Genomic DNA, 57,671 nt, shown 5'->3' with positions numbered 1-57,671 from the left:
CGACGACCTCGTGGTCGGCGTCGGCGCTGAACGCGTCGGCGGCCACGACGTCGACGGGCAGCACGATCTCGACGCCCTCCTTCTCGGCACGCTCGAGGTAGCCCTTGACCGTGTCGATCTGGTCGGCCTCGAGCAGGCTCTTGCCGACCTCGTGGCCCTGCGCCGCGAGGAAGGTGAAGACCATGCCGCCGCCGATGAGCAGACGGTCGGCGGTGCCGAGCAGGTTGCCGATGACGCCGAGCTTGTCGGACACCTTGGCACCGCCGAGCACGACGGCATACGGCCGCTCGGGGTCCTGCGTGAGGCGACGCAGCACGTCGACCTCGGTGGAGACGAGCTGGCCCGTGGCGTGCGGCAGCAGGCGCGCGACGTCGTAGACCGACGCCTGCTTGCGGTGCACGACGCCGAAGCCGTCGGAGACGAAGACGTCTGCGAGAGAAGCGAGCTCGCCCGCGAACCCGGCGCGCTCGTCATCGGTCTTGGCGGTCTCGCCGGCGTTGAAGCGCAGGTTCTCGAGGAGCAGCACCTGGCCGTCCTCGAGCGCGGCGGCCTTGGCCTTGGCGTCGTCGCCGACGGTGTCCTCGGCGAAGACGACGTCGGCGCCGAGCACCTCACCGAGGCGCTTCGCGACGGGGGCGAGCGAGTACTTGGCCTCCGGCGCGCCCTTGGGGCGGCCGAGGTGGGCGCACACGACGACACGCGCGCCGGCGTCCGTCAGGCCCTGGATCGTCGGGGCCGACGCGCGGATGCGGCCGTCGTCGGTGATCGTCGTGCCGTCGAGCGGCACGTTGAGGTCGGACCGGACGAGCACGCGCTTGCCGCGCAGGTCGCCGAGGTCGCTGGTGGTCTTCACGCGGGATGCCTCTTCGTCAGTTGGTGGTGCAGCCGGGCATGGGTGCGGCCACCGCCCCGACGCGCTCCGGTGTCGAGAGCGGGAGCGCCGGGGCGGTGGCCGAGTGGCTCAGAGGCTCTTGCCGACGAGCGCGACGAGGTCGACGAGGCGGTTGGAGTAGCCCCACTCGTTGTCGTACCAGCCGACGACCTTGACCTGGTTGCCGATGACCTTGGTGAGGCCGGCGTCGAAGATGCACGAGGCGGGGTCGGTCTCGATGTCCTTGGAGACGATCTCGTCCTCGGTGTAGACGAGGAAGCCCTTGAGCGGGCCCTCGGCGGCGGCCTTGACCGCGGCGTTGACCTCCTCGACCGTCGTCTCGCGGCCGGCCTCGAAGGTGAGGTCGGTGGCCGAGCCGGTCGGCACCGGGACGCGCAGCGCGTAGCCGTCGAGCTTGCCCTTCAGCTCGGGCAGCACGAGCGAGACGGCCTTGGCCGCGCCCGTCGTGGTCGGCACGATGTTGAGGGCGGCGGCGCGGGCGCGGCGGAGGTCCTTGTGCGGGGCGTCCTGCAGGTTCTGGTCCTGCGTGTAGGCGTGGATCGTCGTCATGAGGCCCTTGACGATGCCGAACTCGTCGTTGAGGGCCTTGGCCATCGGCGCGAGGCAGTTCGTCGTGCACGAGGCGTTGGAGATGACGGTGTGCTTCTCGGCGTCGTAGAGGTCGTGGTTGACGCCCATGACGATGGTGATGTCCTCGTTCTTGGCCGGGGCCGAGATGATGACCTTCTTGGCGCCACCGTCGATGTGCGCCTTGGCCTTCTGCGCGTCGGTGAAGAAGCCGGTGGACTCGACGATGACGTCGGCGCCGACGCCGGCCCAGTCGATGTTCGCCGGGTCGCGCTCCTCGAAGACGCGGATCGCCTTGCCGTCGACGATGATCGACGTGTCGTCGTAGGTGACCTCGCCGGGGAAGCGGCCCAGGATCGAGTCGTACTTGAGCAGGTGGGCGAGGGTCTTGTTGTCCATGAGGTCGTTGGTGGCCACGACCTCGATGTCGGCTCCGGACGCCACGATGGCGCGGAAGAAGTTGCGGCCGATGCGGCCAAAGCCGTTGATACCAACGCGAACGGTCACTGCTGTGCACCTCTTCGGTGAGACTGTGTGTCGGACGAACTGCCAGACCAACGGCCGCCCCGTTGCGACCTCGATCACGTCCACCCTAGTGCGTCACCCCTGCTGGCGACCCGGGAGTCTCAGGGTCGGGTGAGCGTGCGCTCAGCCCTCCCGGGGCCCACCACCTGCGGCCGCGGGGTCGCGGGGTCTCGCGCCGCCGCTCGCGGTGCGGTCGGTCAGCTCTCGAGCATGTCGGCGGTGAGGTTGGCGTCGGTGCCGGCCACCCCGAGCTCCTCGGCGCGCTTGTCGGCCATCGCGAGCAGCCGCCGGATGCGGCCTGCCACGGCGTCCTTGGTCATCGGCGGCTGGGCGAGCTGGCCGAGCTCCTCGAGGCTGGCCTGCTTGTGCTCGAGGCGGAGCACCCCCGCCTCGCGCAGGTGGTCGGGGATCTCCTCGCCGAGCAGCTCCATGGCGCGCTCGACGCGGGCGCCGGCCGCGACGGCGGCGCGGGCCGACCGGCGCAGGTTGGCGTCGTCGAAGTTGGCGAGCCGGTTGGCCGTCGCGCGCACCTCGCGGCGCATCCGGCGCTCCTCCCAGGCGAGCACGGCGTCGTGCGCCCCGAGGCGGATGAGCATGGCGCCGATGGCGTCGCCGTCGCGGATGACGACGCGGTCGACGCCGCGCACCTCACGGGCCTTGGCCTGGATGCCGAGGCGACGGGCCGCGCCGACGAGCGCGAGCGCCGCCTCGGGGCCCGGGCAGGTGATCTCGAGGGCCGACGAGCGGCCGGGCTCGGTGAGCGAGCCGTGCGCGAGGAACGCGCCGCGCCACGCAGCCTCCGAGTCGCAGGTCGCCGCGCTGACGACCTTGGGCGGCAGGCCGCGCACGGGGCGGCCCCGCGAGTCGATGAGACCGGTCTGACGGGCGAGGGTGGCACCCTCCTCGACGACCCGGACGACGTAGCGCGAGCTGCGGCGCAGGCCCCCGGCCGCGAGCACGAGCACATCGCTCTTGTGGCCGTAGACCTCCGCGATGTTGCGGCGCAGCCGGCGCGCGGCGTTCGCGGTGTCGAGCTCGGCCTCGACGACGATCTGGCCTCCGATGATGTGCAGCCCCCCGGCGAAGCGGAGCATCGTGGACACCTCGGCCTTGCGACAGCAGGGTTTGGTCACCTCGAGGCGGGAGAGCTCGTCCTTCACCTTTGCTGTCATGGCCATGCCCGCCATCCTGCCACCCGGATCAAGTACCCGGATCAAGCACCCGAGTCCGCCCGCCCCTCCCACCGTCGAAAGGCCACTCCGTGCGGGTCCCCCACCGTCGAGAGGCCAGCGTCTGCGGGTCCCCACCGACGAAAGGCCACTTAACGCGGGTCTGCCACCGTCGAGAGGCCAGAAGCTGCGCGTCCCGCACGCCCGAGTGGTCACCAGCCCACCGAGGTCGTATGCCGTCCGCAGCCGGAACCACGTCCGCGCGCGCCAGCGGGTCGGTACCGGGCGGCATACCTCATCACGAACTGTGGCCACTCGACCGCCTGGTCACCGCGAAGCTTGGCCTTTCGACGGTCTCGGACCCGCGAAGAGTGGCCTTTCGACGGTCAGTCGATGACGTCCCTGAGCGCGGCCGCGAGTCGCAAGGGGTCGTGGACCCCCGGCTCACCCCGCGCGGACACCGGGGCGACGACGAGCTCGGCCCCGAGGTCGGCCGCCGCGGCCCGGAGCGAGGCCGGGTCGGAGACGACGCTCGGGTCGGCGAGCACGACGTCGAGGCGCAGGTCGGGGGCGTTCGCGGCGAACGAGGCGAGGTGGTCCTCCGCCCGGAAGTCGCGGGTCTCACCCTTGCCGACCTCGAGGTTGAGGTTGAGCAGGCGTCGCGCCGGGGTGGCGACGAGGGCGTCGGCCAGGCCGGGGACCAGCAGGTGCGGCATGACCGACGTGAACCACGAGCCGGGCCCGAGCATGACCCAGTCGGCCTGACCGACGGCCGTCAACGCCTCGGCGCACGGCTCCGGGCAGGTCGGCACGATGCCGATCGACGACACGACCCCGGGCGAGGACGCGACGCGGTGCTGACCGCGCACCTCGACCGTCTCGTCGGGCCGGTCCGGGTCGTGGCCGTGGATCTCCGCGACGATCTGCAGGGGCTCGGCCGCCATCGGCAGCACCCGGCCCCGGGCTCCCAGGAGGCGGCCGACGAGGTCGAGGCCGGCCACGGTGTCACCGAGCAGCTCCCAGATGCTGACGATCATGAGGTTGCCGAGGGCGTGGCCCTTCAGCTCCCCGGAGCCCGCGAAGCGGTGCTGGAGCACGTCGCGCCACGTGTGCCCCCAGTCACTGTCGTCGCAGAGCGCCGACAGCGCCATGCGCAGGTCGCCGGGCGGCAGCACGTCGAACTCCTCGCGCAGCCGCCCGCTCGAGCCCCCGTCGTCGGCGACGGTGACGACGGCGGTCACCTCGTCGGTGAGCAGGCGCAGGGCGGTCAGGGCCGCGGCGAGTCCGTGGCCGCCTCCGAGGGCGACGATGCGCCGGTGGTGCGCGGAGGCGAGGGGTGTGCGGATGGTCACGGGCGCGAGGCTACTCCCGGCCGAGGTCACGGTGGACGACGAAGGTGTCGACGCGGTCGCGACCCCCGAGCCGGGCGCTGAGCGCCTCCGCGGTCGCCACCGAGCGGTGCTTGCCGCCGGTGCAGCCGACGGCGACCGTGACGTAGCGGCGCCCCTCGCGGACGTAGCCGTCGATCATCGTGTCGAGCAGGTCGGCCGCCCGGTCGATGAACTCCCCCGCCCCGGGCTGCTTCATGACGAACTCGCTCACCGGCCGGTCACGCCCGGTGAGGGCGCGCAGCTCGGGCACCCAGTAGGGGTTGGGCAGGAAGCGCATGTCGAAGACGACGTCGGCGTCGAGCGGCAGCCCGTACTTGAACCCGAACGACATGACCGCGATCCGCAGCTGCACCTGGCGGTCGCCGGCGAACAGCGACGAGAGCTTGGCGCTCAGCTGGTGGACGTTGAGGCCGGAGGTGTCGATGACGACGTCGGCCGACGACCGCAGGTCGAGGAGCAGCTCGCGCTCACGCTGGATGCCGTCGAGCAGCCGGCCCTGGCCCTGGAGCGGGTGCGGGCGGCGGACGCTCTCGAAGCGCCGCACGAGCGCCTCGTCGGTGGCGTCGAGGAAGACGAGGCTCGGCCGCTCGCCGCGGCTGCGGGCTGCGCGGATGGCGTCGTCGAGCTGGGCGAACCAGCCCCCGGTGCGCACGTCGACGACGACCGCCACCTGCTGCGGACGCACCGCGGGGTCGCGCTGCCGCGCCTGGTCGCGCAGCTCGGTGAGGTGCGTGAGCAGCTGCGGGGGCAGGTTGTCGACGACGAGCCAGCCGAGGTCCTCGAGGACGTTGGCGGTCGTGCTGCGACCGGCACCGCTCATGCCGGTGACGATGACGATGGGCGCGTCGGCCAGCGACGCACCCGGGTCGGGGCTTGGGTCGGCGGTCATTCGAGCACTTCTCCCGTCGTGAGGTTCACGGCCGGCTCCGGGGCGGCGCCCTGGGCCAGGTGCGTGACGATGGCCGAGGCGAGCGACGGTCCGATGCCGGGTACGGCCATGATGTCCGCTTCATCCGCGGCCCGAAGTCGTTTCACCGAACCGAAGTGTCGCAGCAGCGCCTTCTGCCGGCTCGCCCCGAGACCCGGGATGCCGTCGAGCTGCGAGGTCGTCATCGCCTTGGAGCGGCGCTGGCGGTGGAAGGTGATGGCGAAGCGGTGCGCCTCGTCGCGGAGCCGCTGGAGCAGGTAGAGGCCCTCGCTCGTGCGCGGCAGGATGACCGGGTGGTCGTCGCGGGGCAGCCACACCTCCTCGAGCCGCTTGGCCAGGCCGACGAGCGCGACCTCCTCGATGCCGAGCTCGTCGAGCACGGCCTGGGCGGCGTTGACCTGTGGGAGGCCGCCGTCGACGACGACGAGGCTGGGCGGGTAGGCGAAGCGGCGCGGCCGGCCGGTCTCGGGGTCGATCGGACCCGACGGCGACGCGTCACCGTCGTCGTCGTCGTCCGTGCTGCCGGACCCGCCGCCCTCTGCCGTGGCCCCGCCGACGACGCCGGAGGCGAGGTCGAGGTCTCCGGTGCCCTCGGCGTCCTCGAGGTAGCGCCGGAACCGGCGGGTCAGCACCTCGCGCATCGCAGCCGTGTCGTCGACGGTCACCGGCTCGTCGTCGGCGCCCGACGTCGTGCCGCGCACGATGAACCGGCGGTACTCGCTCTTGCGGGGCAGGCCGTCCTCGAAGACGACCATCGAGGCCACGACGTTGGTGCCCTGCACGTGGCTGACGTCGTAGCACTCGATGCGCAGCGGCGCGTCGTCGAGCCCGAGGTAGTCCTGCAGTTCCTGCAGGGCCTTGCTGCGCAGCGTCAGGTCGCCCGCGCGGGCCACCTTGTGCCGGGCGAGCGACTGCTCGGCGTTGCGGCGCACCGTCTCGCTCAGGGTCCGCTTGTCGCCGCGCTGCGGCACCCGCACCGACACGGCCGAGCCGCGCACCGACGAGAGCCACTCGGTGACGGCCTCGGGGTCGGTGGGCAGGGTGGGCACGAGCACCTCGCGCGGGATCGCCTCGCGCTCGGCGTCGCCGTACACCTGCAGCAGCAGGTGCTCGACGAGGCTAGGGAGGTCCTCGCTCTCCTTCTCGACGACCCAGCCGCGCTGGCCACGGATGCGGCCACCACGCACGTGGAAGACCTGGACCGCCGCCTCGAGGTCGTCGTCGGCGAGGGCGAAGACGTCGGCGTCCGTGGCGTCGCCGAGCACGACAGACTGCTTCTCGAGGGCCTTGCTGAGCGCCCCGATGTCGTCGCGGAGCCGGGCCGCCTGCTCGAAGTCGAGCTCCGCGGCCGCGTCCTTCATCCGGGTCTCGAGGCGCTTGACGAAGCGCGTCGTGTTGCCCGTCATGAAGTCGCAGAAGTCGTCCGCGATGGCGCGGTGCTCGTCGGCGTTGACGCGGCCGACGCACGGCGCCGAGCACTTGTCGATGTAGCCGAGCAGGCACGGGCGCCCGCTCGCGGCGGCCCGCTTGAACACCCCGGACGAGCAGGTGCGCACGGGGAAGACCCGCAGCAGCAGGTCGAGCGTCTCGCGGATCGCCCACGCGTGGCCGTAGGGGCCGAAGTAGCGCGTGCCCTTGCGCTTGGCGCCGCGCATGACCTGCGCGCGGGGGTACTCCTCCCCCATCGTGACGGCGAGGAAGGGGTAGGACTTGTCGTCGCGGTACTTGACGTTGAAGCGCGGGTCGAACTCCTTGATCCAGGAGTACTCGAGCTGGAGCGCCTCGACCTCGGTGCGCACGACCGTCCACTCGACGGAGGCGGCCGTCGTGACCATCGTCGCCGTGCGCGGGTGCAGCGCGGTGATGTCCTGGAAGTAGGACGAGAGGCGCGGACGCAGCGACTTGGCCTTGCCGACGTAGATGACGCGGCCGTGGGCGTCACGGAACCGGTAGACCCCCGGGTCGGTCGGGATCTCCCCCGGCTTCGGTCGGTAGGTGCTCGGATGCGCCACGCCACCACCCTATGTCGGCCCACCGACAACGCCGTATGCCGCCCTCCCGACCCGGGCGGGCGGCATACGGACGCGGGGCGTCAGCTGACGGTGAAGGAGTCGCCGCTGACCGTGATCGTCTTCGCGGTGAGGCCGGTCTGGGCCGGGCCGGAGACGCGGTCGCCCGTGGCGATGTCGAAGTGGCTCTGGTGGCACGGGCAGACGATCTGCCCGCCGTCGACGGACCCGACGGTGCAGCCCTGGTGGGGGCACACCGCGTCGAACGCCTTGAAGGTGCCGGCGGTCGGCTGGGTGACGACCGTCTTGGTGTCGGCGAAGATCTTGCCGCCGCCGACGGGGATCTCGGAGGTGGGCTGGCCGCCGGCCGCACCGCCTCCCGAGCCCGCGTCGGTCGTCGCCGCCGACGAGGACGAGGACGCACCGGCGGTCGACGAGGCGCCGACGGAGGTGTCCGGGGTGCCGGCGGGCACGGGCGGGCTGCTGCAGGCCGCGAGCGCACCGGCGCCGACGACGACGCCGGCCACCTTCAGCACGTTGCGGCGGTCGGTGAGGGCGGAGATGCGGTCGTGCGGGTTCGGCTCGGTGGGGCTGGAGTGCGTGGCCTCGGTCATGCGTTCCTCTCCCGGGTCGTGGCGCTGGATCTCGTCTTGCTCACGGTCGTGCTCGACGTGGACTTCTTCGCTGCGGCGGTCGTGGCACCCCCTCGTGCGCGACCGCTCGCCGTCGTGGCCTGGGGTGCCGTGGCGGCCTTGGTCGCCGTTCTCGTCGAGCCGGCCTTGGTCGTCGTGCCGGTGGCCTTGGCCGTCGTCGTCTTCTTCACGGTGCGCGACGCGGCTGTGCCCGCGCCGTCAGCACGCTGGGAGCCCGCCTTGCGCGACGTGGCGCGGGTGGTCGTGCGTGCCGTGCGCTCGAGGATCGGCTTGAGGAAGCGGCCGGTGTGGCTGGCGGCCACCTCGGCCACGTGCTCGGGGGTGCCCTCGGCGATGACCGTGCCACCGCCGGAGCCGCCCTCGGGCCCCATGTCGATGATCCAGTCGGCGTTCTTGATGACGTCGAGGTTGTGCTCGATGACGATGACGGTGTTGCCCTTGTCGACGAGGCCCTGGAGCACGTCGAGCAGCTTGCGGATGTCCTCGAAGTGCAGACCGGTGGTCGGCTCGTCGAGGACGTAGATGGTGCGTCCGGTGGATCGCTTCTGCAGCTCGCTCGCGAGCTTGACGCGCTGGGCCTCACCACCGGAGAGGGTCGGCGCCGGCTGGCCGAGGCGCACGTAGCCCAGGCCGACGTCGTTGAGGGTCTTGAGGTGACGCGCGATCGCGGGGACCGCCTCGAAGAACGTGGCGGCCTCCTCGATCGGCATGTCGAGCACGTCCGCGATCGTCTTGCCCTTGAAGTGCACCTCCAGCGTCTCCCGGTTGTACCGGGCCCCGTGGCACACCTCGCACGGGACGTAGACGTCGGGCAGGAAGTTCATCTCGATCTTGATCGTGCCGTCGCCGGAGCACGCGTCACAGCGCCCGCCCTTGACGTTGAACGAGAACCGGCCCGGCTGGTAGCCGCGCACCTTGGCCTCGGTCGTCTCGGCGAAGAGCTTGCGCATGTTGTCGAAGACGCCGGTGTAGGTGGCCGGGTTCGATCGGGGGGTGCGCCCGATCGGGCTCTGGTCGACGTGCACGACCTTGTCGAGCTGGTCGAGGCCCGTGACGGTCTTGTGCCGGCCCGGCACGTGGCGCGCGCCGTTGAGCTTGTTCGCGAGGACGTTGTAGAGGATGTCGTTGACGAGCGTCGACTTGCCCGAGCCGGAGACGCCGGTGACCGCGACGAGGTTGCCGAGCGGGAAGTCGACCGTCACGTTCTGCAGGTTGTTCTCGCGAGCGCCGCTGACGGTGATCTGCCGCCCGTCGTGGCCGCGGCGGACCTCGGGCGACGGGATCTCGCGGCGCCCGGAGAGGTACATGCCGGTGAGCGAGTCGGGGTGCTCGAGCAGGCCCTTGACCGGCCCGGAGTGCACGACGTGGCCGCCGTGCTCGCCGGCGCCCGGGCCGATGTCGACGACCCAGTCGGCCGTCGCGATGGTGTCCTCGTCGTGCTCGACGACGATGAGCGTGTTGCCGAGGTCGCGCAGCCGGGTCAGGGTCTCGATGAGCCGGTGGTTGTCACGCTGGTGCAGGCCGATCGAGGGCTCGTCGAGCACGTAGAGCACGCCGACGAGGCCCGAGCCGATCTGCGTCGCGAGCCGGATGCGCTGCGCCTCGCCACCCGAGAGCGTGCCGGCGGGGCGGTCGAGCGAGAGGTAGTCGAGGCCGACGTCGAGCAGGAAGCCGAGGCGGGCGTCGATCTCCTTGATGACGCGCTCGGCGATCTGCCGCTCGCGGGGGGTGAAGTCGACGGTGTCGAGGAAGCCGGCGGCGTCGCGGATGGCGAGCCCGCAGACCTCGGAGATGTTCTTGCCGCCGAGCAGCACGGCGAGCGACTCGGGCTTGAGGCGCGCCCCCGAGCAGACGGGGCACGGCACCTCGCGCATGAAGCCCTCGTAGCGGTCGCGGCTCCACTCGGAGTCGGTCTCGGAGTGGCGGCGCTTGATGAAGGGCACGACCCCCTCGAAGCCGGTCGTGTAGGACCGGTCGCGGCCGTAGCGGTTCTTGTACTTGACGTGGACCTTGTAGTTCTGGCCGTGCAGCAGGGCCTCCTTGGCCCGGGCCGGCAGGGCGCGCCACGGCGCGTCCATGGAGAACTTCATGTCCTCGGCGAGCGCCCCCATGACGCGCTGGAAGTACTCGGCCGAGCCGGAGCCCTGCGCCCACGGCGCGATGGCGCCGTCGGCGAGCGACAGGTCGTCGTCGGGCACGACGAGCTCGGGGTCGACCTCGAGCTCGGTGCCGATGCCGGTGCACTCGGGGCAGGCGCCGAACGGCGAGTTGAACGAGAACGAGCGCGGCTGGATCTCGTCCATGCCGAGCGGGTGGTTGTTCGGGCAGGCCATCTTCTCGCTGAAGCGGCGCTCGCGGTCCTTCGCCTTGGGCTCGCGGTCGACGAAGTCGATGATGACGACGCCACCGGCGAGGCCGAGGGCGGTCTCGACGGAGTCGGTGAGGCGGCGCTTGGAGCCGGCGTCGTCGCCCTTGGCGACGAGGCGGTCGACGACGACCTCGATCGTGTGCTTCTTCTGCTTCTCGAGGGCGGGGGGCTCGGCGAGCGACACGACCTCGCCGTCGACCCGGGCGCGCGAGAAGCCCTTGGTCTGGAGCTCGGCGAAGAGGTCGACGAACTCGCCCTTGCGGCCCTGGACGACGGGCGCGAGCACCTGGAAGCGCGTGCGGTCCTCGAGGGTGAGCAGCTGGTCGACGATCTGCTGCGGCGACTGCCGGGTGACCGGCTCACCGCAGACCGGGCAGTGCGGGCGGCCCGCACGCGCGAAGAGCAGGCGGAGGTAGTCGTAGACCTCGGTGATGGTGCCGACGGTCGAGCGCGGGTTGCGGTTCGTCGACTTCTGGTCGATCGAGACGGCGGGCGAGAGGCCCTCGATGAAGTCGACGTCGGGCTTGTCCATCTGGCCGAGGAACTGCCGGGCGTAGGCCGAGAGCGACTCGACGTAGCGGCGCTGGCCCTCCGCGAAGATCGTGTCGAACGCGAGGCTCGACTTGCCCGACCCGGAGAGCCCCGTGAAGACGATGAGGCTGTCTCGCGGGAGGTCGACGGAGACGTCGCGCAGGTTGTGCTCGCGCGCGCCGCGGACGACGAGGGAATGGGCGTTGCCGGTGGGCGTAACAGTCACGCGCAACATGCTAGGTGCGCCCACCGACAGTCCTCGTATCGGCGGTGGCCTGCGGACGCCCGCCACGCGGCGGGGGGTCGTGGCTCCGCACGGCGCGGACGGCATACTCGCCCCATGAGCAAGCACGTGCCGACCCCGATCGAGGACTACGCCGTGCTCGGCGACCTCGGCACCGCCGCCCTCGTCAGCCGGCGTGGATCCATCGACTGGCTGTGCCTGCCGCGGTTCGACTCGCGGGCCTGCTTCGCCGCCCTGCTCGGCACGCCCGACAACGGCCGCTGGCTGCTCGCCCCCGTCGACCCCGACGCGACGACCACGCGCCGCTACGTCGGCGACTCCTTCGTGCTCGAGACGATCCACGAGACGGCGACGGGCCGGGTGCGGGTGACCGACGTCATGCCGCTCGGTGACGGCCGCTCCGACGTGCTCCGCCGGGTCGAGGGCATCGAGGGCACGGTGCGGATGGTGCACGAGTGGACGGTGCGCTTCAACTACGGGCGCACCCGCCCCTGGGTGATGCGCCACACCGAGGACCGCGAGGACCACACCGACGAGATCATCACCGCCATCGCCGGGCCCGACATGCTCGTGCTGCGCGGGGTGCGCCTGCCGCACGCGCAGGACGGCCACCACGTCGACGAGTTCGACGTCAGCGCCGGTCAGACGTACACCTTCTCGACGACGTGGTTCCGCAGCCACGAGGAGATCCCTCCCCCGCTGCGGGTCCGCGCCCGCATCGACGAGACGATCGCGCTGAGCGAGGAGTACGCCCGGCACAGCGACTACGAGGGGCCGTATGCCGAGCACGTGACCCGCTCGCTCCTGGTCCTGCGCGCGCTGACGCACGCGGCGACCGGCGGCATCGTGGCGGCCGCGACGACCTCGCTCCCCGAGGAGTTCGGCGGCGAGCGCAACTGGGACTACCGCTTCTGCTGGCTGCGCGACGCCGCCCTGACGCTCGAGGCGCTCCTCGGCTGCGGCTATATCGAGGAAACCGCGCTGTGGCGCGACTGGCTGCTGCGCGCCGTCGCCGGTGACCCCGAGGACATGCAGATCATGTACCGCGTCGACGGCGGTCGCGACCTTCCCGAGCGCATCCTCGAGCACCTGCCCGGGTATGCCGGGTCGTGGCCCGTGCGCGTCGGCAACGCGGCCGTCGACCAGCGCCAGACCGACGTGCTCGGCGAGGTGATGATCTCGCTCGACCACGCCCGGGCCCGTGGGCTCGAGGAGAACGACGACTCGTGGCACCTGCAGCGTGCCCTCGTCAACCACCTCGCCGAGCACTGGCAGGCGGCCGACAACGGGCTGTGGGAGATCCGCGGCCCGCTGCGCCACTTCACGCACTCCCGCGTCATGGTGTGGGCGGCCTTCGACCGGGCGATCCGCGCCGTCGAGCAGCACGGGCTCGACGGGCCCGTCGACCAGTGGCGCGAGCTGCGCGACCGGGTGCGCGAGGAGGTGCTGAGCAAGGGCTTCGACACGAAGACCAACACCTTCGTCCAGCACTACGACACGACCGAGGTCGACGCCTCGCTGCTCACCCTCTCCGCCGTCGGCTTCGTCGCGGGCGACGACCCGCGGATGCTCGGCACGATCGCGGCCGTCGAGCGCGACCTGCTGCGCCACGGCCTCGTGATGCGCTACCGCACCGAGGCTGGCGTCGACGGGTTGCCGGGCGACGAGCACCCCTTCCTCGCGTGCTCGTTCTGGCTCGTGACGGCATACGCCAAGGCGGGGATGGTCGACAAGGCGACCGAGCTGATGGACCGGCTCGTCGCCCTGACGAACGACGTCGGGCTGCTGTCGGAGGAGTACGACCCCGTCGCGCAGCGGATGGTCGGCAACTTCCCCCAGGCGTTCTCGCACCTGACGCTCGTCGGCGCCGCCCTGGCGCTCGCCCGGGCGACCGCCGCCTGACCCTGCCGACCACACCCGACCCCGCCCCGACCGACGCCCGACCCGAAGGAGAGCCATGAAGCACGCCGACGTCACACCAGCGCTCGTCGAGGAGGCGACCGCTCGCCTGCTCACGACCGTGCAGGGCCTCGACGACGACGCGCTGGCCGGCCCGTCGCTCTGCGAGGGCTGGACGCGGGGTCACGTGCTCGCGCACCTGGCCCGCAACGCGGACGCCCTCGTGCGGGTCAGCGATGTGGCGCTCACCGGCCGACCCGACACGATGTACGACGACGTCGCGACCCGCGACGCCGACATCGACGCGGGTGCCGGGCGGTCGGCATCCGAGCACGGCACCGACCTGCGCGACTCGGCGCTGCGACTCGCGGAGCGGCTCGAAAAGCTTGCGGCACCAGGTGATCGGCACCAGGACGTGAAGGTCGAGCGGACCCCCGGCGGCTTCCCCATCGCCGTCACGATGGTGCCGTTCATGCGGTTGCGCGAGCTCGTCTACCACCACGTCGACCTCGATGCCGGCTACGGCTTCGCCGACGCGCCGCCCGAGGTGGCCGCCCTCTTCCTGCGCGACGCCGCCAACCGTCTCGCCCACGGCGACGAGCCGCTCTCGCTGCGCATCACGACGGACGAGGGCGACGAGCACGTCGTCGGCGACGGCGGCACGCGCGTCTCCGGCTCGCGCGCGGACGTGCTGATGTGGCTCGCGCGCGGACGCACCGACGGCGTCGCGTTCGACGGCCCCGTCCCGACCCTGCCCTTCGGAGGATGAGCATGAGCACGCGCAACGACGACCTCGGCGACAGCACCAACGACCGCACCGACGACTACACGGGCCACGTCGAGGCGAACGGCCCGGCCGGGGTGCGCGAGCTGCCGGCCCTGACGATCCGCAAGGCGGAGGTCGGCGGGTTCGGCAACAACGCCTACCTGCTCACCTGCCGCGCGACGGGAGCGCAGCTGCTCGTGGACGCCGCCGACGAGGCCGAGCGACTCGTCGAGCTCGTCGGCGCCTCGGGCTCGGGCCGCCTCGACGTGGTCGTCACGACGCACTCGCACCACGACCACGTCGGCGCGCTCGCCGCCGTCGTCTCGGCCACCGGTGCGCGTACCGTCGCCGGCGCCGAGGACGCGGACGCCCTCCCCGTGCCCGTCGACGTGCGCGTGGGGCACGGCGACACCGTGGACTTCGGCGACGTCACCCTCGACGTCGTGCACCTGCGCGGCCACACTCCCGGCTCGATCGCCCTCGCCTACCGCGACGGCGGCGACCCGGACGGGCGGACCCACCTCTTCACCGGCGACAGCCTCTTCCCGGGCGGCATCGGCAACACGAAGAACCCCGGCCAGAGCTTCGAGTCGCTCATCGAGGACGTGACGACGCGCGTCTTCGACGTCTACGACGACGAGACGTGGTTCTACCCCGGCCACGGCGACGACTCGACGCTCGGCGTCGAGCGTCCCCACCTGGCCGAGTGGCGCGCCCGAGGCTGGTGACCGCGGCCGAGGAGAGGGAGGATGCCGGGGTGACGACATCGGCCGAGCGAGCTGCCGTGCTGCGGGTCTTCCCCGACCACACCGCCGATCCGGTGTGGGTCGACACCGGCATGGTCGACCTCGACACGCTGGCCGTGTCGGACTGGCTGCGCGACGAGCTCCGCGCGTGGGCGCGTGACTGGGAGGAGCTCATGGGCGTGCGCGAGCACCGGTATGCCGTCGTCGACGACTCCGCCTACCGGGTCTGGCGCCGGCGAGGGTGGGAGCTCTCGCAGCGGCTGCAGGCGGAGCTCGGCGACGACTACGCGGTCGCATACACGGTCGAGGAGGACCTCAGCCGCGGGCTGGGCCCCCCTCGCCGCGGAAGCGGGCACGGACGGCGAGGCAGGCGCAGGCGATGACGAACAGGCCACCCAGGACGGTCGGCCGGGTGACTGGTTCGCCCAGCAGCAGGGTGGCCCACAGGATGCTCAGCACGGGCTGCACCAGCTGCACCTGGCTCACCTCGGCCATCGGTCCGATGGCCAGGCCGCGGTACCAGGCGAAGAAGCCGAGGTACATCGAGACGACACCGAGGTACGCGAACGCCAGCCACTGCAGTCCCGTCGCGGTCTGTGGCTCCTCGAGGACGGCGACCAGGGTCAGCGCCAGCATCAGCGGGGCCGACAGGACGAGGGCCCAGCAGATCGTCTGCCAGGATCCGAGCTCGCGGGCCAGCAGGCCGCCCTCGCCGTACCCCACCGCGGCCGCGACGACGGCCCCGACGAGCAACGCGTCCGAGCCGTGGAGGCCGCCCAGCCCGCCGCCCCGCACCCCCGCGAATCCGACGACCGCGACGGCACCGAGCGCGGCGAAGACCCAGAACGTCCGGGACACCCGCTCCTTGCCCCGCAGGACCGCCACCGCTGCCGTCGCAGCCGGTAACAGCCCGACGACGACGGCGCCGTGGCTGGCCGGGGCGGTCCGCAGGGCGTAGGAGGTCAGGAGCGGGAACCCGGCCACGACTCCCGCCGCCACGACCGCGAGGCGCAGCCACTGGCGCCCGGTCGGCCGGGCCTGCCGTGTCACGGCCAGTGCGGCAGCGGCCAGCACGGCGGCGATGACGGCTCGTCCCGCGCCGATGAACAGCGGTGACAGTCCGTCGTGGGCGGCGACCCGCGTGAAGGGCACCGTGAAGGAGAAGGCGGTGACGCCCACCAGTCCCCAGCCACGTCCCGAGGTCGTCCGCCGGGGCGATAGCGGATCGCGTGCTGTGACGGTAGCGCTACTCTGTGTCTCCATGAATGACGATAGCGCAACTCGGATCACCACCGCGCTGCGCTCGTGGGCGCGCACGGCTCCACCCGGGAGCCGGCTGCCCTCGACCCGGGCCCTGGTCCAGCAGCACGGTGCGAGCCCGGTCACGGTGCAGAAGGCGTTGCGGCGGCTCACGGCGGAGGGTCTCGTGGAGACTCGACCCGGGGTGGGCGCGTTCACGCGTGCGACGGCGACGGCGCGGCCGCCCGACTTCGGCTGGCAGACCGCCGCCCTCGGTGCGCCACGCACCCGGGGTGGCGAGCTGTCGTCCACCCAGCGCGCCTCCGCACCGGACGCCATCCAGCTCCATTCGGGCTACCCCGCTCGTGAGCTGCTGCCCGAGCGGCTCGTGCGGACGGCCCTCGCCCGCGCGGCCCGCACCGAGGCCGCGCTGACGCGTGCCCCGGCCGCTGGGCTCCCCGACCTGCGGGCCTGGTTCGTCGGCCAGGTCGCCGAGGCCACGCCGACGGGACTCGCCCCGCCCTCGCCACGGGATGCCCTCGTCGTCGCCGGCAGCCAGAGCGGGCTCAGTTCCATCTTCCGTGCGATCGTCGGCCGGGGACAGCCGCTCGTCATCGAGTCTCCCAGCTACTGGGGCGCGATCCTCGCCGCCGAGCAGGCCGGCGTCGTCCTCGTGCCGGTCTCGAGCGGCCCGTCAGGTCCGGACCCCCAGGAGGTCGAGCGCGCCTTCGCCCTGACCGGCGCGCGCGCCTTCTACGCCCAGCCGAACTTCGCCAATCCGACCGGGGCACAGTGGTCCCCAGAGACCGGGCGCGCCGTCCTCGACATCGTCCGCGCCCGCGGTGCCTTCCTCGTCGAGGACGACTGGGCCCACCACCTGGGCATCGACACCGACTCGACCCCCCTCATCGGGCAGGACTGCGACGGTCACGTCGTCTACCTCCGGTCCCTGACCAAGAGCGTCTCGCCGGCCCTGCGCGTCGCCGCCGTCATCGCCCGCGGGCCCGCCCGCGAACGGCTGATCGCCGACCGCGCCGCCGAGTCGATGTACGTGAGCGGCGTGCTTCAGGCTGCTGCGCTCGACGTCGTCACCCAGCCCGGGTGGAGCACCCACCTTCGCGCGATGCGCAACCAGCTCAGGGCCCGCCGCGACCTGCTCGCCCAGAGCGTCCGCGACGGGGCACCCACGGTCCACCTCCAGCAGGTGCCTCCGGGCGGGCTCAACCTCTGGGCCCGGCTGCCCGAGGGCACCGACGTCAGTGGTCTCGTGCGCGAGTGCGAGCTTCGCGGTCTGGTCGTCGCGCCGGGTGGCGAGTGGTTCCCGGCAGAGCCGACCGGCCCCTTCGTCCGCCTCAACTACTCCGGCGCGGACCCGGACCGCTTCCCCGAGGCCGGCCGCATCCTCGGCGAGGCGCTGTCCGCGACGGTCTCCGAGGGCTAGCTCTCGTCGGCCACCGCCACCTTGCGCACGCCACGCACCACGCCCTTCCACCATCGCCCATGACAGCGTGCGGCCATGTCGTACGACCTCGAGGTGTGCACGGCGATCGGCCTGGCCGCAACCCGTGACGTGGTCGTGACTCGACGGTAGCGGTGCCACCTCGTGTGGCGTCGACGGCGAGATCCGTGCGCGCCGACGGCCCACGGCGGACTGCCGTCCGCGGCCGACCCGGTCAAGCTCCCTGGGCGCCCTCGAAGCGCACGGCGTCGTCCGTCTCGAGCTCGGCGATGAGGGCCACGAGCTCCTCGCGGAGGAAGTCGGTCTCGGGCGGTACGTTCGTCAGGAGGATGTGCCGGCGCGGGTTGTTCGCGACCGAGAGCCCGACACCGAGGCGCGACCGCCCGTGGCGCTGGCGCCAGGCACGCTCGAGCAGCGGGCCGCCGGTCCAGTCGACCGGCGCGCGCAGCCAGCCCTGCAGGTCGACGATGTCGCCGTCGGGGCCGTGACGACGGTTCTTCGGGGGGTCGAAACCCTCGAGCGTCACACGCTCGGTCACTCGCTCGTCCATGTTTCGACGGTACGACCCGGGGCGCTCGTTGACCATGGCTCGGGGCCCGTTCCCACCGTTTCGTGAGCGAAGAGACAGCCACCTCCCAGCCGGCGTGCAGCCGTCCCGACCACCACGGCCCGACCGGGTGCAGCGGGATGCGCCCCGGGTGCGAGGATGACGGGCGTGAGCACGCCTGTCGCCGTCATCGCCACCCACCGCGTCCGCGTCCCCGTGACGACCGTCTGGACGAGCCCGACGAGCCCGCGCGCCGTCGATGCCCCGGCCGTCGCCGAGCAGCCGGATGCCGTCGCCTGGCTGGCGGCGCTCGACGCGCACGACGCTCAGGACCCCCGCGGCCGCGACGACGAGTCCGGCGACGGGCGCCTCGGCCTGCACGGGCGCGTCGAGACGCAGCTCGTCGCCGGTGAGCCGGTCGTCGTCACGGAGACCGACCCGACGGGCGCGTGGTCGCACGTCGTCGCGCCGTGGCAGGCCTCCCCCAAGGACGGGCGCGGCTACCCGGGCTGGGTGCCCACGGCACACCTCACTCCCGTCGAGGACGTCGACGACGCCGAGGACGCCGTGGGCTCCGACGCCGCCGTCGTCACGGACCCGCTCCCGGCCGACCCGACCACCGACGCGACCACCGACTCGACCACCGACTCGACGGGTGAGGCGGGCGGGCACCCCGCCGTCGCCGAGGCGCGGCGGCACATCGGCCTGCCCTACCTGTGGTCGGGCGTCACCCCGCTCGGCTTCGACTGCTCGGGCCTCGTGCTCCACGCCTGGCGCCGGTTCGGCATCGTCGTGGCGCGTGACGCCTACGCCCAGGCGGAGGTGGCCGAGCCGGTCGCCCTCGACGCCGTCGAGCCCGGCGACCTCTACTTCTTCGCCCGCCCCGGCCGGCGGATCCACCACGTCGGCATCGTCGTGCGGCCCGGACGGATGGTGCACGCGTCGGAGACCGGCGGCGTGCTCGTCGAGGAGGACCTGCCGGCGGAGCGCCTCGCCACCCTCGTCGCGGCCGGGCGACTGCCGATGCCGTGACGGTCGACCGCCGCACCGCTCCCCTGCTCGTGCTCGGGGGCGTCGTCTCCGTGCAGTTCGGCGGAGCCCTTGCCGCGACCCTCGTGCCGCGCATCGGCGCGCCCGGCTCGGTGCTGCTGCGCCTCCTCTTCGCCATGGTCGTGCTCGTCACCGTCGCACGCCCCTCGTGGCGCGGGCGCACCCGCTCCGAGTGGCTCACCGTGCTGCTCTTCGGGCTGGCGCTCGCGGCCATGAACACCTCGTTCTACGCCTCGCTCGCGCACCTGCCCATCGGCGTCGCCGTGACGATCGAGTTCCTCGGCCCGCTCGGTCTCGCGGCCGCGCTCAGCCGGCGGCCCCGCGACCTCGCCGCCGTGGCGGCCGCAGCCCTCGGGGTCGTGCTCGTCTCCGGGGTGCTCGACACCTCGTTGCAGCGGCTCGACCTCGTCGGGGTCGGGTTCGCCGCACTCGCCGGCGTCATGTGGGCGGCCTACATCGTGCTGAGCCAGCGCACGGGGCGCGCCTTCGCCGGGCTCGACGGCCTGGCGCTCGCGCTCGTGGTCTCGACCGTCGCCGTCACCCCGCTGGGGCTGCCGTCGATCGGGCACTGGACCCCGCGCGACGTCGCCCTCGGCCTCGGCATCGCGGTGCTGTCGTCGGTGCTGCCCTACTCGCTCGAGCTGATGGCGCTGCGCCACCTCGCCCAGCACGTCTTCGGGATCCTGCTCAGCCTCGAACCGGCCGTGGCCGCGCTCGCCGGCCTCCTCGTGCTCGGGCAGGTGCTCGACACGCGCCAGGTCGCCGGCATGGCGCTCGTCGTGCTCGCCAGCGTCATCGTCCTCGGCGCGCGCCGCTCGGCCGGGCCGCCCGAGGCCGCCCTGGGGCCCGGGTGACGTCGCGGCCCTGGGGCCCGGGCCGCGCAGCGGCCTTGACCTCAAGTCCGCGTGAAGTCCTACCGTCGCCGGATGACGTCCTCCACCGTGGGCCACGAGCCCGCGCACCCCGCGAAGTCAGCGCCACCCGCGATGAGCACCGAGCCTGCTGACTCCGGCGGCGGACTGCTGTCCCCCGCCCTGCGCGCCACCACGATCGGCGTCATCGCGCTCGTCTCGCTCCATGCGTTCGAGGCGATGGCCCTAACGACGGTGATGCCGACGATCGCCCGTGAGCTCGACGGTGCCGCCCTCTACGCCATGGCGTTCACGGCGACCCTGGCCGCCGGCATCGTCAGCATCGTGTGGTCGGGCAACCTCGCCGACCGGCGCGGCCCGCGGCCGCCGCTCCTCATCGGCCTCGTCCTCTTCGCCATCGGCCTCGTCGGCGCCGGCCTCTCGCCGACGATGGAGGTGCTCGTCGGCGCCCGCGTCGTGCAGGGCCTCGGGGCCGGCATGACGAGCACCGCCTTCTACGTGCTCGTCACGCGGGTCTACCCCGTGCGGCTGCACACGGCCATCCTCGCCGGCTTCTCGGCGGCCTGGGTCGTGCCCTCGATCGTCGGGCCCTTCGTCGCCGGGCTCATCGCCCAGACGATCGGCTGGCGCTGGGTCTTCGGCCTGGCCGTCATCGTGCTCGTCGTGGCCGCGGTGCTGCTCGGTCGCATCGTCACGGGCCTGCGCCAGGAGCTCGTCGACGTGCCGTGGCGACGGCGCTCGATCGCGGCATCCGTGCTGCTCGCGGTCGCCGTGCTGGCCCTCAACGCGGTGGCCGACCGGCTCGACGCGGTCGGCGTCGCGCTCGCGCTCGCCACCCTCGTCGTCGTGTGCCTGACCCTCCTGCCGCTGACGCCGCGCGGCACGCTCCGGGCCGCCCGGGGCCTGCCGACCGACGTGCTGCTGCGGGCGCTCGCCTTCGCGGCCTTCAGCGGCGCCGAGGTCTACCTCCCCCGACTGCTCACCGAGCGCGACGGCCTCAGCCCCAGCCTCGCCGGCATCGCGCTCACCATCACCGGGGTCACCTGGTTCGCCGGGTCGTGGGTGCAGGGCCGGTGGGACCGGCGCTTCGAGATCGGCCGCACGGCCTCCGTCTCGCTCGCCGCGATCACGCTGACCCTGGCCGGCCTCGCCGTGGCCGTCGCCGTGGGCGCGCCGACGTGGGTCGTCATCGCGATCTTCCCGGTGCTCGGCCTCGGCATCGGCACCCTCTACCCCCGCGTCACCGCCCAGGCGCTCGGTCGCGCCGGCAGCACCGAGCAGGGCTTCGTCAGCTCGGCGCTGCAGATCGGCGACTCGTCCGGCGCCGCGACGGCCATCGCGCTCTCGGCGATCGTCTTCACCGCCGCGGGGGCGGCGGTGCCGAACGCCTACGTGGCGGTGTTCGCCGTCATGGCGCTGCCCGCGCTGGCCGGCTGGCTCGTCGCCCACCGGTTGCCCTGAGGTCAGCTGACGACGGACTCGTCGGCCCCGGCGTCGGACGCCTCGAGGCGCGCGTCGCGCTTGGACTTCCAGAGGCTGGCGACCGTCGTCACCCCGAGGATCAGCACGATCGCGCCGAGCGAGACGAGGATCGGGATGTCGGGCACGCTCTCGATCGGCTGACCGCCGTTGATGAACGGCAGGTTGTTCTCGTGGAGCGCGTGCAGCACGAGCTTGACGCCGATGAAGGCGAGCAGCACGGAGAGACCGATGCTGAGGTAGACGAGCTTCTTGAGCAGGCCACCGATGAGGAAGTAGAGCTGGCGCAGGCCCATCAGGGCGAAGATGTTCGCCGTGAGGACGAGGAAGGGCTCCTTCGTCAGGCCGTAGATGGCCGGGATCGAGTCGAGCGCGAAGAGCAGGTCCGTCGTGCCCAGCGCGAGGATGACGATGAGCATCGGCGTGATGAGCCGCTTGCCGTTCTCGATGACGGTCAGGCGCGTGCCGTTCCACTCCTTGGTGGCCGGGAAGCGCTTCTCGATCCAGAGCAGCAGCCGGTTCTCGTGGTACTCGTCGTCGTCGCTCTCACCCCCGGTGGCGAGCTTGACCGCCGTGTAGATGAGGAACGCGCCGAAGATGTAGAAGACCCACGCGTACGCGTTGATGACGACGGCGCCCAGGGCGATGAATATGCCGCGCAGCACGATGGCGATGACGATGCCGACCATGAGGGCCGACTGCTGCAGCTTCTGGGGCACCTTGAAGCTCGCCATGATGAGCAGGAAGACGAAGAGGTTGTCGACCGACAGGGAGTACTCGGTCAGCCACCCGGCATAGAACTCGCCGGCGTACTGACCACCCCACTCGAACCAGACGAACAGGCCGAAGAGCACGGCCAGGCCGACGAAGAAGGCGAGGTGCCTCCCTGCTTCGGCCATCGAGGGCACGTGGGGACGCCGGGCGATGACGAAGACGTCGACGGCGAGGAACACCGCCATCAGACCGATCGTCAGGAACCAGCCCCAGGTGGGAACGTTCATGCGCACAACCTTCCGGTCACCGATCAGCAACCGGAGGTCTCTCCCGCCCGACGCCGATGGTCGGACCGACGGGACCGGGAGCGGCGGTGGGTCCACTCCGTGATGACGAGCCCGTCGTGGTCGGGGATACTCCCCTCCGCGAACGCCCGAGTCTCCCACTCGGCACCCCGGCGCTCAAATCCATCCCGCCCCGTGGCGCTCCGAGCACCTCGCGACGGGCGTGATCTGCGTCACAGGCGCTTGCCACACCCGTCCCACGCGTCACGCGCCGTCACGCCGGACACGATCCAGATCTTGCGGGTTCCTTGCGGATCCACGCCCGGCGTTCGCGACGCGGGCCGCGGATGCGGGTCTGATCACGCCCAGCGGCGCCGCAGATGCGCCCCTAGATCGACGGGACCTCGTGCGCTTTAGGACGTCTTGTTGTGATATTGCGATTTTCTTCTTTTTTGTCCGATTGCTCCCTTACAGTCCGTCTTGCGCCATCCGGTCCCACCGGTCGTGAGAGCCCCCGCCGGGTCGGCGCGCTCCGTTTCCCCTGCGGGCGACCCCCGTCGCCCACCGTCCCTCTAGGTGGTTCCCCCATGCCTGTCATCACCCGCCGATCCGTCATCGGCGCCGCTCTGGCGACCGCGGTCGTCCTTCCCCTCGTCGGCACAACCCAGCTGGCCGAAGCCTCCACCCGATCTGTCCAGACGGTCGACCCCACGAGCGGTCGAGTTCGCTACGGGTTCAACCCCGGCGGCTGGTGGAGGTCCGCGGGGCAGACGCCGAAGAGCGCCTACGACCAGGCCGTCGCCGCCTTCGGCCAGCCCGGGTTCATGCGCCTCTGGCCGAACCGCTTCACCACGACGTGGCGCGGTGGTCTCATCCCCACGTACGTCGACGACGCGAAGACCCCGGTCTACATCAACCTCGGCTCCGACGTCGCCGGCGTCAACCGGGGCGCCTACGACGCGGCGTGGATCCAGATCCTCAGGACCGCTCCCAAGGACCGCTGGATCTGGTTCTCCTTCGCCCACGAGCCCGAGGGTGACGGTTTCACCGTCGCCGCTTGGCAGCAGGCGCAGATGCGGCTGGCCAAGCTCAAGGCGCAGTACGCGCCAACGAACGTCCGCTTCGCGCCCCTGCTCATGGGCTCTACCTTCCACGCCAGCCGCTACAGGGTTTCAGCCACCGGCAACGTGCCCTGGTCGACCTGGTTCAACTTCGACCTGAGCAACGTCGATGCCATCGGCGCCGACCTCTACCAGTGGGGTACCCAGGACGCGACGGCCGACACGGCCGCTGCCGTCGTCAACCCGGCGATCGAGGCCGCGCGCTCCAAGGGCAAGGGCCTGGTGGTCGGGGAGCTCGGTGCCCGCAACACGCTGACCGACACCGGACGCGCCACGTTCCTCAAGGACGCCGTCAAGCTCTTCGACGCCTCTCGCAACGTTCGGGCCGTCGCCTACTTCGAGAGCGACAACGGCAGCAAGGGCCCGTGGAACCTGCTGCCCAAGCCCGGAACGCCCACATCGCTGCCCAAGAGCATCGCCGTGTGGAAGTCCGCCGTGCAGTCCTCGCCCAAGAGCTGACCTGCCCGGACCACGAGGAGCCGCACCCGGCCCGGGTGCGGCTCCTCGTGTCGTCCAGCTCGGCGGACCGTCAGCGGGTGGCCGCGCTCATCTGGCGCAGCTCCTTCTTCAGGTCGCCGATCTCGTCGCGCAGGCGGGCGGCCAGCTCGAAGTGCAGCTCGGCCGCGGCCTGGTGCATCTGGGTCGTGAGCTCCTGGATGAGTGCGGCGAGGTCGGCCGCCGCCATGTCGGCGGGCCGCTCGGCCCGACCACCGGCGGAGACGCCGACGTCGGCGGCCATCGCACCCCGGCCCGCTCCGCTCTTCCCGCGCGACTGCATGCGGCCCGAACCGAGCAGCTCCTGCGTGTCGGCGTCCTCGCGCTCGAGCAGGTCGGTGATGTCGGCGATCTTCTTGCGCAGCGGCGTCGGGTCGATGCCGTGCTCGAGGTTGTAGGCGATCTGCTTCTCGCGGCGCCGGTTCGTCTCGTCGAGCGCCTGCTCCATCGACGGGGTCATCTTGTCGGCATACATGTGCACCTGGCCCGACACGTTGCGGGCCGCGCGACCGATCGTCTGGATGAGCGAGCGCGCCGAGCGCAGGAAGCCCTCCTTGTCGGCGTCGAGGATGGCCACGAGCGAGACCTCGGGAAGGTCGAGACCCTCACGGAGCAGGTTGATGCCGACGAGGACGTCGAAGACGCCCGAGCGCAGCTCGCGGAGCAGCTCGACGCGGCGCAGGGTGTCGATGTCGCTGTGCAGGTAGCGGACCCGGATGCCCTTGTCGAGGAGGTAGTCGGTCAGGTCCTCGGCCATCTTCTTCGTCAGGGTCGTGACGAGCACGCGCTCGTTGCGCTTGGTGCGCTCCTGGATCTCGTGCATGAGGTCGTCGATCTGGCCCTTCGTGGGCTTGAGCACGACCTCGGGGTCGACGAGCCCGGTGGGGCGGATGATCTGCTCGACGGGCGGGCCCGACTTCGCCAGCTCGTACTCCCCCGGCGTCGCCGAGAGGTAGACGGTCTGGCCGATGCGCTCGAGGAACTCCTCCCACTTCAGCGGCCGGTTGTCCATGGCGCTCGGGAGCCGGAAGCCGTGCTCGACGAGCATGCGCTTGCGCGACATGTCGCCCTCGTACATGGCGCCGATCTGCGGCACGGTCTGGTGCGACTCGTCGAGCACGAGGAGGAAGTCCTCGGGGAAGTAGTCGATGAGGCAGTTCGGCGCGGAGCCGGACGTGCGCCCGTCGATGTGGCGGCTGTAGTTCTCGATGCCGTTGCAGAAGCCGACCTGGCGCATCATCTCGAGGTCGTACGTCGTGCGCATGCGCAGGCGCTGGGCCTCGAGCAGCTTGCCCTGCTTCTCGAAGAGCGCGAGCTGGTCCTCGAGCTCGAGCTCGATGCCGCGGATGGCGCGCTCCATGCGCTCGGGGCCGGCGACGTAGTGCGAGGCGGGGAAGACGTACATCTCCTGCTCCTCGTTGACGACCTCGCCGGTCACGGGGTGCAGGGTGTAGATGCGCTCGATCTCGTCACCGAAGAACTCGATGCGGATCGCCAGCTCCTCGTAGACCGGGATGATCTCGACGGTGTCGCCGCGGACCCGGAACGTGCCGCGCGTGAAGGCGAGGTCGTTGCGCGTGTACTGCATCTCGACGAACCGGCGCAGCAGGTCGTCGCGGACGACCTCCTGCCCCACCTTAAGGCGCGCCATCCGGTCGACGTACTCCTGCGGCGTGCCGAGGCCGTAGATGCAGGAGACGGACGCGACGACGATGACGTCGCGGCGGGTCAGCAGCGAGTTCGTCGCCGAGTGCCGCAGGCGCTCGACCTCGTCGTTGACCGAGCTGTCCTTCTCGATGTAGGTGTCGGTCTGCGGGATGTACGCCTCGGGCTGGTAGTAGTCGTAGTAGCTGACGAAGTACTCGACCGCGTTGTTGGGCAGCAGCTCGCGGAACTCGTTGGCGAGCTGCGCCGCGAGCGTCTTGTTCGGCGCCATGACGAGGGTCGGCCGCTGCACCTGCTCGATGAGCCAGGCGGTCGTGGCCGACTTGCCGGTGCCCGTCGCGCCGAGCAGCACGGTGTCGGTCTCACCCGCCCTCACCCGCTTGGCCAGCTCGGCGATCGCGGTCGGCTGGTCACCGCTCGGCGTGTACTCGGAGATCACCTCGAAGGGTGCCACCGTCCGCTGGAGGTCGGTCGTGGGGCGCATGGCTCAACCGTACGTCCCTCCACCGACAGCGCCCATCCCGTGCCACCATGTGCCGGTGAACGCCACCGCCGCACCGCCGCGGGCCTCGGCCCGACGCGGCTCCAACCTCCCCCGCGTCGGCGACTACAACCAGGTCGTCGTGCTGGAGGCGATCCGGCGCAGCACCGACGGCCTGAGCCGCGTGGAGGTCGCCGCGGCGACGGGTCTCTCACCGCAGGCGGTGTCGAACATCTGCCGGCGCCTCCTGCAGACCGGCCTCGTCGAGGAGGCCGGCAAGAAGGTGGCCGGGCCGGGCAAGCCCCGGACCCTGCTGCGGCTCGCGCCGAACGGCCGGTTCGCGGTCGGCGTGCACCTCGACCCCGCCCTGACGACCTTCGTCGTGCTCGACCTCGTCGGGCGACCGGTGGCCCGCTCCGTGCGCCCGCTGCGCCCGGGCCTCGGCCCCGAGCAGGTGCTGCGGGAGGTGGCCGAGGAGGTCGCCGCCCTCATCACCTCCTCGGGCGTCGACCCCGAGCGGGTCGTCGGCCTCGGCGTGGCCGCGCCCGGGCCCGTCGACACCGCGACCGGCTCGCTCGTGCGCCCGCCCAACCTGCTCGGCTGGGACCGGGTCGCCATCCGCGACGTGCTCGGCGAGGCGACCGGCCTCTCCGTCCTGCTCGACAAGGACGTCGTGGCGGCGGCCGTCGCCGAGCTGTGGACCGGCGCCGTGGGCGGCACCGACAGCGCCGTCTTCTTCTACATCGGCACCGGCGTCGGCGCGGGCCTCGTGCTCCGCGGCGAGGTGCACCGCGGCACGTCGGGCAACGCGGGCGAGATGGGCCACCTCGTCACGGGACCCGACGGCCCGCCGTGCGCGTGCGGCCAGCGCGGCTGCGTCGGGGAGGTCTGCTCGCCCCGCACCGTCGTGGAGACCGCGCACCTGCGGGGCATCGGCCCGCTCGACCCGCCGGAGGGCCTGGGCGGCGACGACCCGGACCACCGCGACGTCGTCGGCGCCCGGTTCCGGCGGCTGTGCGCCCTCGCCGAGGACGGCCACCCGGGCGCCCAGGAGCTGCTCGACGACATGGCGCGGCGGTTCGCCAAGTCCGCGGGCGACGTCGTCAACCTCCTCGACGTCGACCAGGTCGTCTTCGGCGGCCCGCTCTGGGAGCACCTCGCCCCGACGTTCCTGCGGATCGTGCCCGAGGTCCTGCGCGGCTCGGTCGTCACCGCGCCCCTGCACGCGACGACGGTCCGGGGCACGAGCCTCGGCGCGGACGTGGCGGCCCTCGGCGCGGCCTCCCTCGTGCTCGACGAGGCGTTCAGCCCCCGGTCGGCCACCCTCCTCGTCGCGCACTGAGGGTGCCGCGGCGTCTCCCGGCGCCCGCCGGCACCCCCGCGACCATGGGCCGGAAAGCTCCCCCCGAACCCTTGACAGCAATAACTCCATTTGATGTATAAAAGGTTCCAGCACGAGTCAAGGGAGACTCGGCGAGAGCAAAGGGACCCAGAATGAACCGCAGACCCGGTGCCGTCGCGCTGAGCGCCGCAGCCCTCACCCTCACCGTCGCCCTCGCCGGCTGCGGCTCGTCCGGCTCGTCCGGCTCGGCCGCGCCCGGTGCGAAGGGCGGCGACGCCGGCACGCTGACCGTCGCGTACCAGCGCACCTCCCAGTTCACCCAGCTCGACGCGGTGCTGAAGAAGGCGAAGAGCGAGTACGAGGCCGCGCACGCCGGCACCACGGTCGAGCTCGTCCCCATCGAGGCCGAGCAGGACCAGTACTTCACCAAGCTCGCCCTGATGAACCGGTCGGCCTCGACGGCGCCCGACGTCATCTACGAGGACAGCTTCCAGGTGCGCTCCGACGCCGCCGCCGGCTACCTCGCCCCCATCGACGACCAGCTCAAGGCCTGGAGCGACTGGTCACAGTTCGACGACACGGCCAAGCAGGCCGGCCTCGGCGACGACGGCAAGACGTACGGCGTCTCGATGGGCACCGACACCCGCGCCCTCTACTACAACAAGAAGCTCTTCGCCCAGGCCGGACTGCCGACCGACTGGCAGCCGAAGACGTGGGACGACGTGCTCGCGGCCGCCCGCACCATCAAGGCGAAGCTGCCCGACGTCACGCCGTTCAACATCTACGCCGGCAAGTCGACCGGTGAGGGCACCTCGATGCAGGGCTTCGAGATGCTCCTCTACGGCACCGACAGCACGCTCTTCGACACCGAGGCGAAGAAGTGGGTCACCGGCTCGCAGGGCTTCAAGGACTCGCTCAACTTCTACAAGACGGTCTACGGCGAGAAGCTCGGCCCGGACCTCGACCTCGCGCTCGACGCCACCGTCGGCAGCCGCGTCTCGACCGAGCTGCTCCCCCAGGGCAAGCTCGCCATCGCGCTCGACGGCTCGTGGCTGCCGGGCCAGTGGATCAAGGGCGACAACGCCTGGCCGCAGTGGGAGGACTCGATCGGCTACGCCCCCATGCCGACGCAGAAGGGCCAGGCCCCCGGCTCGACGTCGATGTCCGGCGGGTGGCTGCTCTCGGTGGGCGCCAACGCCCCCGACAAGAAGGCCGCCGTCGACTTCATCGGCACGGCCCTCAACCGCGAGAACTCGCTGAAGTACGCCACCGAGAACAGCCAGATCGCCGTGCGCAAGGACGTCGCGAGCGACAAGGACTACCTCGACTTCAACCCGTCGTTCAAGTTCTTCTCCTCGCTCGTGCCGGTGACGCACTTCCGCCCCGCGACGCCGGACTACAGCCAGATCTCCGGTGCGATCCAGGTCGCCGTCGAGTCGGTCGCGACCGGGGCGGCGACGCCCGACGAGGCCGCCTCGACCTACGACCAGAGCCTCGTCGGCATCGTCGGCGAGGACAAGACGCAGGCCAGCTGAGATGACCGCCCTGGACACTCGGGGCCCGGCGCATCGGGAGCCCACCCTCCCGGCGCGCCGGGGGCGCACCGCCCTGCGGCTGCTGCCCCTCAGCCCGGCGATCGTGCTCATGGCGATCTTCCTCGTCGGCCCGATCGGCTACGCGCTCTACGGGTCGCTGACGAACGCGGCCCTCTCCGGCTACCGCGCCGCGAACCCCGACTTCGTCGGTGTCGACAACTACACCCGCCTGCTGACGAGCGGCCAGTTCTGGCAGGCCGCGTGGCTGACGCTCCTCTTCGTCGTCGCCTCCGCGGTCATCGGCCAGAACGTGCTCGGCATGGGCCTCGCCCTGCTCCTGCGCAACGGGCCCAAGCGCCTCGGCTCCGTCGTCAGCGCGCTCGTCGTCATGGCGTGGGTGCTGCCCGAGATCGTCGCCGCCTTCACCCTGTATGCGTTCTTCTCCTCCCAGGGCACCCTCAACACCGCGCTCGGCTGGCTCGGCCTCGACGGCCCGTCGTGGCTCATCCTCTTCCCGATGCTCTCGGTCATCCTCGCGAACGTCTGGCGCGGAACGGCCTTCTCGATGATGGTCTACAACGCGGCCCTCTCCGAGGTGCCGCCGGAGATCACCGAGGCCGCAGAGATCGACGGCGCGAACGGGCTGCAGCGCTTCTTCCAGGTGACGCTGCCCATGGTGCGCCGCGCCATCGCCACGAACATGATGCTGACGACCCTGCAGACGCTCGGTGTCTTCACCCTCATCTGGGTGATGACCGGTGGCGGCCCGGGCACGAAGAGCTCGACCCTGCCGGTGCTCGCGTTCCAGCAGGCGTTCAAGTTCGCCCAGGTCGGCTACGGCACGGCCATCGCCACCGTGACGCTCGTCATCGGCGCGGTCTTCGCCCTCGTCTACGTGCGCGTCCTCAAGCCGGAGGTCGACTGATGACCGAGTCCAGCGCCCCCACGACGACGCGCCGGCCCTCGGTCGTGGCCGCCGTGCCGGGCACCGTCGCCCGTCCGCTGCCGGCGGCCAGCCCGACGCCCCCGCAGCTGACCGCCCCCGTCCGCCGGGGCACGAGGATCGCCGCCGGCGTCGCCCTCGTCGTCGTCGCCCTCGCCTTCCTCGTGCCGCTCGCCTGGCTGCTCCTCGCGTCGGTGAACCCGGCGGCGACCGTGTCGGTGACGGTGCCGACCGAGCCGACGCTCGAGAACTACGCGGCCGTGCTGACGCCCGAGCTGACCTTCACGCCGCTGCTCAACTCGCTCGTCATCTCCGGCTCGACGGCCCTCATCACCGTCGTCGTGGCGGTGCTCGCCGCCTACCCGCTGTCGCGCTACAAGATGCGCTTCAACCGCAGCTTCCTCTACACGATCCTCTTCGGCAGCTGCCTGCCGATCACGGCCGTCATGGTCCCCGTCTACGCGCTGTTCGTGACCCTCGGGCTGCTCGACTCGCTGCCCGGCACGATCCTCTTCCTCGCCGCGACGTCGCTGCCGATGGCCGTGTGGATGATGAAGAACTTCATGGACAGCGTGCCGATCTCGCTCGAGGAGGCGGCCTGGGTCGACGGCGCCAGCGCCATGCAGGCCCTGCGCCGGATCGTCGTGCCGCTCATGCGGCCGGGCCTCGCCGTCGTCTTCATCTTCGTCTTCACCCAGGCGTGGGGGAACTTCTTCGTCCCCTTCGTGCTCCTGCTCGACCCGGCCAAGCAGCCTGCCGCCGTGTCGATCTACACCTTCTTCGGCACGAACGGCGCCATCGCCTACGGCCAGCTGGCCGCCTTCTCGGTGCTCTACTCGGTGCCGGTGCTCGTGCTGTACCTGCTCGTCCAACGTCTCGCGGGCGGTTCCTTCGCCCTCGCCGGCTCCGTCAAAGGTTGAGAGGAATCCTCCGTCGTGCACGACAACACCACGCTCGTCGAGATGCGGGTCGACCGCTTCGTCCGCGAGCGCCTCGCCCCCGCCCTCTACCGCCGGCGCTCGCCGCTCACGGCCCACCACTGGGTGGCCCCGGGTGAGCCGGTCCCCTTCGCCGAGGCCGTCGGCCACGACTTCGCGCCCATCGCGCCCGGCACCCCCTGGGGCCGGCCGTGGGGGACGACGTGGTTCCGGGTCACGGGCGACGTGCCCGACGGGTGGGGCGCCGAGGGCACCCGGCTCGAGGTCGTCGTCGACCTCGGCTACTCCGACACCCAGCCCGGCTTCCAGGCGGAGGCGACGGCATACCGCCCCGACGGCACGGTCATCAAGGGGCTGCACCCGCGCAACCGCTACGTGCCGCTCGCGCACGCGGCCGCCGACGGCGCCGTCGACGTGCTCCTCGAGGCCTCGGCCAACCCCGACGTCGCCGGGGGCGGAGCCTTCACGTTCGAGCCGACGACGCTCGGTGACCTGTCGACGTCGGGCGACGTCCCGCTCTACCGCTGGCGGGCCGCCGACCTCGCGGAGCTCGACGTCACCGTGTGGGAGCTGAACCAGGACGTCGAGGCCCTCGTCGGCCTCATCGCACAGCTGCCGGCCGGCTCGTCGCGCCGTGCCAGCGTCGTGCGAGCCCTGGAGGACGCCGTCGACGCCGTCGACCCCGACGACGTGCCCGGCACCGCCGCAGCCGGCCGGGCGGCCCTGCGCGCCGTCCTCGACGCCCGCGCCGACGCGACGGCCCACCGCATCGTCGCCGTCGGCCACGCGCACATCGACTCTGCATGGCTCTGGCCGACCCGTGAGACGGCCCGCAAGTGCGCGCGCACCTTCTCCAACGTGCTGGCCCTCATGGACGAGGACCCCGACCTCGTCTTCGCCTGCTCCTCCGCCCAGCAGTACGCGTGGGTCAAGCAGTCCCAGCCCGAGCTCTTCGAGCGGATCCGCGAGCGGGTGCGCGAGGGGCGCTTCGTACCGGTCGGCGGCATGTGGGTCGAGTCCGACACGAACATGCCCGGCGGCGAGGCGCTCGCGCGCCAGTTCGTCGCCGGCAAGCGCTTCTTCGCCGAGGAGCTCGGCGTCGAGCCGCTCGACGTGTGGCTGCCCGACTCCTTCGGCTACACGGCCGCGCTCCCCCAGATCGCCACCGCGGCCGGCGCCCGCTGGTTCCTCACGCAGAAGCCGTCGTGGAACGAGACGAACCGGATGCCGCACCACACCTTCTGGTGGGAGGGCATCGACGGCAGCCGGATCTACACGCACTTCCCCCCGGCCGACACCTACAACTCCGTCGTGGCCGCCGAGGACCTCGCGCGCGCCGAGCGCCAGTTCGCCGAGAAGGGCCGGGCCAACACCTCGCTCCTCCCCTTCGGCTACGGCGACGGCGGCGGCGGTCCCACGCGCGAGATGCTCGCGGCCGCCGCCCGCACGCGCGACCTCGAGGGCTCCCCCCGGGTCGAGCTCGGCGGCCCCCACCAGTTCTTCCGCGACGCGCAGGACGAGTACCCGGACCCGCCGGTCTGGAGCGGGGAGATGTACCTCGAGTTCCACCGGGGCACCTACACCTCGCAGGCCCGCACGAAGCAGGGCAACCGCCGCAGCGAGCACCTGCTCCGCGAGGCCGAGCTGTGGGCCGCGACCGCCGCGGTGCAGAACGGGGCCGACTACCCCTACGACGCGCTCGAGCAGGTCTGGCACACGGTGCTGCTCCAGCAGTTCCACGACATCCTGCCCGGCACGTCGATCGCCTGGGTGCACCGCGAGGCCGAGGCCCGCTACGCCGCCGTCGCCGAGCAGCTCGAGGCGAGCATCGCGACGTCCCTCGCCGAGCTCGCGGGGCCGGGCGACGACACGCTCGTCTTCAACAGCGCCCCGTATGCCGTCGGGTCGGCCTCCGCGCTCGGTGCGGGCCCCGTCGTGGCGGCGACCGAGGCGGTCGCCGCACCGTCCGGCGCACCGGCGCCCGTGACCGTCGGATCCGACGACGCGGGCGGCATCGTGCTCGACAACGGGCTCGTGCGCGCGGTCGTCGACGGCGACGGCCTGCTCGCCTCCGTGCTCGACCTGCGGGCCGACAGCCGCGAGCTGCTGCCGCCGGGCTCGCGCGGCGGCCTGCTCCAGCTGCACCGGGACACCCCGACGCAGTGGGACGCGTGGGACATCGACGAGCACTACAAGCGGCACACGACCGACCTCGTGACCGCCGACCTCGTCAAGACCGTGCGGGCCGACGCCGACGGCGCCGCCGTGCGCGTCGTCCGGTCGTTCGGCGCCTCCCGCGTCGAGCAGCTCATCACCCTCGACGCCGGCAGCACCGTGATCGGCTTCGACCTCGATATCGACTGGCACGAGAGGCAGAAGCTGCTCAAGCTCGCCTTCCCCGTCGACGTGCACGCCGAGCGGGCCGCGTCCGAGATCCAGTTCGGCCACGTCAACCGGCCCACGCACGCCAACACCTCGTGGGACGTCGCCCGCTTCGAGACCTGCGCGCACCGCTGGGTGCACGTCGGCGAGAGCGGCTGGGGCGCGGCCGTCGTCAACGACTCGACGTACGGCCACGACATCGGCCGGACGACCCGCGCGGAGGGCGGCACGACGACGACGGTGCGGCTCTCGCTGTTGCGTGCGCCCGTCTACCCCGACCCCGAGGCCGACCAGGGCACCCACCGGCTGCGGGTGGGCCTCGTCGTGGGCGCCGGCATCGCCGACGCCGTGCGCGAGGGCTACCGGATCAACCTCCCGCTCCGCGAGGTGCGCGGCGGCGCGGTGCCCGCGCCGCTCGTGCGGGTCGAGGGCTCCGACGCCGTCGTCGTCGAGGCCGTCAAGCTCGCCGAGGACCGCAGCGGCGACGTGGTCGTGCGCCTCTACGAGGCCCACGGCGGCCGGGCCCGGGCGCGCCTCGTCCCCGGCTTCGCCGTGGCCGAGGTCGTCGAGACCGACCTGCTCGAGCGGCCGCTCGCCGAGCCGGCGGCCCTCGTCGACGGCGGGAGCGCCGACGACACCGACGCCGCCGGCGCGACCCTGTCGCTCCGGCCGTTCCAGATCGTCACGCTGCGCCTGCGCCGGAGCGGGTCGTGACCCGGCGCGCCGTCGGCGGACCCGAGCCGGTGCCCGAGCCGGTGCCCGAGCCGGTGCCCGTGCCCGACGGCCGGCACGAGCACGCCCCCGTGCCCTGGGTGCGGCAGCCGACGCACCGGGCCTGGCTCGACGAGCACTGCCGCTCGCTGCTCGCCTTCGGCTCCCGGTGCGCCGTGCCGGGAGGCGGGTCGGCCTGGCTCGACGACACCGGCGCACCGGTTCCCGAGCGGGGGCTGCACACCTGGATCACGGCCCGGATGGTGCACGTCTACTCCCTCGGCGCCCTGCTCGGGGTGCCGGGTGCCGGGCCGGTCGCCGACGCCGCGCTCGCGGGCCTCACCGGCCCGTTGCGCGACACCGCGCACGGCGGCTGGTTCCCGTCGCTCGACGCCGAGGGCCGGCCGGCCGAGGGCAAGGCCTGCTACGACCACGCCTTCGTCGTGCTCGCGTCCGCGAGCGCCACGGCGGCCGAGCGCCCCGGGGCGGCCCGGCTGCTCCGCGAGGCGCTCACCGTCTTCGACGAGCGCTTCTGGGACGCCGACGAGCAGCTGCCCGTCGACACGTGGGACACGGCCTTCTCCGAGCTCGACGGCTACCGCGGCATCAACGCCGCGATGCACACGACCGAGGCGATGCTCGCGGCGTCCGACGTGCTCGCCCACGTGCTCGGCGACCCGGCCGCGGCGGCCACCTGCCGCCGGCGCGCCGTCGGCATCCTCGACCGGGTGGCCGCCTGGGCGCGGGCGAACGACTGGCGCGTGCCGGAGCACTTCGACGCCGACTGGCAGGTGCAGCTCGAGCACCACGCCGACCGGCCTGACGACCCCTTCAAGCCCTACGGGGCGACGATCGGCCACGGCCTCGAGTGGGCACGCCTGCTCCTGCACGGCGAGGCGGCGCTCGTCGCCGCCGGCGAGCCCGCCCCTCCGGCGATGCTCTCGGCCGCCGAGGCGCTCTTCGACCGCGCGGTCGCCGACGGCTGGGACGTCGACGGAGCCCCCGGCTTCGTCTACACCACGGACTGGACGGGCCGCCCGGTCGTGCGCGACCGGATGCACTGGGTGGCCGCCGAGGCCACCGCGACGGCCGCGGCCCTGCACCGGCGCACCGGGCGGCGGGCCTACGCCGACCGCTACGCGAGCTGGTGGGACCACATCCAGCGCGTGCTCGTCGACGACGAGCACGGCTCGTGGCACCACCAGCTCGACGAGCACAACCTCCCGACCGACACGGTGTGGCCGGGCAAGGCCGACCTCTACCACGCGGTCGGGGCCACCCTCGTGCCGCGCCTGCCGCTGGCGCCGGCCCTCGTGGTGGCGGTGCGCCAGGCCCTGTGGCTGTGACGGGCCCTGTGGCCGTGACGGGCCGCCCGCGCCGGGCGGTCCGTCAGCCCTCGGGCTCGTCCCAGACGTAGGCGGGGCGCAGCTCGACGGTGTCGCCGGGGCCCGCGAAGTTCGGGGCCAGCTCCTCGGCCCGCTCGCGCGAGGCCACGTCGATGAGGAAGAAGCCGGCGAGGTGCTCCTTGCTCTCGGCGTACGGGCCGTCCGTCGCGACCGTGCCGCTCTCGGACCACCGGTAGAGCCGCGCCGACGCGGGGTCGCCGAGCGCCTCGCCGCCCTTGAGCTCGCCGCTCCTCGACAGCTCCTCGAGCATCGCGTCGAACGCCGCGCCCCCGGCGTCGCGCTCCTCCTGCGGCCGCGCCTGCGCCTCGGCGACGAAGTCGGCCGTCGGGTGGCCCCAGGGCTGCGGGTTCGAGTGGATGAGGATGACGTACTTCATCGGGGTGTCCCTTCGGGTGGTGGGCGGCCAGTCTGCCGCCTCACCCGGGACGTCGGAGCCGACGCGCCGTCCTCGACACCGATGGGTTCACGGCACCCGGTGCGTCCAGCCCGGTGTCGCGAACTTCTCGTCGACGAGTCGCTGGGCCGACTCGAGCTCGGCCGGCGTGTAGTCCGCGGGGGTCGAGCGGTAGCGCCGGGCGAAGGTCGCCGCGAACGACTCGAGGATCGCGTCGCGCGTCATGCCGGTCTGGGAGCGCATCGGGTCGACCCGCTTGTTGGCCGACTTCGTGCCCTTGTCGCTCATCTTCTCGCGGCCGATCCGGAGCACCTCGAGCATCTTGTCGGCATCGATGTCGTACGCCATCGTCACGTGGTGCAGCACCGCGCCGGCCGCGAAGCGCTTCTGCGCCGCGCCGCCGATCTTGCCCTTCTCGCTCGCGATGTCGTTGAGCGGCACGAAGTGCGCCCGCACCCCGATGTCGGCGAGCGCCTCGATGACCCACTCGTCGAGGAAGGAGTAGGAGCGCTCGAAGCTCAGGCCCTCGACGAGCGAGGTCGGCACGACGAGGGAGTAGGTGATCGTGTTGCCGGGCTCCATGAACATCGCCCCGCCGCCCGAGACCCGGCGCACGACGTCGATCCCGTGCCGCTGCGCCCCCTCGGGATCGACCTCGTTGCGCACCGACTGGAAGGAGCCGATGACGACGAGCGGGCTGTCCCAGTCCCAGAAGCGCAGCGTCGGGGGCCGCTCCCCCGCCGCGACCTCGCGCCCGATGACCTCGTCGAGCGCGACGTGCAGCGCAGGGTCGAGCACGCGGGCCGGGATGACGTCGAAGACGTGGTCGTCCCACCCCGTCGCCTTGCCGAGCGCGCGCCGGATCGCGATGCCGATCGACTCGGCGGTGAAGCCGATGAGCGACACGTCGTCGGCCAGCGCGCCCGTCACCGCCCCGGCGAGCTGCTCGACGCCTGCCTCGACCGGCATGCCGGTCAGGGCGGCGTTGATGTCGTCGAGCGCCTCGTCGGGCTCGAGGAAGAAGTCGCCCGAGACGCTGACCCGCGCCAGCCGCCCGTCCACCTCCTCGACGTCGACCGCCACGAGCTTGCCACCGGGAACCTTGTACTCACCACGCATGACACCCTCAACACCGACCACCCCGCCCGTATGCCGGGTGCGTCCTACCGCGGAGACCACCCGGTGCGCTCGGCCCACGCCGCCGCCCGCAGCCAGGCCCCCTCGAACCACGGCTCCTTCGCCTCGACGTAGCCGGACGTCGTGGTGTGCAGCCCGAGCAGCCGGCGCTTCTCCTGCCCGTAGGCGTCGCGTTCGGCGGGCACGTGGCGCAGCCAGTCGCGGAAGAGCAGCGCGAAACGCCAGCCGGGAGAGTCCTTCTCGCGCACGTGCACGTGCACGTGGTTGCCCGGGTCGCACCCACCGAGGAAGCGCTTGGCCCAGTCGGCCGGGTCGGCGCCCCCGGGGTGGGGGGTGTCGTGGTGGTTGCCGTGCGTGAAGACGTAGCCCGCGTCGGCGAAGGCCGCCCGCACGTCGTCGCGGTCGGCGTCCTCGAGGCGGCGCACCCCCACCTGCACGTCGATGACGTCCTTGGCGAGCAGGCCCGGCACCGACGTCGACCCGACGTGCGAGACCTCCGTGACGACGTGCGTCGCCCCGAGCGCGGCCGCGAGGCGCGCCACGACCCGCTCGGCGCGGGCCTCCCAGTCGGCGCGCGGCTCGACGACGACGTCGGCGGCCAGGTCGGGGCGGCGTGTGCGGGCCGCGTTCGCGAGGTTGACGGCATACGGCCGCAGTCGCTCGTGCCACAGCGCGTCGACGGCCTCCACGAGCTCGTCGGGGGTGCCGGAGTTGTCGAGCAGGACGTCGGCCACGGCCCGACGCTGCGCGTCGGTGGCCTGGGCGGCGATGCGGTGGCGGGCGTCGTCCTCGCCGAGCCCGCGCTGGTCGACGAGCCGGCGCACGCGCGTCTCCACGTCGGCCCCGACGACGACGGCGAGGTGCTCGTGCACCCAGAGGCCGCGCTCGACGAGCAGCGGCATGTCGTAGACGGAGACGCCGTCGCCCGGCGCCTCGCGGCGGCGCTGCGCGACCCGGGCCGCGATGGCCGGGCCCGTGATCGCGTCGAGCGCGTCGAGCGCGTCGCGGTCGGGGAAGACGATCGCCGCGAGGGCGGCCCGGTCGAGCGTGCCGTCGCCCCGGACCGTGCCCTCGCCGAAGCGCTCCCGGATGCGCTGCAGCGTCGGCTCCCCCGGCTCGACGACCTCGCGCGCGACCGCGTCGGCGTCGACGACGTGCGCCCCGAGCTCGGCGAGGCGGCGCGACACCGTCGACTTGCCCGACCCGATGCCTCCGGTGACCCCGACGCGCAGCACGGGCGGGCTCAGGCGAGACGGGCCGGGAAGCCGCCGGTCGCGATCGGGCCCCAGCGGGTCGGCGTGACGCGCAGCAGGGACTTGCCCTGGTCGCGCATGGCCTGGCGGTACTCGTCCCAGTCGGGGTGCTCGCCCGAGATGGCGCGGAAGTAGTCGACGAGCGGCTCGACCGAGTCGGGCAGGTCGATGACCTCGCAGTCGCCGTCGACCTGCACCCAGGCGCCGCCGAAGTCGTCGGAGAGCACGAGGACGCTGACCTGCGGGCGCCGCCGGGCGTTCGTCGTCTTGGCGCGCTCCGGGTAGGTCGAGATGACGATACGGCCCTGCTCGTCGACACCACCCGTGACGGGCGAGGCCTGCGGGCGGCCGTCGGAGCGCTCGGTCATCAGCACCATCGAGTGCCGGGGGCGCACGAAGTCGAGCAGCGCCTCGCGCTCGACGTCGGTGTTCGTGGCGATCTGTCGGGGCATCGGTCTACTCCTCGGTGGGGGTGGTGGGCGGGCAGGAGTGCTCGAAGGTCGCGACGAGGGCGTCGGCGAGCCAGTCGGCATACATCGGGTGCGTCCAGCCGCAGCGCCGGACGAAGCGGTCGTAGATCTCGGGGGCGGTCAGCGTCCAGCACACGTCGAGGAACCGCTCGCGGTCGAACGGCTCCGGCAGCCCGTGGGCCCGGTCGAGCGCGGCGAGCGCGTTGGTGTTGCCCGCGCGACGCTCACCGTCGATGGTCGCGACGAAGTCCTGCAGGCCGGTGTCGCCGCCGGCGCCCTGAGCCAGCAGCACGCCCAGGAGCGGGCCGACGCGCTCGTAGATCGTCGCGCACAGGGCGGCGTACGCCCGCACGAACGACGTGCGGTCGGGCGCCTGCGACATCGTGCGGAACTCCGGGCGCTCCTGCATCGGCACGGGCTCGTCGTCGCCCGCCAGCATGACGTCGTAGACGGCCTTGACGACCGCGGCCTTCGGGCCGACGGCGTTGTAGACGGTCTGCGCGCTCACTCCCGCCCGCGCCGCCAGCCCGGTCACCGACATCGCGTGGTATCCCTCGGCGAGCAGCAGCGCGCCCGCCGCCTCGACGATCCGTCGCCGGGTGGCGAGGGCGGCCTCCGCACGCGACGTGTTGTCGTACGGCCGGTCGGTTGACATCGGTACCTTTCGGACAGATCATTGTTTCGCTGGAACGTGGTTCCAGCCAAAAGGGTGGGGTTCAGGGGTCCCCACCCCTTCGCTTCCCCGGGGCGGTGCGACGGGGCGCGGCAGGTGCCGAGGCTCGAGTCTGGCACGAGCAGCGCGCGCACCCTCCGGAGGGGCGCGGGCCCGGACCGGTCGGTCCGGGCCTGCGCGGTGCGGCGACGGTCGGTCGGTCAGGCCCCGACGGGCGTGCGGCCGGCGACGGTGGCGAGCGCCCGGTCCGGGTAGTCCGAGACGATGCCGTCCACGCCGGCCTCGACGAGCTCCACCATGCGCGCCGGGTCGTTGACCGTCCACGGCAGCACGGCCAGGCCCGCGGCGTGGGCGCGCGCGACGAGGTCCGCGTCGACGAGCACGTGCTCCGGGGAGATGACGTGGGCCCCGACGGCCGCCGCTCCCGCGCACACGTCGTCGTGGGTCTCCCCCACCCGCACGCTGCCGGTGAGCGGGCTCCCCGGCACCCACGTCACGGTCGACTCGACGAGGGCCGAGCGCAGCACGTCGGGTGCCAGCCGCGCCGAGAGCTCGAGCACGGCCCAGTCGAAGGAGTGGATGAGGCACTGGCGCTCGAGGCCGGCCGCGTGCAGGCTGGCGAGCACGCGCTCGAGCAGGTCGCGACGCGTGGCCGACTCGCCCGGGTCGGTCGGGTCGACCTTCAGCTCGACGGTCCACCAGACGTGAGGGGCGCGCTCGCGCCCGTGCGCCAGCACCTCGTCGAGCGTGGAGATGCGCGCCCCCGGGGCGGCCTGCTGCTCGGGGAAGCCCGGCAGGGTCTGGCTGCCGACGTCGACGGTGCGCAGCTGCGCGAGGGTGAGGTCGGCCACCCGCGCCCCGACGAGGTCGGGGCCCGTCGGCCGGCACTTGCCCGCGAGCAGCACCGGGTCGTGCCACACGACGAGGGCGCCGTCGGCGGTCAGCCGGACGTCGAGCTCGACGCCGGTGACCCCGGCGTCGTAGGCCGCGGCGAAGCTCTCGAGGGTGTTCTCGACGACGAGGCCCTTGGCGCCGCGGTGGCCCTCGACGTCGAAGCGTCCGGTGGCCCAGGGGCCGGGTCGACCTGCCACGCTCAGGCCTCGATCCGCTCGCCCGAGGCGGCGTCGAAGAGGTGGAGCTCGTCGCGGTTCGGCTCGACGTGCACCGTGTCGCCGACCTGCAGGTGGGTGCGCTTGTCGAGGCGGACCGTCACGCGCTCGGCGTCGGGAGCCCCGGTCGGGCGGCCGTAGACGAACGACTCGGCGCCGAGCGACTCGACGAGCTCGACCGTGAGGGGCAGGGCGGAGCCGGCAGCCGGCGACTCCGCGACGTGCCAGGACTCGGGGCGCAGGCCGACGACAACCCGCTGCCCGGCGCGGCTCGCGAGGCCGCGGTCGAGGGGCACGTCGAGGCCGTGCACGCTCGCCACACCCTCGCGCACGCCCGACTCGACGAGCGTGATCGCGGGCGAGCCGATGAACGAGGCGACGAAGGTATTGACGGGGCGGTCGTAGAGCCGCTCCGGGGTGTCGACCTGCTGGAGCTTGCCGTCGCGCAGCACGGCCACGCGGTGGCCCATCGTCATCGCCTCGACCTGGTCGTGCGTGACGTAGACGGTGGTGATGCCGAGGCGGCGCTGGAGACCGGCGATCTGCGAGCGCGTCGACACGCGCAGCTTGGCGTCGAGGTTGCTGAGCGGCTCGTCCATGCAGAACACCTTGGGGTTGCGCACGATGGCGCGGCCCATGGCGACGCGCTGGCGCTGGCCGCCCGACATCTGACCGGGCTTGCGGTCGAGCAGCGGTTCGAGCTCGAGGATCTTCGCGGCCTCGGCCACGCGCTGCTTCGTCTCGGCCTTGCTCACCTTGGCGTTGTCGAGCGCGAAGGCCATGTTCTGCGCGGCACTCATGTTGGGGTAGAGCGCGTAGCTCTGGAAGACCATGGCGATGTCGCGGTCGCGCGGTCGCACGCCCTTCTGGTCGTGCCCGTCGACGAGGATGCGCCCGCCGTCGATCGGCTCGAGCCCGGCCAGCATGCGCAGGGTCGTCGACTTGCCGCAGCCGGAGGGGCCGACGAGCACGAGGAACTCGCCGTCGGCGATGTCGAGGGTGATCCGGTCGACCGCCGGGGCGTCGTCCTTGGAGAACCGACGAGTCGCCTCGTCGAAGTACACGGTGGCCATGGATGCCCTTTGCTGTCGTGCCGAACGTGGTGGGGGCACGACCCCGGACGCGTCGGCGCCCGGGGTCGTGCGGCGCCTCAGGCGCCGAGCTTGCTCTTGATCTGCGAGTCGAAGACCTGCTGGCTCTCGGCGTCGAGACCCTTGAAGACGGTCGCGACGTCCTGGCCCGACACGACCTGGTCGAGGCCCTTGCCGATGCGCGCGCCGCCACCGGGAAGGAGCACGCGGACGTTGTCCTGCGACCGGGTCTTGGCCAGCTGCTCGATGGCCGTGCGCGAGTTGGGGTTCTTCTCGAGGAAGGTCTTCTCCACCGGCAGGTCGACGGCGGACTTGCGCACCGGCATGTAGCCGGTGGCCTGGGTGAAGGTCACGGTGTTCTGCGCGTTCGTCAGGAACTCGATGAACTTCAGCGCGTTCTTCTTGCGGTCGTCCGAGATGTTGGCGGGGATGCCGACGCCGGCGCCGCCGGTCGGGCAGTTGCCGTCACCGGGCAGGAACGCCGTGCCCACCGGGAACTTCGCGTCCTTGGCGACGCCTCCGAGCGAACCGGTGGACATCATGCTGCAGCCGACGATGCCGGCGGTGAAGTCGGGCGCCGGGTCCTTGGACAGCTTGAGGTAGCCGTCCTTGGCGAGGTTCTGCAGGTACGTGCCGGCCTTGACCGTGTTCGGGTCGGAAAAGGTCGGCGTCCACTCCTTGGAGTACGCGCCGCCGTAGCCCCAGACGATGTTCTGGAAGACCCAGTCGAGGTAGTTCGAGCCGTCGGGCAGCTCCATGACGATCTTGTCGGAGCCGGCGGCCGCCTTGAGCTTGGGCGCCCACGTGAGGAACTCGTCCCAGTCCTTGGGGCCGCGGTCCTCGAGACCGGCAGCCTTCCAGAGGTCCTTGTTGTAGTAGAAGAGCGGGGTCGACCGGGCGAACGGGAGCGCGTAGTGCTTCTCGTCGAGGTTGTAGTCGTTGTAGAGCGCGTCGACGTAGTCGGTCGTCTCGATCTTGGCCGACGACAGCAGGTCGTCGAGCGGGCTCAGCTGCTTGTTCAGGGCGAAGTTGAACCACGTGACGTCCGAGACGACGACGACGTCGGGCAGCTGGCCACCGGCCAGGGAGGCGTTGAACTTCTGCGCGACCTCCTCGTAGTTCTTGCCGGCGTCGACGAGCTTGACCTTGAGACCCGAGTTGGCCGCCTCGAAGGCCTTGATGATCTCCTGCTCGACGGGCTTGCTGTTGCCGGGGTGGTTGCTCCAGAACTCGATGGTGTTGCTCGATCCGCCGCCGCTGCCGGTGGACGGCGCCGTGCCCGTGCCCGCGCAGGCCGCCAGGCTGGCGACGCCGGCGGCGCCCGCGAGGCCGAGGAAGCCCCGGCGTGAGAACTCGTTCATGGATGGTGCCTTTCCCTGTGCTGGTTGAGGTCGCTTCGAAGGGTCGGGGTGGTGCTGAGGAGGCCTCAGCTCTTGACGGCTCCGGCCGTGAGGCCCTTGATCATCTGCCGCTGTAGGAAGAGGAAGAGGACGAGCACCGGCAGCATGGCGAGCACCGTGCCGGCCATGACCGGCCCCCAGTTCGTCACGCCGTCGTTGTTCTGCAGGAAGGTCAGGCCGACCGGCAGCGTCGCCGTCGTCTCGTCGTCCGACATCAGGTAGGGCCAGAGGTACTCGTTCCACTCGTTGACGACGGTGATGAGCGCGAACGCCACGAGCGTCGGCCACGACATCGGCATGACGACGCGCCAGAGCAGCTTCATCGGGCCGGCGCCGTCGAGCCGGGCCGCCTCGATGATCTCGCCCGGCAGGTTGAGGAACTGGTTGCGCATCAGGAACGTGCCGAAGGCGACGCCGGCCAGCGGGATGATGATGCCCTGGTAGGTGTTGCGCCAGCCGAGCTGGGCGACGAGGGCGTAGTTGCTGATGACGGTGATCTGGTTGGGCACCATGAGCGCCGCGATAACGACGAGGAAGACGATCGAGCGGCCGGGGAAGCGCAGCAGCGACAACGCATACGCGCTGAGCACGCCCAGCACGATCTTCGCGATCGACGTGGCGGCCGTGATGATGACCGAGTTGCGCACGTAGTCGAAGAACGGGATGCGGGTGGTCAGCTCGCTGTAGTTCTGCGAGGTCGCCGGGTTGGGCCACCACTGCGCCGGGCGCACGTAGATGTCGCCGCGGTCCTTGAACGAGGTGATGAGGATCCAGAAGAGCGGCACCGCGACGACGAGGACGACGAGGACCATGCCGGCGTAGCCGGCGACCGTCCACACCGGGCCGCGGTGGTGGCTCGACGCCTCGACGTTGTGCGCCTGGCGGCGCTTGCGTCCGGTACGCGCGGGCGCGGGGGCGTCGTCGTCGAGGGTGCCGACGACCGTGGGCGTGCTCATGCGTTCTTCCCCCTGTCCATGAACCGCACCTGCACGACGGTGACCGCCAGCAGGATGACGAACATGACGGTGGCGACGGTGGCGCCGTAGCCGGCGCGCTGGTTGACGAAGGTCTCCTGGTAGACCTGGTAGACGAGCGTGGCGGTGCCGTTGCCCTGGGGCCCACCGCGGGTCATCACGTTGATGATGTCGAAGACCTGCACCGAGCTGAGCAGCACGGTGATCGACAGGAAGAACGTCGTCGGGCGCAGCTGCGGCATGAGCACGCGGCGGAATCGCGTGAACGCCGAGGCGCCGTCGATCTCGGCTGCCTCGTCGAGGTCGGCCCGCCGGCCCTGCAGCGCGGCGAGGTAGATGACGAACGTGTAGCCGATGTTCTTCCAGATGTAGGTGACCGTGACCATGAACAGGGCCCAGCCCGGCTCCTGGTAGAAGTCCGGCACGCCGATGCCGACGCGCACGAGCAGGTCGCGGATCAGGCCGTAGTTCGGGTCGAAGACGAACTGGAACGCGATGCCGATCGCCGCGCCGGAGATGACGAAGGGCGCGAAGACGACCGACCGGACGAGGTTGCGGCCCTTGAGCTTCTGGTCGAGCAGGAGCGCCAGCCCGAGGCCGACGGCCATCGAGATGCCCACCGTGGCGACCGTGAAGACGAGCGTGTTGCGCACGACGACGCGCGTGTCGTCACGACCGAACCACTCGATGTAGTTCGCGAGCCCCACCGGGTTGGCCACCGGCGAGGAGATGTTCCAGTCGGTGAACGACAGCCGGATGTTGTCGAGCAGCGGCCGGTACGTGAAGACGATGAGGAGCACGAGGTTGGGCAGGATGAGCAGCGCTGCGAGCGTCCACTCCCAGGCCCGACCGCTCGAGCGCCTCGGCGGGGTCCCGACGGCCGGTGGGGGTCCACCGGAGTCGGGTGGGGCGCTGCGGGTTTCGGTCACCGATGACTGCACCCGGCCAACCTAGCCGGGCAGGTGCACCGGATGTTGCTTTGAGGTGTCGGGCATTCCTCGCGTGTCTGAACAGTCCGGGGCCGGCCGGACGACGAAGGAGCCCCGGACCCATGGGTCCGGGGCTCCTCCAGAGCGGTCAGCTCAGGATGACTGGCGTCAGTTGCCCGTCAGCTTCTCGCGAAGCGCGGCGAGCGCCTCGTCCGAGGCCAGCGTGCCCTCGGCGACGGCCGGGGCGTTGCGCGGGGCGCGCTCGCTACGGTCGGCGTCGCCCGAGTCGGCGACGTCACCGGTCGCGGACGAGTACGAGGTGGCCGAACCGGCGTTGGCCGCAGCCTCGGCGTCGGCCTTGATCGCGGCGTCGACCTGGGCCTTGTGGGCCTCCCAGCGAGCGTGGGCGTCGGCGTACTGACGCTCCCACTTCTCGCGCTGGGTGTCGAAGCCCTCGAGCCACTCGTTCGTCTCCGGGTCGAAGCCCTCGGGGTACTTGTAGTTGCCCTGCTCGTCGTACTCGGCGGCCATGCCGTAGAGCGTCGGGTCGAACTCCGACGCCGCGACGGCCTGGTCGTTCGCCTGCTTGAGCGACAGCGAGATGCGGCGACGCTCGAGGTCGATGTCGATGACCTTGACGAAGATCTCGTCGCCGACGTTGACGACCTGCTCCGGCAGCTCCACGTGGCGCTCGGCCAGCTCGGAGATGTGCACGAGGCCCTCGATGCCGTCCTCGACGCGCACGAAGGCACCGAACGGGACGAGCTTGGTGACCTTGCCGGGGACGACCTGGCCGATGGCGTGCGTCCGGGCGAAGTGCTGCCACGGGTCCTCCTGCGTCGCCTTCAGCGACAGGGAGACACGCTCGCGGTCCATGTCGACGTCGAGCACCTCGACGGTGACCTCGGTGCCGACCTCGACGACCTCGGACGGGTGGTCGATGTGCTTCCACGACAGCTCGGAGACGTGGACGAGACCGTCGACGCCGCCGAGGTCCACGAACGCACCGAAGTTGACGATCGAGGACACGACGCCCGAACGGACCTGGCCCTTCTGGAGCTCCTTGAGGAACGTCGTGCGCACCTCGGACTGCGTCTGCTCGAGCCAGGCACGGCGCGACAGGACCACGTTGTTGCGGTTCTTGTCGAGCTCGATGATCTTGGCCTCGATCTCCTTGCCGACGTACGGCTGGAGGTCGCGCACACGGCGCATCTCGACGAGCGAGGCGGGCAGGAAGCCGCGGAGGCCGATGTCGAGGATGAGACCACCCTTGACGACCTCGATGACGGTGCCGGTGACGACGCCGTCCTCCTCCTTGACCTTCTCGATCGTGCCCCAGGCGCGCTCGTACTGAGCCCGCTTCTTGGACAGGATGAGACGGCCTTCCTTGTCCTCCTTCTGGAGGACGAGGGCCTCGACCTCGTCACCGACCTTGACGATCTCGCCGGGGTCGACGTCGTGCTTGATGGACAGCTCGCGCGAGGGGATGACGCCCTCGGTCTTGTAGCCGATGTCGAGCAGGACCTCGTCCCGGTCGACCTTGACGATCACACCCTCGACGATGTCGCCGTCGTTGAAGTCCTTGATGGTGGCGTCGATCGCCGCGAGGATGTCTTCCTGAGAGCCGATGTCGTTGATGGCGATCTCAGGCGCGGTCTTCTCGACCGTGTAGGCAGTCATGTAGTAGGAACTCCGATTGTGGACAGTTAGATTGAGACCACCGAGGCGACGGACCGGTTGGTCCGGCGTCCCGATCGTCTTGTGGACAGGTGCAACGGTGATGATGCGCATACGCATGCGCCCAGTCATCCTATCCGCGCCCTTCACACCGGGTCAAAAGAGTGGACGTATGCCGTGAGCACCCCGACCGAGGCCACGCGCCGCGCCGCCCAGCCGGCCGAGACCGCCACGGCGAACCGCACGTGGTGGGACGGCGAGGCCGGCTCCTACTACGTCGAGCACGGCTCGTTCCTCGGCGACACCGACTTCGTCTGGGGCCCGGAACGGCTCCGCGAGTCGCAGGCCCGGCTGCTCGGCGACCCCCGCGGTCAGCGGGTGCTCGAGATCGGCGCCGGCTCGGGCCAGTGCTCGCGCTGGCTCGCGGCACACGGCGCCACGGTGGTGGCCTCCGACCTCTCGGCCGGCATGGTGGCCACCGGGGTCGCCGTCAACGCCGCCGTCGAGCCCGCCGCCCGGGTGCCGTTCCTCCAGTGCGACGGGCGGTCGCTCCCCTTCGCCGACGCGTGCTTCGACACGGTGTTCACGGCATACGGCGTCGTGCCCTTCGTGGCGGACTCGGACGTCGTGCTCCGTGAGGCCGCCCGGGTGCTGCGCCCCGGCGGGCGCTTCGTCTTCTCGACCACGCACCCGATCCGCTGGGCCTTCGCCGACGACCCGGGGCCCGAGGGTCTCGAGGTGCGCAACTCCTACTTCGACCGCACGCCCTACGTCGAGCAGGACGAGCAGGGCCGCGCCACCTACGTCGAGCACCACCGCACGCTCGGTGACCGGGTGCGCGAGATCGCGGCGGCGGGGCTCGTCCTGCTCGACCTCGTCGAGCCGGCGTGGCCGGCGGGCCACGACGAGCCGTGGGGCGGCTGGTCGCCCCTGCGCGGGCGGCTCATCCCCGGCACGGCGATCTTCGTCTGCCACAAGCCCGCCTAGGAGCACGCCCACCCGCCGACGCGACGGTGGCCACGGACCGAGGGTCCGTGGCCACCGTCATGCCCGCTGTCGCAGGTCGGCTCAGAGGAGGCGACGTCGCAGCAGGACGGCACCGCCCGCGAGCGCGAAGACGCCCGCAGCCCCGGCGGCGCGGCCGAGGTTGGCCGAGCCCTCGCCGTCGACGCCGGCGAGCTCGAGGGAGTATGCCGTCGCACCGACGGCACCCTCGGGCGCGCCGTACGCCATGCCCTCGGCCTTGGCGCGCTGGGCGCCGACCTCGAGCAGGGCGTACTTGGCGCCGTAGTCGGACGCCGTCTCCTTGCCCGCCGCGACGAGCTTCTTCGTGCCCTCGTCGGAGAGCTGCTGCGCCCCGTCACGCAGCTTCGGCGCACCCGCGGCCGCGTCGGTCAGGCCAGCGGAGATCTGGCCCGCACCGGATGCCGCGTCGACGAGCCCGTCGGCGAGGCGGCCGGCGCCGTCGGCGAGCCGGCCCGCACCGGCGTCGAGCTTGCCCGCGCCGTCGGCCAGCGTGCCGAGGCCGGTGTCGAGCCGGCCCGCCCCGTCGGCGAGGTCGCCCGCACCGCCGGCGAGCTGCTGCGTGCCGTCACGCAGACGCGACGTGCCGTCCGCGAGCTGCCCCGTGCCGCCGGCGAGGTCCTCGGCGCCGCCGGCCACCTGCGAGGTGCCACCCGCGAGCTCCTTCGCCCCGCCGGCCACCTGCGAGGTGCCACCCGCGAGCTCCTTCGCGCCGCCGGCCACCTGCGAGGTGCCACCCGCGAGCTCCTTCGCGCCGCCGGCCACCTGCGAGGTGCCACCCGCGAGCTCCTTCGCCCCGGCCGCCACCTGCGAGGTGCCGCCGTGGACCTGGTCGGCACCGTCGGTCAGCAGGTCGAGGGCATCGAGCAGGTCGAGCCCGCCGAGGCCGAGCAGGTCGACCCCGTCCTGCAGGCCGTTGACCCCGCCCCGCAGGGTGGCGTCCTTCGGGCTGTCGTCGGTGCCGCCGATGCCACCCTGGACCTTGGTCACGACGCCGTCGACGAGCGCGCCGACGCCGGCGTCGACGAGGTCGACGCCCTCGAGCAGGCCGGGCACCTCGGGGTCGCAGAGCGAGAGGCTCGTGTTGCTGAGGCCGCACTCGACCTTGGCGAGGCCGAAGGCGGCGTCACCGAGCTTGCCCTTGAGCTGCCCGAGACCACCCGAGACCTGGCCGAGGCCGCCGGACACCTGCCCGAGACCGTCGGACACCTGCCCGAGACCACCCGAGACGCGACCGAGGCCGCCGGACACCTGCCCGAGACCGTCCGACACGCGACCGAGGCCGTCATCGGCGGCACCCGTCCGGGTGCGGAGGTCGTCGATGCCGCCGGCGACCTGGGCGAGGATGCCCTTGCAGACCACGCCGCAGTCGGTGCCGCGGGCCGCGGCGACCCCGCCCGCGAGCTGGTCGATGCCACCGCCCGTGGCGAGCGCGTCCTGCAGCCCCGCGCGGACCTGGTCGACGCCGTCCTTGGACTGGTCGACCCCGCCCTTGGACTGGTCGACCCCGCCCTTGGACCGGTCGACCCCGCCCTTGGACCGGTCGACCCCGCCCTTGGACCGGTCGACCCCGCCCTTGAGCTGGTCGAGGCTGCCACCGTCCTTCGTGGCGTCGGCGAGGCCGGCGCGCACCTGGTCGACCCCGTCGATGAGGGTGCCGTCCTGGCCCTTGCCACCGAGACCGGCGCGGAGCTTGGCGATTCCGGCGTGCAGCGGCTTGGCCTGCTCCGGCAGACCCCCGACGCCCGCGTAGAGCCGCGTGAGACCGTCGTCGACCCGGTCGAGGCCGTCGGCCACCTGGGCGAGGCCGTCGAGCAGCTCGGGCGCGTTGTCGCCGACGAGGTGCAGGCCGCCGGCCACCTGGGCGGCACCCGCGTCCACCTGCGAGGCGCCACCACTCAGCTTCTGCGCACCCGCATCGACCTGCGAGGCGCCACCACTCAGCTTCTGCGCACCCGCATCGACCTGCGAGGCGCCACCACTCAGCTTCTGCGCACCCGCATCGACCTGCGAGGCGCCACCACTCAGCTTCTGCGCACCCGCGTCCACCTGCGAGGCGCCGCCACTCAGCTTCTGCGCGCCGGCGTCGAGGCGACCCACGCCGGTGTCGAGCTGCTCGGCGCCGGCGTCCACCTGTCCGGCACCGTCGGCCAGCTTGCCGGCACCCGCCGCGAGCTGGCCGGAGCCGGTGCGGGCGTCGCGCGCACCGGCGCTCAGCTTGGCCGTGCCGTCGCTCAGCGCACCGGCGCCCGTCGCGAGCTCGCGCGAGCCGGGGAGCGCCTGGGCCCCGAGGCCGGCGTTGAGCTTCTTGGCGCCGTCGCGCAGCTGGATCAGGCCGGCGAGCAGGTCGCCCGCACCGTCGCGCAGCTTGAGCAGGTTGGCGTCGATCTGGGTCGCGCCCGCCGTCAGCGTCGCGCCCGTGGTCGCCCCGCTCTTGTAGCTCGCGGCGCCGCCCTTGAACGACGGGCTGTCGAGCGGGCTGACCGGGAGCGCGGAGACGGAGGCCTTGGGAAGCGTGCCGTCGACGATGTCGGCCGCGTAGCCGAACGTGGCGGTCGGGGTGCCGATCGGCCCGAAGAGGGTCATCGTGAAGGTCAGCTTGGTGCCGCCGCGGCCGTCACCGGCGATGGCGGCCTCCCCCGAGCTGACGTTCGTGAACGTGCCGGGCAGCGTGGTCGTGAGCGAGCCGACCATGGGGATGACGACGTTCTCGGTGGCCGTGGTGCTCGCGCCGGTGCCGTCGTCGAAGCTGATCTCCTTCGCGGCGCCCGTCACGTTCTTGACGGTGTAGCGCGTCTCCAGCCGCCCGCTGCGCCCGAGCAGGTCGCCCGGCTCGACGGGCCGGCCGTCGAGGGTGTAGCTGGCCGACACCTCGAGGGGCAGCCGCTTCGTGTAGTCGCTCACGGTGCGCAGCCGCTGCTCGCCGTCGACGTCGAAACGGCCGGTCATGACGCCGTTCTCGACCTCGAGGCCGCTGAAGCCGTCGAGGTTGCGGAAGCCCTGCTGCTCGACGGGGTTCGCGAGCTGCACGGTGCCCTTGCCCTGCATGGCGACCTGCTCGTAGACGCGGGCCACGTCGAGGTGCCCGGTCGCGTCGAGGTAGGCCTGCACCGTCTCGGTGTTCGACACCTGCACCGAGCCGTCGCCGGTCCCGGCGACGACGCCGGCAGCAGCGGCGGGCGAGGCCGCGAGGAGCAGGAGGGTGGGCATGGTCGCCAGGCCGGCGACGGCGGTGGCCAGGGTACGGCGGCTCACTGAGCTGCTCCCGTCGTGAGGTCGTCGAGGGTGAGGTCGGGGTCTGCCGGCGCCGGGGACGCGGCGCGGTGCCGGGGTCCAGCGGTGTCGGCCCCGGTCGCGGCGCCCTGCGGCGCGAGCAGGGTGGTGGCGAGGAAGCCGAGACCGACGGCGAGCAGCACCGTCGTCGCCGCGGCGGGCGACTCGCTGAGGAACTGCGACGGCGCGTTCGTGTAGACCGACTCGTAGGCGCCGACGATCGACGCCGCGCCGACGAGGCCGCTCCAGAGCGGCAGCCGCCCGTCGCTCACGGTGGCGACGACGGCCACGAGGGCCACGACGACGAACGCCGCGACGGCGCGACCGGCCGAGGAGTCGGGCAGCACGGCCGCGCGGAGGGCGAAGCCGACCCAGGCGAGCACGAAGCCGACGAAGAAGCCCGCCAGCTTGCCCCAGGCGGGGCGGTGCGGCACGAGGCCGAGCACTCCGCCGAGCGCGGCGCCGAGGAGGGCGACGTGCTCGAGGTCCAGTCCGAGGGTGTTGCTGAGCCCGATGATGACCGCCGCGAAGACGGCGAGACACAGACCTGTGACCAGGCTTCTGACCATGTCCACCTCACAGTAAAAGCACCCGTCTCCGTTGACGGGTGCGTGTTACCGGTGAGTATGCCGAGATTGCGGTCGCAGCGGGCCGACTATGACGAAAGACACGCCGCACCCCGGCCGCGCCGCACGATCTGCGGCGCGGGCGGGCGCGGGTGGGCGCGGGTGGGCGCGGCTCAGCTGCGGCTCAGTGCGCGGCGTCGTGCCAGGAGCGGCCGACGCCGACGTTGACGTCGAGCGGCACGTCCATGGGCGCCGCCTGGCCCATCTGCTCGCGGACGATCCGCTCGAGGTCGTCGCGCTCCCCCGCGGCCACCTCGAGGACGAGCTCGTCGTGCACCTGCAGCAGGATGCGCGACCGCAGGCCGGCCTCGGTGAGGGCCCGGTCGACGCCGAGCATGGCGACCTTCATGATGTCGGCGGCCGAGCCCTGGATCGGGGCGTTGAGCGCCATCCGCTCGGCGGCCTCACGGCGCTGGCGGTTGTCGGACGTGAGGTCGGGCAGGTAGCGCCGGCGGCCGAGCATGGTGGCCGTGTAGCCGGTGCCGCGGGCCTCGGCGACGACGTCGCGCAGGTAGGCGCTGACGCCGCCGAACCGCTCGAAGTAGCCCTCCATGAGGCCGCGCGCCTCCTCGGTGCTGATCGTCAGCTGCTTGGAGAGGCCGTAGGCGGACAGGCCGTAGGCGAGGCCGTACGACATCGCCTTGACCTTCGAGCGCATCGCCGCCGTCACGTCGTCGGGCTCGACGCCGAAGACGCGCGAGCCGACGAACTTGTGCAGGTCCTCACCGGTGCGGAACGCCTCGATGAGCCCGGCGTCGCCCGACAGGTGCGCCATGACGCGCATCTCGATCTGGGAGTAGTCGGCCGACATGAGCGCCTCGAACCCCTCACCGACGACGAACAGCTCACGGATGCGCCGGCCCTCCTCGGTGCGGATCGGGACGTTCTGCAGGTTCGGCTCGGTCGAGGACAGCCGGCCCGTGGCCGCGATCGTCTGCAGGTAGGTCGTGTGGATGCGACCGTCGTCGGAGACGGACTTCTGCAGTCCCTCGACGGTGACCCGCAGGCGGGCCGCGTCGCGGTGGCGTAGCAGCGCCTCGAGGAACGGGTGCTCGGTCTTGGTGAAGAGGTCGGCGAGGGCGTCGGCGTCGGTGGTGTAGCCGGTCTTCGTCTTCTTCGTCTTCGGCATGTTGAGCTCGCCGAAGAGCACCTCCTGCAGCTGCTTCGGGGAGCCGAGGTTGATCCGGTTGCCGCCGATGGCGTCCCAGGCGTCCTCCTGGGCCTGGGCCACCTTCGTGGCGAAGTCGCTCTCGAGGGTGTCGAGGCCCGGCACGTCGACGGCGATGCCGGTGCGCTCCATGCGCGCGAGCACGCCGATGAGCGGCAGCTCCATGTCGGCGAGCAGCTCGGTGCCACCGGTCGCGGCCAGCTGCTCGTCGAGCGCGGCGGCGAGGTCGCGCACGGCCGTCGCCCGCACCATCTCCTGGCCGGCCGCGGCGTCGTCGGCGTCGCCGCCGAAGTCGAGCATGCCCTGGCCGTCGGTGGGCGCGGCCCCGCTCAGCTCACGCTTGAGGTGGCGCAGCACGAGGTCGTCGAGGTGGTAGGTGCGCTGGTCGGGCTTGACGAGGTATGCCGCCAGCTGGGTGTCGCTGCTCAGCCCGGCCACCGTGAAGCCGCGGGCCGTCAGGGCCTCGATCGGCCCCTTGGCGTCGTGCATGGCCTTGGGGCGCTCGGGGTCCTCGAGCCACGACGCGATCGACGTCTCGGCCTCGGGGGGCAGGGTCGTCAGATCGAGGTAGGCCGCCGTGCCGTCGGGGGCGGCGATGGCGAGGCCGGTGGCGTCGCCCGTGCCCCGCGCCCACGTCCCGGCGACCGACAGGCCGGCGCGCTCACCCGCGGGCAGGTGGGCGGCCACCCAGTCGGCGACGTCCTCGGGCACGAGCGTCGCGCCCTCGACCTCGAAGCCCTCCTCGGCCTCCGGCTCGGCGGCCTCGACGGAGGCGAAGAGCCGGTCGCGCAGCACCCGGAACTCGAGGCGGTCGAACACCTCGTGCACCTCCTCGCGCGCCCACTGTTGGCGCACGAGGTCGTCGATGGCCACGCCGACGGGCGCGTCGCGCACGAGCTGGTTGAGCCGCCGGTTGCGCAGCACCTGGTCGAGGTGCTCGCGCAGCGACTCGCCGGCCTTGCCCTTGATCTGGTCGACGCCCGCGACGATGCCGGAGAGGTCGCCGAACTGGGTGATCCACTTCGCGGCCGTCTTGGGACCGACGCCGGGCACGCCCGGCAGGTTGTCGGAGGTCTCGCCGACCATGGCCGCGAGGTCGCTGTAGCGCTCGGGCGGGACGCCGTACTTCTCCTGCACCTCGCTCGGGCCCATGCGCCACACCTCGGACACCCCGCGGACGGGGTAGAGGATCCGGACCGTGTCGGTGACGAGCTGGAAGGTGTCGCGGTCGCCCGAGCAGATGAGCACGTCGACACCCTGCTCCCCCGCCGCCGTCGCGATCGTCGCGATGATGTCGTCGGCCTCGTAGCCCTCGAGCTCGACGTGGGTGATCCGGAGCGCGTCGAGGACCTCCCGGATGAGCGGCAGCTGGCCCGAGAACTCGTCGGGCGTGCGCGCCCGGCCCGCCTTGTACTCGGCGTACTCCTCGGTGCGGAAGGTCTGGCGCGACTTGTCGAAGGCCACGACGACGTGGGTCGGCTCCTCGTCGCGCAGCATGTTGATCAGCATCGAGGTGAAGCCGTAGACGGCGTTGGTGTGCTGGCCCGTGCTCGTCGAGAAGTTCTCGGCCGGCAGGGCGAAGAAGGCCCGGTAGGCCAGCGAGTGTCCGTCGAGGAGGAGAAGTCGGCTCACGGGAGCCACCCTAGTGGCGGCCACCCACAGCCCACGAAGCCGCGGGTCACGCGGGTCACGCGGCGTCCCGAGCCCACCGCCCGCATACGATCGCGGGCATGACCGACGCGCAGCCCGCCACGCCCGACTCCCCCACCAGCCCGCGCCGCCCCGAGCCGATGGGGTTCTCCACCGAGGGCACCCTCATCGAGCGCATGCAGATCGAGGTCGTCGAGGCGACCCGCGAGCGCCTCGTCGCGACGATGCCCGTCGAGGGCAACACCCAGCCGTACGGCCTGCTCCACGGCGGCGCCAGCGTCGTGCTCGCCGAGACGCTCGGCTCGATCGGCGCGCAGCTGCACGCCGGGCCCGGCCGGGTGGCCGTCGGCCTCGACATCAACGCGACCCACCACCGCGCGGCGCGCACCGGCCTCGTCACCGGCACCGCCACCGTGCTGAGCGCCGGCCGCACCCTCGTCAGCTACGACGTCGTCATCACCGACGAGGACGGTCGCCGGGTCTGCACGTCGCGGATCACCTGCCTGCTGCGCGACGCCGCCCCGGGGGCCTGAACGTCGCGCGGGCGTCGTCAGCCGGCTATCTTGGGGCCCGACGTGCGCCGCGGGGCGCGGGCGCGCAGGTCGCGACGGCGCTGGAGCAGGTCGAGCGAGACCCGCTGCGGCTTGGCCTCACCGGCCAGCTTGCGCAGCAGCGCGGGCGCCGAGGCCACGCGCCGCACCGTCTCCGGCGCGAAGCCGAGGCGGGCGAAGAAGCGGTTGGCGTCGCGGTCCCCGGCCGGCACGGCGCTCGCGAGGTGCTCGCACCCCTGGCGGTCGGCATACCGGCCGGCGGAGGTGAGCAGCGCGCGGCCGACGCCCTGGCGACGGAGGTCCGGGTGGACGTAGAGCATGTCGATCGACACGCACGGGGTGTCGACGAGGAGGCTGCGCGTCGAGTCCGAGAGGACGACGTAGCCGGCCGGCGTCGTGTCGACAAACGCCAGGAAGGCGCAGATGTCCATGCGCTGCAAGGCATTTCGCAGCGTTCCGTCGAGCGCCAGGCGCTGCGCCGCCTCGGGCGTCGTGCCGCCCTCGATGCGGTGCGTGATCCACAGCTCGATGAACTGGGCGTGCAGGTCGTCGTCCACCCGCTGCACCGACACCGTCGATCGCGCCATCATCTCTCCCGTTCCGGCTCTGAGGTCACCCGCCAGACACTACGACCACACGGGCGCCCACGGAAGAGGATGTAAAGATTTGGTCACGACGAACGGGGTGCCACGACCGTGTCGTGGCACCCCGTTCACCGATGTGCCGGCGTCGTCCGCCTAGACGTCCCCACCGAGGTAGGCCGCCTTGACGGCCGGGTCGGCCGCCAGGTCCTTGCCCGCGCCCTCACGGACGATCTCGCCCGTCTCGAGGATGTAGGCGCGGTGCGAGCGCTTGAGCGCCTGCGCCGCGTTCTGCTCCACGAGCAGCACCGTGGTGCCCTGGCTGTTGATCTCCGTGACGATGTCGAAGATCTGCTGGATGAGCTTCGGCGCGAGCCCCATCGACGGCTCGTCGAGCAGGAGCAGCTTCGGCTTGGCCATGAGCGCACGGCCCATCGCCAGCATCTGCTGCTCGCCGCCCGACATCGAGCCCGCCGCCTGGCTGACGCGCTCCTTGAGCCGGGGGAAGAGCTCGAAGACCCGGTCCAGGTCGTCCTTGATCACCTTGGACTTGCGGTCCGGACGGGCGTACGTGCCCATCTCGAGGTTCTCCATCACCGTCATGCCGACGAAGCAGCCGCGCCCCTCGGGCGACTGCGAGATGCCGAGGACGGGCCGCTCGTGCGACGGCATGTGGGTGATGTCCTTGCCGTCGAAGACGACCGAGCCGGCGCGCACCGGGCGCAGCCCCGAGATCGTCTTCATCGTCGTCGTCTTGCCCGCACCGTTGGCGCCGATGAGGGTGACGATCTCACCCTCCTCGACCGTGAAGCTGATGTCGCGGATGGCCTCGATGCGCCCGTAGTTGACGCACAGGCCGTTGACCTCAAGAAGCATCTTCCTCATCAACTCCCAGGTAGGCGGCGATGACCGCCGGGTTGTCGCGGATCTCCGCCGGCGAGCCCTCGGCGATCTTGCGGCCGAACTCGAGCACCACGATCCGGTCGGTCACGCCCATGACGAGCTTCATGTCGTGCTCGATGAGCAGCACGGTGTAGCCCTGGTCGCGGATGGTGCGGATCAGCTCCATCAGCCTCGCCTTCTCGGCCGGGTTGAACCCGGCCGCCGGCTCGTCGAGGCAGAGCAGCTGCGGGCTCGTGGCGAGGGCCCGGGCGATCTCGAGACGGCGCTGGTCGCCGTACGGGAGGTTGCGCGCGAGCTCGTCCGCCTTGCCGTCGAGGCCCATGAAGGTGAGCAGCTCCATGGCGCGGGCATAGCCCTGCGCCTCCTCGGTGCGGTGCTTCGGCAGGCGGAACATCGCGGAGATGACCCCGGTCGAGTGGTGCGCGTCGACGCCGACGAGCACGTTCTCGAGCGCGGTCATGTTGGCGAAGAGCCGGATGTTCTGGAAGGTCCGGGCGATCCCGAGCTTGGTGATCTGGAACTTCTTGCGCTTGCCGAGCGGCTTGCCGAGGTAGCGCACCGCACCCGAGGTGGGCTGGTAGACGCCGGTCATGACGTTGAAGCACGTCGTCTTGCCGGCGCCGTTCGGGCCGATGAGCCCGAGGATCTCGCCCTTGTTGATGTGGAAGCTGACCTCGTTGAGGGCGACGACACCGCCGAAGCGCAGCGTCACCTGGTCGACCTCGAGCAGCTTCTCCCCCTCCGACACGGCCGGCACGCCGATGTCCTCCGGGGCGATGTCGACGTCTGGGTTGATCTCGGTCACCTCGTCGGCCGGGTTGGCGAGCTGGTGCTCACCGGCGGTCTCGGGCTGGTTCTGCTCAGGCACTGGCTTCTCCTTCCTCGAGGACGGCCTGTCTGTCGTCGGCCCGCTTCGCCCGGACGGTACGCCGTGGCGGCAGCAGGCCCTGGGGGCGGAAGATCGCGAGCAGCATCAGCGCGAGGCCGAAGACGAGCACGCGGAAGTCCGCGAAGTCGCGGAACCGCTCCGGGAAGTAGCTGACCACGATGGCACCGACGATGACGCCCCAGCGGTTGCCGGCGCCACCGACGACGACGGCCGCGAGGAAGAGGATCGACAGGAGCAGCTGGAAGCTGTCCGGCGAGATGAAGCCGGCCTTGGTCGCGAAGAGCGCTCCGGACAGGCCGCCGATGGCCGCGCCGAGGGCGAAGGCGAGCAGCTTGAACCGGAAGGTCGGCACGCCCATCAGCTCGGCGGCGTCCTCGTCCTCGCGGGTGGCCTCCCAGGCACGCCCGACGCGGCTGCTCTTGACGAGGATGTCGAAGAGCAGGACGAGGGCGATGATGGCGAGGGCGAGCCAGTAGTACGGCACGAAGTCGTTGATGCCGAACTTCAGGAAGGTCGACGTCGTGTCGAGGTCGACGACCGGCGCCCCGC

47 protein-coding genes (2 of these 47 cut by a window edge) are annotated in these 57,671 nt (G+C 72.0%); 17 read left to right on the top strand and 30 right to left on the bottom strand.

Annotation, left to right across the window (positions count from 1 at the left end; genetic code table 11):
• From ABD979_RS00750 to uvrA, 8 genes are all read right to left on the bottom strand, one after another.
• Positions 1-853: the 5' portion of a phosphoglycerate kinase gene (locus ABD979_RS00750; RefSeq protein WP_345505503.1), read on the bottom strand. It extends 356 nt beyond the left edge of the window; only the first 853 of its 1,209 coding nucleotides appear in the window; it begins with the start codon at positions 851-853; the stop codon falls past the left edge of the window.
• A gap of 108 nt (positions 854-961) precedes the next feature.
• A complete protein-coding gene (gene gap / locus ABD979_RS00745; protein WP_345505502.1) occupies positions 962-1,966 on the bottom strand; it encodes a type I glyceraldehyde-3-phosphate dehydrogenase in 1,005 nt (334 codons plus the stop codon).
• 215 nt (positions 1,967-2,181) lie between these two features.
• Positions 2,182-3,162, bottom strand: a complete 981-nt coding sequence (gene whiA / locus ABD979_RS00740) for a DNA-binding protein WhiA (protein WP_345505501.1) — start codon at positions 3,160-3,162, stop codon at positions 2,182-2,184.
• A gap of 377 nt (positions 3,163-3,539) precedes the next feature.
• Positions 3,540-4,505: a gluconeogenesis factor YvcK family protein gene (locus ABD979_RS00735; RefSeq protein ID WP_345505500.1), complete on the bottom strand. Its 966-nt coding sequence runs from the start codon at positions 4,503-4,505 to the stop codon at positions 3,540-3,542.
• A gap of 10 nt (positions 4,506-4,515) precedes the next feature.
• A complete protein-coding gene (gene rapZ, locus ABD979_RS00730; RefSeq protein WP_345505499.1) occupies positions 4,516-5,433 on the bottom strand; it encodes an RNase adapter RapZ in 918 nt (305 codons plus the stop codon).
• Entirely contained in the window at positions 5,430-7,484 is a 2,055-nt protein-coding gene (gene uvrC, locus ABD979_RS00725; RefSeq protein ID WP_345505498.1) for an excinuclease ABC subunit UvrC, read from the bottom strand. Before uvrC ends, rapZ begins: the two co-directional genes overlap by 4 nt.
• A gap of 80 nt (positions 7,485-7,564) precedes the next feature.
• On the bottom strand, positions 7,565-8,095 hold the full coding sequence (locus ABD979_RS00720) for a Rieske (2Fe-2S) protein (RefSeq protein WP_345505497.1): 531 nt from the start codon (positions 8,093-8,095) through the stop codon (positions 7,565-7,567).
• Positions 8,092-11,268 carry an excinuclease ABC subunit UvrA gene (gene uvrA / locus ABD979_RS00715; RefSeq protein WP_345505568.1) on the bottom strand — a complete coding sequence of 1,059 codons (3,177 nt, stop codon included), beginning with the start codon at positions 11,266-11,268 and terminating at the stop codon, positions 8,092-8,094. The genes ABD979_RS00720 and uvrA overlap by 4 nt, the downstream gene beginning before the upstream one ends.
• Before the next feature lie 105 nt (positions 11,269-11,373).
• Here uvrA and ABD979_RS00710 point away from each other — a divergent pair, with 105 nt between their 5' ends.
• Genes ABD979_RS00710 through ABD979_RS00695 form a run of 4 tightly spaced genes read left to right on the top strand, consistent with a single transcriptional unit; the run spans position 11,374 to position 15,071 of the window.
• On the top strand, positions 11,374-13,179 hold the full coding sequence (locus ABD979_RS00710) for a glycoside hydrolase family 15 protein (protein WP_345505496.1): 1,806 nt from the start codon (positions 11,374-11,376) through the stop codon (positions 13,177-13,179).
• Positions 13,180-13,234: 55 nt separating this feature from the next.
• Entirely contained in the window at positions 13,235-13,945 is a 711-nt protein-coding gene (locus tag ABD979_RS00705) for a maleylpyruvate isomerase family mycothiol-dependent enzyme (RefSeq protein ID WP_345505495.1), read from the top strand.
• Between the two features lie 2 nt (positions 13,946-13,947).
• Complete coding sequence (locus ABD979_RS00700; RefSeq protein WP_345505494.1) at positions 13,948-14,670, top strand: MBL fold metallo-hydrolase; 723 nt, start codon at positions 13,948-13,950, stop codon at positions 14,668-14,670.
• Positions 14,671-14,699: 29 nt separating this feature from the next.
• Positions 14,700-15,071 carry a hypothetical protein gene (locus ABD979_RS00695; RefSeq protein WP_345505493.1) on the top strand — a complete coding sequence of 124 codons (372 nt, stop codon included), beginning with the start codon at positions 14,700-14,702 and terminating at the stop codon, positions 15,069-15,071.
• On the opposite strand, the gene ABD979_RS00690 is transcribed toward ABD979_RS00695, so the two are convergent.
• Positions 15,004-15,951 carry a DMT family transporter gene (locus tag ABD979_RS00690; protein WP_345505492.1) on the bottom strand — a complete coding sequence of 316 codons (948 nt, stop codon included), beginning with the start codon at positions 15,949-15,951 and terminating at the stop codon, positions 15,004-15,006. The two genes, ABD979_RS00695 and ABD979_RS00690, sit on opposite strands and share 68 nt — an antisense overlap.
• Here ABD979_RS00690 and ABD979_RS00685 point away from each other — a divergent pair.
• Complete coding sequence (locus ABD979_RS00685; RefSeq protein ID WP_345505491.1) at positions 15,950-17,368, top strand: aminotransferase-like domain-containing protein; 1,419 nt, start codon at positions 15,950-15,952, stop codon at positions 17,366-17,368. The two genes, ABD979_RS00690 and ABD979_RS00685, sit on opposite strands and share 2 nt — an antisense overlap.
• A 232-nt stretch (positions 17,369-17,600) precedes the next feature.
• On the opposite strand, the gene ABD979_RS00680 is transcribed toward ABD979_RS00685, so the two are convergent.
• On the bottom strand, positions 17,601-17,936 hold the full coding sequence (locus ABD979_RS00680; RefSeq protein WP_345505490.1) for a hypothetical protein: 336 nt from the start codon (positions 17,934-17,936) through the stop codon (positions 17,601-17,603).
• A gap of 165 nt (positions 17,937-18,101) precedes the next feature.
• Here ABD979_RS00680 and ABD979_RS00675 point away from each other — a divergent pair, with 165 nt between their 5' ends.
• From ABD979_RS00675 to ABD979_RS00665, 3 genes are all read left to right on the top strand, one after another.
• The gene (locus ABD979_RS00675) at positions 18,102-18,965 is read left to right on the top strand and encodes a C40 family peptidase (RefSeq protein WP_345505489.1); all 864 of its coding nucleotides are present in this window, start codon (positions 18,102-18,104) and stop codon (positions 18,963-18,965) included.
• Positions 18,962-19,837: an EamA family transporter gene (locus ABD979_RS00670; RefSeq protein WP_345505488.1), complete on the top strand. Its 876-nt coding sequence runs from the start codon at positions 18,962-18,964 to the stop codon at positions 19,835-19,837. Before ABD979_RS00675 ends, ABD979_RS00670 begins: the two co-directional genes overlap by 4 nt.
• A 72-nt stretch (positions 19,838-19,909) precedes the next feature.
• Positions 19,910-21,316 carry an MFS transporter gene (locus ABD979_RS00665; protein WP_345505487.1) on the top strand — a complete coding sequence of 469 codons (1,407 nt, stop codon included), beginning with the start codon at positions 19,910-19,912 and terminating at the stop codon, positions 21,314-21,316.
• A 2-nt stretch (positions 21,317-21,318) separates the two neighbouring features.
• Here ABD979_RS00665 and ABD979_RS00660 read toward each other — a convergent pair whose 3' ends face one another.
• Complete coding sequence (locus tag ABD979_RS00660) at positions 21,319-22,335, bottom strand: TerC family protein (protein ID WP_345505486.1); 1,017 nt, start codon at positions 22,333-22,335, stop codon at positions 21,319-21,321.
• Between the two features lie 584 nt (positions 22,336-22,919).
• Between ABD979_RS00660 and ABD979_RS00655 the strand changes: the two genes are divergently transcribed.
• Positions 22,920-23,912 carry a hypothetical protein gene (locus tag ABD979_RS00655; protein WP_345505485.1) on the top strand — a complete coding sequence of 331 codons (993 nt, stop codon included), beginning with the start codon at positions 22,920-22,922 and terminating at the stop codon, positions 23,910-23,912.
• 70 nt (positions 23,913-23,982) lie between these two features.
• Here ABD979_RS00655 and uvrB read toward each other — a convergent pair whose 3' ends face one another.
• Complete coding sequence (gene uvrB, locus ABD979_RS00650; protein ID WP_345505484.1) at positions 23,983-26,097, bottom strand: excinuclease ABC subunit UvrB; 2,115 nt, start codon at positions 26,095-26,097, stop codon at positions 23,983-23,985.
• Positions 26,098-26,152: 55 nt separating this feature from the next.
• On the opposite strand from uvrB, the gene ABD979_RS00645 reads away from it, so the two are divergent.
• The 6 genes from ABD979_RS00645 (at position 26,153) to ABD979_RS00620 (ending at position 35,291) form a co-directional block, all read left to right on the top strand.
• The gene (locus ABD979_RS00645; RefSeq protein WP_345505483.1) at positions 26,153-27,436 is read left to right on the top strand and encodes an ROK family transcriptional regulator; all 1,284 of its coding nucleotides are present in this window, start codon (positions 26,153-26,155) and stop codon (positions 27,434-27,436) included.
• Positions 27,437-27,588: 152 nt separating this feature from the next.
• Positions 27,589-28,971, top strand: a complete 1,383-nt coding sequence (locus ABD979_RS00640; RefSeq protein WP_345505482.1) for an extracellular solute-binding protein — start codon at positions 27,589-27,591, stop codon at positions 28,969-28,971.
• Position 28,972: 1 nt separating this feature from the next.
• Positions 28,973-29,896 carry a carbohydrate ABC transporter permease gene (locus tag ABD979_RS00635; protein ID WP_345505481.1) on the top strand — a complete coding sequence of 308 codons (924 nt, stop codon included), beginning with the start codon at positions 28,973-28,975 and terminating at the stop codon, positions 29,894-29,896.
• Complete coding sequence (locus ABD979_RS00630) at positions 29,896-30,834, top strand: carbohydrate ABC transporter permease (protein WP_345505480.1); 939 nt, start codon at positions 29,896-29,898, stop codon at positions 30,832-30,834. Before ABD979_RS00635 ends, ABD979_RS00630 begins: the two co-directional genes overlap by 1 nt.
• A 15-nt stretch (positions 30,835-30,849) precedes the next feature.
• A complete protein-coding gene (locus ABD979_RS00625) occupies positions 30,850-33,948 on the top strand; it encodes an alpha-mannosidase (RefSeq protein ID WP_345505479.1) in 3,099 nt (1,032 codons plus the stop codon).
• Positions 33,945-35,291, top strand: coding sequence for an AGE family epimerase/isomerase (locus ABD979_RS00620; RefSeq protein WP_345505478.1), 1,347 nt, complete (start codon positions 33,945-33,947; stop codon positions 35,289-35,291). Before ABD979_RS00625 ends, ABD979_RS00620 begins: the two co-directional genes overlap by 4 nt.
• Before the next feature lie 43 nt (positions 35,292-35,334).
• Here ABD979_RS00620 and ABD979_RS00615 read toward each other — a convergent pair whose 3' ends face one another.
• From ABD979_RS00615 to rpsA, 11 genes are all read right to left on the bottom strand, one after another.
• Positions 35,335-35,727: a YciI family protein gene (locus ABD979_RS00615; RefSeq protein ID WP_345505477.1), complete on the bottom strand. Its 393-nt coding sequence runs from the start codon at positions 35,725-35,727 to the stop codon at positions 35,335-35,337.
• Positions 35,728-35,814: 87 nt separating this feature from the next.
• On the bottom strand, positions 35,815-36,864 hold the full coding sequence (lplAB, locus tag ABD979_RS00610) for a lipoate-protein ligase LplAB (protein WP_345505476.1): 1,050 nt from the start codon (positions 36,862-36,864) through the stop codon (positions 35,815-35,817).
• Between the two features lie 44 nt (positions 36,865-36,908).
• On the bottom strand, positions 36,909-38,117 hold the full coding sequence (coaE, locus tag ABD979_RS00605; protein ID WP_345505475.1) for a dephospho-CoA kinase: 1,209 nt from the start codon (positions 38,115-38,117) through the stop codon (positions 36,909-36,911).
• An 8-nt stretch (positions 38,118-38,125) separates the two neighbouring features.
• On the bottom strand, positions 38,126-38,587 hold the full coding sequence (locus ABD979_RS00600; RefSeq protein ID WP_345505474.1) for a PPOX class F420-dependent oxidoreductase: 462 nt from the start codon (positions 38,585-38,587) through the stop codon (positions 38,126-38,128).
• A gap of 4 nt (positions 38,588-38,591) precedes the next feature.
• On the bottom strand, positions 38,592-39,260 hold the full coding sequence (locus ABD979_RS00595; RefSeq protein WP_345505473.1) for a TetR/AcrR family transcriptional regulator: 669 nt from the start codon (positions 39,258-39,260) through the stop codon (positions 38,592-38,594).
• A gap of 218 nt (positions 39,261-39,478) precedes the next feature.
• Positions 39,479-40,369: a glycerophosphodiester phosphodiesterase family protein gene (locus tag ABD979_RS00590; RefSeq protein WP_345505472.1), complete on the bottom strand. Its 891-nt coding sequence runs from the start codon at positions 40,367-40,369 to the stop codon at positions 39,479-39,481.
• Positions 40,370-40,371: 2 nt separating this feature from the next.
• Positions 40,372-41,460 (bottom strand): ABC transporter ATP-binding protein, encoded by a 1,089-nt coding sequence (locus ABD979_RS00585; RefSeq protein ID WP_345505471.1) that lies wholly within the window; start codon positions 41,458-41,460, stop codon positions 40,372-40,374.
• Between the two features lie 77 nt (positions 41,461-41,537).
• A complete protein-coding gene (locus tag ABD979_RS00580) occupies positions 41,538-42,839 on the bottom strand; it encodes an ABC transporter substrate-binding protein (RefSeq protein ID WP_345505470.1) in 1,302 nt (433 codons plus the stop codon).
• Positions 42,840-42,904: 65 nt separating this feature from the next.
• A complete protein-coding gene (locus ABD979_RS00575; protein ID WP_345505469.1) occupies positions 42,905-43,834 on the bottom strand; it encodes a carbohydrate ABC transporter permease in 930 nt (309 codons plus the stop codon).
• On the bottom strand, positions 43,831-44,781 hold the full coding sequence (locus ABD979_RS00570; protein WP_345505468.1) for a carbohydrate ABC transporter permease: 951 nt from the start codon (positions 44,779-44,781) through the stop codon (positions 43,831-43,833). The genes ABD979_RS00575 and ABD979_RS00570 overlap by 4 nt, the downstream gene beginning before the upstream one ends.
• Before the next feature lie 168 nt (positions 44,782-44,949).
• Positions 44,950-46,461 carry a 30S ribosomal protein S1 gene (gene rpsA, locus ABD979_RS00565; protein ID WP_345505467.1) on the bottom strand — a complete coding sequence of 504 codons (1,512 nt, stop codon included), beginning with the start codon at positions 46,459-46,461 and terminating at the stop codon, positions 44,950-44,952.
• 174 nt (positions 46,462-46,635) lie between these two features.
• On the opposite strand from rpsA, the gene ABD979_RS00560 reads away from it, so the two are divergent.
• Positions 46,636-47,445 carry a class I SAM-dependent methyltransferase gene (locus tag ABD979_RS00560; RefSeq protein ID WP_345505466.1) on the top strand — a complete coding sequence of 270 codons (810 nt, stop codon included), beginning with the start codon at positions 46,636-46,638 and terminating at the stop codon, positions 47,443-47,445.
• A gap of 81 nt (positions 47,446-47,526) precedes the next feature.
• On the opposite strand, the gene ABD979_RS00555 is transcribed toward ABD979_RS00560, so the two are convergent.
• The 3 genes from ABD979_RS00555 to polA all read right to left on the bottom strand — a co-directional run bounded on the left by ABD979_RS00555 (position 47,527) and on the right by polA (position 54,180).
• Positions 47,527-50,736 (bottom strand): hypothetical protein, encoded by a 3,210-nt coding sequence (locus ABD979_RS00555; RefSeq protein WP_345505465.1) that lies wholly within the window; start codon positions 50,734-50,736, stop codon positions 47,527-47,529.
• Positions 50,733-51,323 carry a hypothetical protein gene (locus tag ABD979_RS00550; protein WP_345505464.1) on the bottom strand — a complete coding sequence of 197 codons (591 nt, stop codon included), beginning with the start codon at positions 51,321-51,323 and terminating at the stop codon, positions 50,733-50,735. The genes ABD979_RS00555 and ABD979_RS00550 overlap by 4 nt, the downstream gene beginning before the upstream one ends.
• A 181-nt stretch (positions 51,324-51,504) precedes the next feature.
• Positions 51,505-54,180, bottom strand: a complete 2,676-nt coding sequence (gene polA / locus ABD979_RS00545) for a DNA polymerase I (protein ID WP_345505463.1) — start codon at positions 54,178-54,180, stop codon at positions 51,505-51,507.
• A gap of 158 nt (positions 54,181-54,338) precedes the next feature.
• On the opposite strand from polA, the gene ABD979_RS00540 reads away from it, so the two are divergent.
• A complete protein-coding gene (locus ABD979_RS00540; RefSeq protein WP_345505567.1) occupies positions 54,339-54,731 on the top strand; it encodes a PaaI family thioesterase in 393 nt (130 codons plus the stop codon).
• A gap of 17 nt (positions 54,732-54,748) precedes the next feature.
• On the opposite strand, the gene ABD979_RS00535 is transcribed toward ABD979_RS00540, so the two are convergent.
• The 4 genes from ABD979_RS00535 to ABD979_RS00520 form a co-directional block, all read right to left on the bottom strand.
• The gene (locus ABD979_RS00535) at positions 54,749-55,336 is read right to left on the bottom strand and encodes a GNAT family N-acetyltransferase (protein WP_345505462.1); all 588 of its coding nucleotides are present in this window, start codon (positions 55,334-55,336) and stop codon (positions 54,749-54,751) included.
• Positions 55,337-55,486: 150 nt separating this feature from the next.
• The gene (locus tag ABD979_RS00530; RefSeq protein WP_345505566.1) at positions 55,487-56,206 is read right to left on the bottom strand and encodes an ABC transporter ATP-binding protein; all 720 of its coding nucleotides are present in this window, start codon (positions 56,204-56,206) and stop codon (positions 55,487-55,489) included.
• Entirely contained in the window at positions 56,196-57,101 is a 906-nt protein-coding gene (locus tag ABD979_RS00525; protein ID WP_425583875.1) for an ABC transporter ATP-binding protein, read from the bottom strand. Before ABD979_RS00525 ends, ABD979_RS00530 begins: the two co-directional genes overlap by 11 nt.
• Positions 57,094-57,671, bottom strand: partial view of a branched-chain amino acid ABC transporter permease gene (locus ABD979_RS00520; protein WP_345505461.1) — the 3' portion only. The gene runs 529 nt beyond the window's last position; only the last 578 of its 1,107 coding nucleotides appear in the window; its start codon lies beyond the right edge, outside the window; its stop codon occupies positions 57,094-57,096. The genes ABD979_RS00525 and ABD979_RS00520 overlap by 8 nt, the downstream gene beginning before the upstream one ends.

The sequence above is a fragment of the Terrabacter aeriphilus genome, from assembly GCF_039542985.1.
Classification (GTDB): domain Bacteria; phylum Actinomycetota; class Actinomycetes; order Actinomycetales; family Dermatophilaceae; genus Terrabacter; species Terrabacter aeriphilus.
The sequence above is the reverse complement of the archived record's forward strand: the minus strand, read 5'-3'. Positions and strand labels throughout refer to the sequence as shown.

What these genes read in the sequence shown, in the direction of transcription:
- whiA (WP_345505501.1), bottom strand. Translation starts at nt 3,162, where the DNA reads ATGGCCATGACAGCAAAGGTGAAGGACGAGCTCTCCCGCCTCGAGGTG.
- rapZ (WP_345505499.1), bottom strand. Translation starts at nt 5,433, where the DNA reads ATGACCGCCGACCCAAGCCCCGACCCGGGTGCGTCGCTGGCCGACGCG.
- ABD979_RS00720 (WP_345505497.1), bottom strand. Translation starts at nt 8,095, where the DNA reads ATGACCGAGGCCACGCACTCCAGCCCCACCGAGCCGAACCCGCACGAC.
- uvrA (WP_345505568.1), bottom strand. Translation starts at nt 11,268, where the DNA reads ATGTTGCGCGTGACTGTTACGCCCACCGGCAACGCCCATTCCCTCGTC.
- ABD979_RS00710 (WP_345505496.1), top strand. Translation starts at nt 11,374, where the DNA reads ATGAGCAAGCACGTGCCGACCCCGATCGAGGACTACGCCGTGCTCGGC.
- ABD979_RS00705 (WP_345505495.1), top strand. Translation starts at nt 13,235, where the DNA reads ATGAAGCACGCCGACGTCACACCAGCGCTCGTCGAGGAGGCGACCGCT.
- ABD979_RS00700 (WP_345505494.1), top strand. Translation starts at nt 13,948, where the DNA reads ATGAGCACGCGCAACGACGACCTCGGCGACAGCACCAACGACCGCACC.
- ABD979_RS00685 (WP_345505491.1), top strand. Translation starts at nt 15,950, where the DNA reads ATGAATGACGATAGCGCAACTCGGATCACCACCGCGCTGCGCTCGTGG.
- ABD979_RS00690 (WP_345505492.1), bottom strand. Translation starts at nt 15,951, where the DNA reads ATGGAGACACAGAGTAGCGCTACCGTCACAGCACGCGATCCGCTATCG.
- ABD979_RS00680 (WP_345505490.1), bottom strand. Translation starts at nt 17,936, where the DNA reads ATGGACGAGCGAGTGACCGAGCGTGTGACGCTCGAGGGTTTCGACCCC.
- ABD979_RS00665 (WP_345505487.1), top strand. Translation starts at nt 19,910, where the DNA reads ATGACGTCCTCCACCGTGGGCCACGAGCCCGCGCACCCCGCGAAGTCA.
- ABD979_RS00660 (WP_345505486.1), bottom strand. Translation starts at nt 22,335, where the DNA reads ATGAACGTTCCCACCTGGGGCTGGTTCCTGACGATCGGTCTGATGGCG.
- ABD979_RS00655 (WP_345505485.1), top strand. Translation starts at nt 22,920, where the DNA reads ATGCCTGTCATCACCCGCCGATCCGTCATCGGCGCCGCTCTGGCGACC.
- uvrB (WP_345505484.1), bottom strand. Translation starts at nt 26,097, where the DNA reads ATGCGCCCCACGACCGACCTCCAGCGGACGGTGGCACCCTTCGAGGTG.
- ABD979_RS00640 (WP_345505482.1), top strand. Translation starts at nt 27,589, where the DNA reads ATGAACCGCAGACCCGGTGCCGTCGCGCTGAGCGCCGCAGCCCTCACC.
- ABD979_RS00635 (WP_345505481.1), top strand. Translation starts at nt 28,973, where the DNA reads ATGACCGCCCTGGACACTCGGGGCCCGGCGCATCGGGAGCCCACCCTC.
- ABD979_RS00630 (WP_345505480.1), top strand. Translation starts at nt 29,896, where the DNA reads ATGACCGAGTCCAGCGCCCCCACGACGACGCGCCGGCCCTCGGTCGTG.
- ABD979_RS00615 (WP_345505477.1), bottom strand. Translation starts at nt 35,727, where the DNA reads ATGAAGTACGTCATCCTCATCCACTCGAACCCGCAGCCCTGGGGCCAC.
- lplAB (WP_345505476.1), bottom strand. Translation starts at nt 36,864, where the DNA reads ATGCGTGGTGAGTACAAGGTTCCCGGTGGCAAGCTCGTGGCGGTCGAC.
- ABD979_RS00600 (WP_345505474.1), bottom strand. Translation starts at nt 38,587, where the DNA reads ATGCCCCGACAGATCGCCACGAACACCGACGTCGAGCGCGAGGCGCTG.
- ABD979_RS00595 (WP_345505473.1), bottom strand. Translation starts at nt 39,260, where the DNA reads ATGTCAACCGACCGGCCGTACGACAACACGTCGCGTGCGGAGGCCGCC.
- ABD979_RS00585 (WP_345505471.1), bottom strand. Translation starts at nt 41,460, where the DNA reads ATGGCCACCGTGTACTTCGACGAGGCGACTCGTCGGTTCTCCAAGGAC.
- ABD979_RS00580 (WP_345505470.1), bottom strand. Translation starts at nt 42,839, where the DNA reads ATGAACGAGTTCTCACGCCGGGGCTTCCTCGGCCTCGCGGGCGCCGCC.
- ABD979_RS00575 (WP_345505469.1), bottom strand. Translation starts at nt 43,834, where the DNA reads ATGAGCACGCCCACGGTCGTCGGCACCCTCGACGACGACGCCCCCGCG.
- rpsA (WP_345505467.1), bottom strand. Translation starts at nt 46,461, where the DNA reads ATGACTGCCTACACGGTCGAGAAGACCGCGCCTGAGATCGCCATCAAC.
- ABD979_RS00550 (WP_345505464.1), bottom strand. Translation starts at nt 51,323, where the DNA reads ATGGTCAGAAGCCTGGTCACAGGTCTGTGTCTCGCCGTCTTCGCGGCG.
- ABD979_RS00540 (WP_345505567.1), top strand. Translation starts at nt 54,339, where the DNA reads ATGGGGTTCTCCACCGAGGGCACCCTCATCGAGCGCATGCAGATCGAG.
- ABD979_RS00535 (WP_345505462.1), bottom strand. Translation starts at nt 55,336, where the DNA reads ATGGCGCGATCGACGGTGTCGGTGCAGCGGGTGGACGACGACCTGCAC.
- ABD979_RS00530 (WP_345505566.1), bottom strand. Translation starts at nt 56,206, where the DNA reads ATGCTTCTTGAGGTCAACGGCCTGTGCGTCAACTACGGGCGCATCGAG.